Origin of the sequence: [Chlorobium] sp. 445 (assembly GCA_002763895.1) — a bacterium.
Lineage (GTDB): Bacteria > Bacteroidota > Chlorobiia > Chlorobiales > Thermochlorobacteraceae > Thermochlorobacter.
The window spans coordinates 1-50,387 of record NSLH01000018.1 but is presented as its reverse complement, the minus strand read 5'-3'; the positions used below and the strand labels follow the sequence as shown (position 1 = coordinate 50,387).

Below are 50,387 nucleotides of genomic sequence, written 5' to 3'. Positions count from 1 at the left end.
GATAGCCAACACTGAGCCATCGTAGTCGTTGCACGCATGAAGAAAAAACGGACGCGGGTTTCGCGTCTTGCAATTCACATACAGACGCTTTTCAGAACTTTGATAATGCACGCGTCCCCACGTCCACCAATTCGAGTCATCAAACGCTTTGATGCGGCGCGAAAGCAATCGTGATTTAAAGGGTTCGAGATATGGGTGTTTGATATTGAAAATCATGCGGCGAGTTTTGCCATCTTTGGCGGTGGTAGAGCAAACAAAATCGCGATTTCCGAATTCATCGTGAGTGAAAACTTCGTCATCGCCGCTGACGGCACCGACTTTCACGAAGAAAACATCGCTGAATGGAACAGTGTAGTTGGCTTTGAGGAAGAGCAGTTGTCCATTAACGCAGGTAAAGGTTCGCAAGGTTTCTTCTCCTTGTTCATCTGTGAAGTGTGTCTTTCGTGAAAAGTTCTGTGATTCAAATCGCCAGATGGCGCAGTTGGGCGTGTAGCCCTGAAAAATGCGCTGGTCGCCGAGTTCAATCCAATGTGTAATCGTACCTTGCGCAAAGAGCCAAGCGTTGAGTTTGCGGCTGGAGGTGGCTTTGAGAAAATCGCGTGGGGTGATAAAAATCAATTCGCCATGTGGCGCAAGATGCTGAACGCATTTTTCAATGAAGAAAAGGTAGAGGTTGCTGCGACCGTCAAAGCGTGTGAGCGAAAGTTTCTGTTTGGTGTCGGGATTGATGTCTTGAAAGCGCACATAAGGTGGATTGCCGATAATCGTCTCAAACTTTTCGGAAGTGGGCAAGTCGAAGAAATCCATCACAAGTGCGTGTGGTGGGGATTTTGTGGCGTCGAGTTCAATGGCGAGGCAGTCAGGAATGACGCTTGAAAATGCACCGTCGCCGCACGAGGGTTCCAGAACACGCCCCGAATTTTTCCGAAGCGACAGCATCAGGCTTACAATGAAAGGCGGCGTAAAGACTTGCCCAAGCGTTGTGACGTTCATTCAAATTACACCTTGCAACAGTTTGCGTTTGGCGAAGCCATTTTGCAAAAATGCCCTCAAAAACTCAGTGTTGCAATTAATCTGCATCAATCAGCTGTTGTTTCAGCTGACGACTTGCCATAGCGTAGCCGCCATCTGCGGCATCGACAAAATGAACCTCTTGACCGATATCGAGCTGAATGAGGCAAGTTAGCATCGCGCGATTAGAGACATGCATACCCCAGAAAATCAAGCCTTGCTTGCGAAGCTCTTCCAGTTTTTGCTCTAAGCATTCGCGCTCTTGGCGAGTGAGCGCAAAAATCGCATAAAAGCTGTGCTCGATTTTGCTGGTATCGCTGGAGAAGTAATTATCCTTGGGAATCTCATCAAGCTTTTTTTGCCAGCTGTAACGCGAATGCCCAGTTTGATAATAGCGGCAAGCATAAGCATCTGTGCCTTGATGGTCCAAAGCCACAGCTGATAGCGAAACCCACGTTTTTGGTTCGACATCGTGATAGCTTCTGTGCGAAGGTTCTTAGAGTCAAAATTCATCTTTTGCCCGTGAAGTCGAAGCGGATGTGCATCAGCTTTAGAGGGAATGCAGGTATCGAGAACTTGGAAGACTTGGTTCAGAGCGGAATCGTGTCGTGGACGCACAATCAGGGCGACAGTTTCTTCGCGTGGCGAAGGGAAATCTTGCCAGCGACAAGAAAAGCCGCGCATATCGGGCTGAACAATCGGCTCAGTGCGAAGGTCGAGCAGATAAGGCGATTGAGGGTTTTAAGCTCAGTCTCCATCCAGTCGACGCCAGAGCCGACCAAAACTGCTTGACGGTATTTTTCAGAGATGCGGACGACACTGCATTTTAACTCAAAACCGGCTTTGTAGATGTCGCAAACTGGAAAGATGGCAAGCCGATAATCAAAGCCGAAGATATCTTTGATTTCTTTGATGACCCCAGCGAGTATGGGTCGTACTTGGCTGTGTTTGGAGTGATGAATGGCTAGTGTGACGCCATCACCGCCAAAGAAGAAGGGGAAATTCATATTGCCGAGGGCGTTGGCGGCGGCAATTACCAGAAGCCCAGCTGAGGAGTTGACTTCCTTGTAGCGCCCTTCGAGAATGTTGCGTGTGGAGCCGACCATATCGCTTTTAATGACCAGCCAGTCGTCAGGTAAAGGATGCAGCCATTTGGGCAGAAGCGCCTCGGTGAAGTTAGGAGCTTCGGGCAGGTTTTTGTAGAAGTCTTCACTCACGGCACTGATAACTTTAGGGTGGGCGTTAGCAGTAGCAGACGAATCACGCTCACATCAAAGCGCGTACCAGTTTGGATTCTTGAAATCGAGGCTCTGAATAAAAAAACAATCTACTCAATTCTTTAAGTTAGCACCGAGATGAGAAAAATCCAAAAGTTGCATGAGTCAAAGATGCAGGTGCGGCGCGATAATGCACGCTATAACGAAAACAATCTTAATGGTATATCACATGCTTCGCGCTATAGTCATATTTCTACACGAAAATCAGTGTCACTCTGCAGCATCTTTAAGAACTGTCCTGACATCCACAGTGATTTTGCGCAGGCGCTGTGCCACGTCTGAAGACATGCTGTCCTGATAGCGTCCGCCGAGGTGTGTGGCAAGGAATTTTTCAGCGGCAGCCAGATATGCCATGTTGTTGACAGGATGCAAAAAGCCATGCCCTTCGTCAGGTGCACAGAGATACTCAACAGAGATGCCCTTTTTGCGCATAGCAGCAACAATTTGATCGGCTTCAGACTTTTTGACGCGTGGATCATTGGCGCCATGCACAATCATGAGCGGGGTTTTAATTTTCTCAACATGATTGAGCGGCGACTGACGTTCTAACTGCGCTCTGCCTTCAGGTGTGGTAGGATCACCAATACGCAGGTGAAAACTTCTGCGGGCGGCTTCCCAGTAAGGTGGAACAGACGCCAGTAAAGTGTTAAGGTTAGAGGGAGCCACGATGGCAACTGCCGCTCTATACAAATCTGGCGTGAAAGTAACACCAGCCAGTGTAGCATAGCCACCGTATGAGCCGCCAAGTATACCGACACGGTTAGAGTCGACAATGCCTTGTGCGACAAGATACTTGACGCCCCAAGTAATGTCATCTTGCATCAAGTCGCCCCATTGACGATTGCCAGCATTGAGAAATTGCTGACCATAGCCCGTGGAACCTCGGAAATTCATCTGCAGCACAGCATAGCCACGGTTAGACCAGAATTGTGCATTAGCGTTGTATCCCCATCGATCTCGCGCCCAAGGACCACCGTGGGGAATAACAAGCAGAGGTAAATTCTTAGGCTCTTGTCCTTTCGGCAGTGTCAGGTAGGCGGGAATCTCTAGTCCATCAGACGACTTGTAGGCGATTGGCACCATCGGTGAGAGCAGTTCAGGATCGAGCTTTGGACGTGGGCGGTACTGAAAAGTCAGTTTGCGCTTCTTGCGATCGAAGAGATAAACTGCTCCGGGATCAGTATCGCTGTACACATTGACCAGAGCAAATCGTTGCTTTTTATCCATTGAAGTGTAGGAGAATTCCTTGCCGGGAAACTGCGAGCGCAGGAAATTGTACTCTTCCTCCCAAGCTTTGTTGCGGAAATAAATCCGCTCCCGCGCATCCTCGTATTTGGTGTAAATCAGCTTGCGACTTAGATCATCAAAATAAGCTGAACCAAAATCTACGCGACCTAAAGGGTCTTTGTCGACGAGTGTCTCTTTACCCGTTGAAGGATCAAACAGAACCAGTTCAGTGAAGTTACGCCCTTTGTTAGTTACCATGTAAGGCAATTTGTTGTCTTTTGTAAAAGACACGATATAAGCAGATTCAAGCGAGCTAACTTCATAGATTTTGGTCAGTCCCTTTGCATCGACACGCAGGAATTCAGTTGAGCCATCGCTGCTATTGCGCAAGACAAAGCGTAAGTTTTCATCCCAGTCAAAAATAAAGCCGGTGAGGCGATCTGTGTTTTGGTAAATGAGTTTGCGGGCGCCAGTGGTAACATTCAGTTCGTAAAGATCGTGCCACGATGGATCGCGGTCGTTAAGACCTACCCAAAGTTTGTTAGGATTTTTTCTGGAGAGTCGGATAATGTTGGCACGAGTGTTTTCATAGGGAGTGAGGTTACGCGCTGGCGGAACACCATCGGGACCATTTGCAGCAAAAGGATTGACGGCATAGACATGATAATTTTCGTTACCGCCTTTATCTTGCAAATACAGCACAGATTTGCTGTCCCAAGTCCAGAAGTAATTAACAATTGGTCTGAGCGTGTCAGCCGTGATGGGGCGCGCTTTTTCGAACGGATCATTAAGGGCTTTAATCCAGATGTTCATCACACCTTTGTAGACCTTTCGGAAAGTCATCCAGCGCGCATCAGGGGAGATTTGACCACCGACGATTTCCGGGTTATCAAAAAAGATTTCGCGCTCAATCAGCGGAACTTGCTGAGCACATAGAGCAAGCGGTGTGAAACCAAGAAACAGCGCAAAGATGACGGGTTTCATACGCTTATTGTGATTTACCTTAGAGTTGTGTAGGAATACGAATATACTTAGACCGATTGTGAGGTAAAATATGTTAAGGCTTAACAAAATTCAACGTGTGCAATCAAGCCAGTTCATCATGCCAAAGTGGCGAAGGCGCGCGTAGCGTAGTGAGGCGTAAATTGAATGCCATGCTTAAGTTTCAGATGTGCAAGTGAGGCAATCATGGCGGCGTTGTCGGTTGAATAAATCGGCTTTGGAATGTGAAGTGCAAGTCCTTTTTCGGCACAGGCGCGCTCGAATTTTCGGCGCAGTTCAGAATTGGCACTCACGCCGCCCGCCACGCTGATGGTCTCTATGCCGTATTTCTGCGCGGCTTGAATGGTTTTTGACACCAAGACGGATGTAATAGCTTCTTGAATCGAGGCACAAATGTCGGCAAGATGCGTTTGAATAAAGTTGTCGGTTTGATTTGCAAGATACGTTTGAACTGATGTTTTCAATCCTGAAAAACTGAAATCGAAATTGTCGTCGTAGCCTTTGGTGAGGGCTTGCGGGAATTTGTGAAAATTCGGGTCGCCGTGTTTGGCAAGTCTGTCCATTTCGGGTCCAGCAGGATAAGGCAATCCGAGCATTTTGCCGGTTTTGTCGAAGGCTTCGCCGGCGGCATCGTCGATGGTGCGTCCGATGATGGTGTAGCTTAAGTCTTCACGGACGATTGCCAGCAGGGTATGTCCGCCCGACACTGTGAGCGAGAGAAAGGGAAACGATGGATACGGCTCTTCAATGAAGGTTGAAAAGATATGTGCTTCAATGTGATTGATGGGCACAAACGGTTTTTGCAGCGCGAAGGCAAAGGCTTGCGCAAAATTCAAGCCGACAAGCAAGGCGCCGATAAGTCCTGGTCCCGCCGTTGCGGCTATGAAATCGAGCTGAGACTTCTGTATATTTGATTTTTCTAAGGCTTGCTGCACAACTGTGATGATCAGCCGCTCATGTTCTCGCGACGCAAGTTCGGGAACAACGCCACCGAAGGCATGGTGCGCAAGTTGCGAACTAATGATGTTGGAAGCAACTTTGCCATCGATGAGCACAGCGGCGGAAGTTTCATCGCAACTGGTTTCAAGTCCGAGAATGGTCATAAAACAAACATTTTAGCAGTATGGAAAAGCCTCGCAAAGATAAGAAGACCTACTCAATGGTGCGCTTTTCGCGAATGTTTCTGTTTCTGATTGGCGCAAGTTTAGTCTTTCTTTTTCTGCCACGCATTGGTCAAATTCACTTGATTTACCATGTGCATCCGATGCTGTCGTTCTTGCTCACCATCGCTGGCGTTGTCATTTGCCTCTACGCTTTCATTGGCGGTGAGGGGCTATACTACAACTACACGATAAAAGAGGATACAAAGAAAAAGCAAAGTGAGGAGCAAGAAAAATCTTGAGAAAAAACCACGACTTTGAACAACTCATCCAGAAAAAATGACAACAGCGCTTTCGATCGAAGAACTCAACGCTAAAATCAGGCAAGAATCTGAATTTGTAAATCGTCTGCGAGCTGAAATTTCTAAGGCTGTCGTTGGGCAAAACTATGTGATCAATCGCTTGCTAATTGGTCTGCTCACCAATGGACATATTTTGCTTGAGGGTGTGCCCGGACTTGCCAAAACACTCACAGTCAGTTCATTAGCAAAGGCACTGAGTTTGAAATTCCAACGCATTCAGTTTACGCCCGATCTTCTACCGGCAGACCTCATTGGCACGATGATCTACAATCAAAAGGATATGAAGTTCTATACGAAGAAAGGACCGATTTTTGCGAACCTGATTTTAGCCGATGAAATCAACCGTTCGCCTGCAAAAGTGCAATCGGCACTTCTAGAAGCCATGCAAGAAAAGCAGGTAACGATTGGCGAAGAAACCTACAAACTCGATTCACCATTTTTGGTGCTGGCAACACAAAACCCCGTTGAGCAAGAAGGCACATACCCTTTGCCCGAAGCGCAAGTTGACCGCTTTATGATGAAACTCAAAGTGGGCTATCCTTCACGCGAAGATGAATTAGAGATTATGCGTCGCATGGCACGCACCGAGCCGCCCGAGCCGATTCAGCCAGTCATAACGCCAGAAGAGATTTTGCGCGCAAGAAAAGTCGTCGGTGAAGTCTACATTGACCCGAAAGTAGAACAGTACATTGTAGATATTGTGTTTGCAACTCGAGAGCCAGAAAAAGTAGGGCTAGCAGACCTCAAAGCGCTGATTGCCTACGGCGCATCACCGCGTGCGACGATTTACCTCAACCTTGCAGCGCGCGCACATGCCTTTCTTAATCAGCGTGGTTATACAACTCCCGAAGATGTCAAGACCGTCGCCTATGACATTATGCGGCATCGAATCATTCTAACCTATGAAGCTGAAGCGGAAGAAGTGCAACCTGAAGATGTGATTCGTCGAGTGCTCAACGCCGTGCCTGTGCCGTAGCAACCTACAATTGCATCCTTTACTGTGACGAAAAAAGCAAAAAAACAGCAGCCTGAAAAATTCTTAAAACTTCAATCCGAGCCGGGAGTTACACGTGTTGATCATCGCAATACACACGGCTGGCTAATGCGACTACACCATCAAGGCACAACCTACACCAAACTCTTCAGCGATGGGGTGTATGGGGGTGCAAAAAAAGCCCTCAAAGCTGCGCGCAAATACCGCAAACAACTTGGCAAAACGCTGGGCATTGAGTCGCTAAGCCAGCGCCGTAGAACACGTAGCGTCAGTTCGCGCAACACGGCAACGGGCGTGGTAGGGGTCTATCGGCTCACAAGCAAAGGCAAAAATGGCGTAGCGCGTCATTATTACGCAGCAAGTTGGAATCCGGAGCCGAACAAGGTGAAAACAAAGTCGTTCTCCATTGCAAAGTATGGCGAAGCTGAAGCGTTTCGTTTAGCCGTGGAGTATCGCCAAAACATGGTGGCGAAAATCATGGGGCGACAACCTGAAGTAGAGCGTGTACAATCAGCGCCACGCTATGCCCCTGCTGATGTAATCATAGCCAAAAACGAGGACGACAAAAAAACACGCAAAGCAAAAAGCAAGAAGAAAAAAAGACGCAAAGAAGCGCAAAGACAAAAAGAAAAAGTGAGGTAAGAATGCCAGAGACACTCCCGAAAGAAGTTTTCAAAAAAGTCCGTGAGCTTGAAGTTCGTACACGCGGGCTTGTCAATAACATCTTCAGCGGTGAGTATCACTCAGCTTTCAAAGGCAAGGGGATGGAGTTTGCGGAAGTGCGCGAGTATCAATTTGGCGATGATGTCAGAGCAATCGATTGGAATGTCTCGGCGCGGCGCGATGATGTCTTTATCAAGGTCTATGAAGAAGAGCGCGAGCAAACGCTAATGATTCTCTTCGATGCGTCGGGCTCAGGCATGTTTAGCACAGCCCATCAATCCAAGCGCGACCTTGCTGCGGAAATTTGTGCCACATTTGCCTTCAGCGCAATCAAGAACAACGATAAAGTGGGCTTGATTATCTTCACCGATAGTATCGAAAAGTTTGTCGCCCCGCGCAAAGGCAGAACACACGTGCTGCGAATCCTGCGCGAAATTTTCTTCTTCAAGCCCAAAGGTAAAACCACGAACATTGCCGCAGCACTTGATTTTGCAACACGCGCACTTAAGCGCCGTGCAATTGTCTTTCTCGTCAGCGACCTGATGGATTCGCAGTATATCGAGAAAATGAAACTCATTAACAAAAAACACGATTTCGTGGTCATTCATATCACTGACCCAAGAGAATTTTCTCTGCCTCAGGTCGGACTGTTAGAACTCGAAGATGCAGAAACCGGCGAGTGTTATCTTGTCGATACCTTCGATGAAGCGTTTCTAAAAAGTTATGAGAGTCGCATGTTGCAGATACACGCTAATCGCAAAGCGCAATTACAACGCTTACAAATCGATATGGTGCAAGTCTCAACCGATAGGTCCTACATCAAACCGCTCACAAACTTCTTCCGACAGCGTGAACTGCGTCAATAAAACCAAAAGTGCAACGCTAACGGCACTGGTGCTTAGCCTAATGAGTGTCATTGCCATAGCCATACCACTCCATGCACAGCAGCCGATAACAACGCTCTCGATTGCGCCTGACACTTGCACCATTGGCGACAACATTTTCTACACACTCAATGTCTTAAAGAAAAGCTCAATACGTCTGAACTATCCGCAGCTCTCCGATAGCACAGTGTTTTCTCCATTTGAAATTCGCCAAGTAGAAATGCTGCCAGCAGAAGCACGAGAAAATTTGATTCTCGAAAAAATCCGCTACACGCTCACGGTCTTCGATACAGGCATGCAGACCGTGCCCGCAATTTCTGTGGCGTATCTTGATCAAGAAACACAGCAACAAGACTCCATCGTGTTAGAAAGGAAAAGCGTGTATGTCAAATCTGTATTAGATACGGCGCGCAAAGACATTGCAGACATCAAACCTGTGCGCAGTGTGCCCATACCGCTGTGGGTATATCTTACAGGCGGCGCTCTGCTGCTTGCGTTCGCAATAGGAATTTATTTCCTTGTGCGCTATTGGCGTACTCGAGCGCCTGCACCTGTGCAAGCACCAGCGCTGACACCGTACGAAGTGGCCTTGGCAAAATTGAAAGGGCTTGAAGAGATCACACTAAACTCTCAGAACGACTTCAAAATCTATTACAGTGCGATAAGCGACGCAGTACGAGAATTTTTGGAGCGCCATTATGGCTTTCCAGCAATGGAGCAATCGACATCAGAAATTGATGCGATACTGCAAGCAAAGAGACCGAAAGAAGAAGCTGAGCGTGTTAAGAGCCTGCTTGAGAAAGCCGATCTTGTAAAATTTGCAAAGTTTCAGCCGACCGTAAGTGAAGCCAAAGAAAGTTTAAGTGTAGCATTTCAAATTATTGAGATTGCTCGACCAAGCCAAACCCCAGATTTATCAAACCGTCCAACGCTGCGCAATCATGTTTGAGATGTTTTTTCAAAGAGAGTTTTCATTTCAAAACCCAGAGGCGTTTTGGCTTTTGTTGACTCTGCCGCTGCTTGCATTTTGGCAGTGGCATCGAGAGAGAACAGGAAAAGTAGCGACCCTGATTTTTTCAGATGTGCGTCAAGTGGCAGAGGCACACAAAAGCATGTTTTCAGTCAAATCTTTTCGCCATAGCCTAACGCTCCTGCGCTTAATGGCGCTGGCATTGTTGATTGTGGCACTTGCGCGACCGCGCCTAGAGAATCAAAAGCAAATCATCTACGCCGAAGGAATTGACATCATCTTAGTCATTGATCTCTCAGGCTCCATGCTTGCCGAAGACTTTGAGCCGAAAAATCGCATTGAAGCAGCTAAGGATGTTGCTATTGAATTCATTAACAATCGCATAAGCGATCGCATTGGCTTAGTGGTGTTTGCTGGACAAAGTTTTACGCAGTGTCCGCTGACGCTCGACTATAATCTGCTCAAGTCGTTCATTGCCAAACTCAAAGCCGGAATGTTAGACGAGGATGGCACAGCAATCGGTATGGCAATTGCGACAGCAACGAATCGGTTGCGTGACTCTAAGGCTAAAACCAAACTGATTATTTTGCTCACCGATGGACAAAACAACGCGGGAGAAATTGAGCCCATTACAGCAGCAGAACTTGCGGCAGCTTTAGGCATCAAGATTTACACGGTAGGTGCAGGCACACAAGGCTACGCAAACTATCCTTTTGAAGATCCACTTTTCGGCAAACGATACATGCGTGTCAAGGTCGATGTCGATGACGCAACACTCACACGCATTGCTGAACTGACGGGTGGAAAATACTTTCGCGCAACAGACTACGAGAGCTTAAAGAAAATTTACAACGAAATTGATGCACTCGAGAAAACAAAAGTCGAAGTAGAAACTTATGTAGAATACAAAGAAGAGTTTGCACAATTTCTTGCACCCGCCTTAATTTTTCTAGCAATTGAACTGCTGCTGGCTCACACGCGCTTTCGCAAAGTGCCATAATTGAAAGATAAAGCGCATGCTAACAGAATTCTTTTGTGTATGCAGCACGAAAGAGTGTTTCATAGTCAGGTGTAAGCGTAACATTGCGCCGTTTCATCACAGTGCGTGCAACTTCCAGCGCTTTATCTAAATCGTAACGAACAAAGCCGTCGGCGCCTCCCCATTGAAATGAACCAATGGTCTTGGGTGGAAACCCAGCACCAAAAATGTTCGAGCTCATGCCGACCACAGTGCCCGTATTGAACATGGTGTTGATGCCACACTTTGAGTGCTCACCCATAATCAAACCCAAAAATTGCATCTTCGTATCAATCTCTTTGCCGCCAACATTCATACGAATGGTGCTGTAATTGTTTTTGAGGTCCGAGGTGTTGGTATCAGCACCCAAGTTGCACCAACTGGAAATGTAGGAGTGCCCAAGAAACCCTTCATGTTGCTTATTTGTATAGCGCTCTATGATACTGCCTTCAACTTCTCCGCCAACTTTTGAAAACGCACCGACATAGACATAATCGTAGAGCTTGGCGCCAATTTTGACAGTGGCACTTTCACCAATCATGACATAATTCATGAGCACTGCATTCGGGAAGATTTTAGCGTTTGGAGCCACATAAATGTATCCTTCCGTTGCATCTAAAACTGCACCTGCACGAACTTGCGCGCCACGCCCCACATAAATGCGCGACTCATCGACGAGAATAGCGCGTGGATGCACTGTGCCTTCAACTTTTCCAAAATCCTTGCACTGCATCGCTTCACGGCGAAATTCCTCTGGATGCAGGCGTACTAAATCCCACATAAAAGCAATGTAGCGACAATCAACCTGCGTGCTTGAAAAGCGTTCGGCAATCATTTTAGCATCAATAAGTTCAGGTGGAGAATCACCAAAAAGCTCGTGAGGATTTGTGCGAAAAGCAATAAGCTGTCCGCCATTGAAGTACGCTTTACCAAACTCAAAAGCACCGCTTAGAACCTTTTGCGCAAAGGGTTTGTCGCAAATCACGCGCCCATTGAGAAACAGCACATCGTTCTGGGTAAAGGTGTTGATAGCATAGTCTGTCAAAACTGTACGCCAGTATGGTGCAAGTGCAGCACGCATGTGCAGCGAGAGTGGAAGAGAAGACAGTGCGACTTCGAACTTTTCACGCAAGGTGCGCATGCCCAGCGTGAGTTCGTAAATCGGTTTGAGATGAAGTAGCGGCGTGAATTTGAGGACAGCATCATCCTCGAAAAGCATAACTTGCATAGCGGTACGATGAAACTCAAGAAGTAACTAAGAGACTGCAACGACACGCAGCGACTGCGGTACGACGCTGACTTGAACAGACTGACTGACTTGTTCATAGACTTCGCCATCTAAGTGCATAGACTCAGGGCGCGAGAGATGAATTATGGCTCTGCTGATTTTAGTGTAAATCACTTGTGAGGTGTGAATATGACGACCACGCATAAATGCAAATACCCAACGAGGCAATTTCCATATTGGAAATTCTTTCAAGATACAAATATCTAACCAGCCGTCGTTCATTTCTGCTTCAGGCGTAATCCAAAACTTGCCCCCTTCGCGTTTGCCATTGCCAATCATAAGAGCAAAGACGCTTTCTGTAATTGTCTCTACGCCGCTGGGCGTATGCAGTTCTATGGTCATCGGTACGGCACGATATGTACGACCGACAACCCACAAGGCATAAAGATAAATCAGATCGCCACGCACATGCGGCACTTGCTTGGCAATACGCGCAATTTCGCCCGTGAAGCCAATGCCAAGCGAATTCAAAAAAGCGCGTTTAACACTTGAGCCGTTCTGCTCAAAGTGCACGGTGCCAGTGTCAATCATGCATGTTGCAGTATTCAAAACTTTTTCAACCGCAGTTTCAAGCGGCACTTTGCGCGGTGCAGTGTTGCCTGAAAGATTGCTGTAAAAGTCATTGCCCGAGCCTATCGGTATGCAGCCGAGTACAGTTTCGGAATGAATAAGCGGTTGCGCTGTTTCATTGAAGGTGCCGTCGCCCCCGCAAGCGACAACAATATCAACCGAAGACTTAACAGCGCGCGCAAAGTCTGTTGCCTCATTGGGCTGTGTCGTCAGTTGAATGGTAGTATCGACTTGCTTAGCTTTCAGCGTTTGCTGCAAAGGTTTCACCTTCTCTTTTGCCTTACCGCGATTGGCAGCAGGGTTCAGAATAAACCAGTAACGGCGTGTAGCCTGAGCAGTGGCAGCGCTATGTTTGGAGTGAGGCGAGGGCAAAGATTGAGGAGAGTCTAATTCTGACAAGAATTTTTCGCGCATAGATTGACAATGCAAGGTTGAAAGAAGAAGTAACACGGTTGAAAGTTTTGCACAAAACTAATGTGTGAATCTGTATTTTCGCATTTTAACTGATGAGAATATGCCAACACGCAAGTTTATTTTATCAAACGATTCGTTTGCAGAGCAGCCTGCCTCTTGCGTACGCTTAGAAAGATATGAAAAAGACTTGAACGCAGCGCAGTTAGAAGCAGTACGTACAACGCAAGGTGCAGTGCTGGCGATTGCTGGTGCAGGTACAGGCAAGACTAAGACGCTGACCTATCGTGTCGCCTATCTGATTGAGGCAGGTGTGCCAGCGCAGTCGATTTTGCTGCTGACTTTCACGCGCCGCGCCGCTGAAGAAATGATGAATCGTGCGGCAGCATTAGCAGGTGTGCAGAGTGCGCAAATTCTGGGTGGCACCTTTCACGCTTACGCACATAAGCTCCTGCGTCAATATGGCTCACATATCAAATTGGCAGATAATTTTACCGTGCTCGACCAAAGCGATGCTGAAGATGTGATTGATATTGTGCGCACAGCATTAGGCTATCACAAGAAAACTCTGACACAAAAACGCTTCCCCAAAAAAATACCCTTCAAAGCATCATTAGTGCAGCAGCGAATCGAAATCTCTCCATTGAGGCGATTCTGGAAGAGAGTTATCCGCACTTTCTGTCTCTGGCTGAAGATATTAAGAAAGTAGCTGCCGCATACCGTGAGTACAAACGCACTAATGCGCTTGTGGATTATGATGACCTTTTGACCTTGACAGCAGAACTGCTGATGGAGTATCCCGATGTGCGTGCCCGCATCAGCAGTGCATTGCGCTATATCATGGTCGATGAATATCAGGACACAAACAAGGTGCAAGCTGAAATGGTGCGCCTGCTCTGTGAAGTACATGGCAATGTGATGGCTGTCGGCGATGACGCACAATCAATTTATTCCTTTCGTGGTGCGGATTATCGCAACATTCTTAATTTTCCAAAGCAATTTGCAAACTGCCGCATTATCAAACTCGAAGAAAATTACCGCAGCACATCGCGCATCCTTGAGCTGACCAATGCTGTCATAGCACAAGCCAAAGAAAAATTTGCAAAGCGGCTCTACACCACAACCAAACTTGACGGCGACTATCCTGCTATTGTGCATGCCCCGAACGAAATGTTTCAGTCTAAGTTCATTGCGCAGCGCATTCTGGAATTGCGCGAAGAAGGTATTGCACTCAATCAGATGGCTGTACTAATGCGCAATAGCCGTGATTCGTTTGACCTTGAGCTTGAATTGCGCCGACGCAACATTCCTTTTGTCAAGTATGGCGGACAGAAAATCACCGAGGCGGCGCACATCAAAGATTTTGTAGCCTATCTCAAACTGTTGCACAATCCCAAAGATGTACTAAGCTGGAATCGCATTTTGAAACTCTTGCCCGGCATTGGACCAAAGACGGCACAGGACATTACGGAGTGGATAAAAACCGCCCCCGATCCTTACCGCGTCGATACAGCAAGTCTCTCACCAAAATATCTTGAAGCACTGCGCCAACTGGCTGAACTTTTTGCAACACTGACTACTCGGCAGAGCAATCTCATAGACAAAGCCGAGAAAATTTATCAGTACTACTTACCTCTCATGCGCCAATGTTATTTTGAAGATTACCCCAAACGCCAAAAAGACCTCGAGAACTTTCTTGCGATTTTGCTCAATTATATATCGCTCGATGAATTGCTTGCTGATTTAGCCCTAGACCCGATTGACCTTTCCGCGATGGAGACAAAAGCTGTGCAGAAAGATGAAGCCCCGCTTGTGCTCTCCACAATTCACTCTGCAAAAGGATTAGAGTGGACAGCTGTTTTCCTTATCAATGTGCTTGATGGCATTCTTCCATCGCGATATGCAGTAGGCAGTGCGGAACAGTTAGATGAGGAATTGCGCCTGCTCTATGTAGCACTTACACGTGCAAAAGACTACCTTTACATTTCCTACCCGATTGTATGCTCAGGATTTGCCCAAGAGGAGTACTTCGGTAATCCTTCACGCTTTCTTGCAGCTTTGCCCGAAGAAGTATATGAGAAACTGCTGTTAGTGAAAGCAAACACACCGCCCAGTGCGCTGAGTGCGCCAGCGCGCCAACTCGAAAAGAAAAAGTCGGCTTCAACACAAGAAAGTAATGCACAGGATGATGTGCCGTTCTAATCTTCAAAGTAAGGTGATGAGTGTAAGTTGGTGCAAGCCGCCGAGTACGCCCAGCGATGAAAAAGCATAATCGAACTTGAAGCGCTCAATAGCAATGCCTAAGCCAGCCGAGAGCCCGGCAAGTCCTAATGTGCCTGTAAGTGTGAGGTCTTGACGCTGCAAGTTGCTATAGCCAAAGCGGAGTTTGACTGCATCGGTAATCGTAAATTCCCCACCAATCGTAAAATTGCGAAAACGTGAAAGAAACGACTCACTGGCGTCAGCAAGGCGGATAAAGCCGAGTGTCAGTTCCAAAGGTAAGCCTTCAAGTTTTTGCTTACACTAAAGCGCACATCGAGCGGAAGTGCTTCCGATGCACCATCAAAGGTGGAAAGTTGAGTGCCAAGAGTGATAAGCGCAAGCCCAATGTGCAGGTCTTCCGAGGGAATCAAGAGCAGCAGTCCTGCGTCAAGTGCCAGCGCGGTGGAACGAAAATTTTGAATGCCTGAGAAAATAAACTTGACGCCGATGCCAGCGCGCAAAGACCCAAAGCCGAAGCGTTGTAATTTGCGCGAGTAAGCAAGATGCAATGCAAGATCAGTTGCTGAAAACGTGCCTGTGGTGTTGCCTATCTCATCAGTTTCATCAAAACTGCCATAACTGACAAACGTGATACCTGCACCAAAATCTCCAATGTTTTCAATTTGGCGTCCATAGGCAAGAAATCCTGAATTGATATCGAGCAAATGTTTTTGAAAGCTAAAGGCGGCTTGTTTGTGTGTCGTTGAATCCAGCACGGCAGGATTTTGAAAAAACTGTTGATGTCGTGCGCAAGAGAAGCACTATTGCCGCCAAGCGCAGCGATGCGTGCACTGCGATCGAGTCGAAGAAACTCAAACGTGGTGGTCTGAGCATGAGCAGAGGGTGCGAAAGCAATGAGCAAGATTGTCAGCAGCGTATGAAAGCGTGGCATGTGAAATTGTTTTGAAGCAAACTACGCAAAATTGCACGGCATATCAAGGCAAGTATTACAGCACTCTAAGCTTCAACGCTAAGATATAAGTTATGCGCACTAATATAGCGTGCAATCAGCGAAGGCATTTTGCGAAAAGTAAGTTGACGGCGTTCAGGCTGAGCAAGCTCGAGACGCAGCGCTGTTGATGAAATCGGCAAATCTAATTTGATAAAATGCAGTTTGGCATTTGGAAATTCAGGCAAAAGTGAAGGTGTATTAGGCTGCAGCTGACGTGAGAAGACAACAAGTTCAGCCATATCCAGAATCTTATCGGGCGATTTCCATTTTGAAAAAATGCGGTAATTGTCTTCGCCAATAGCTAAAAGCAGCTTAGCGTTTGGGTATTGCATGGCAAGATATTGCAAGGTCTCGAGTGTGTAAGAAGGATCATTCTGCTTGAGTTCCCAGTCGCTAGCCATGAAGCAATTGCCGGTTTCATTGAGCTCTTCTACTAAGAGTGAGACCATCTCGAAGCGTTGTTGATCGCTGGCGGTTGTCCCAGATTTGAGCGGATTGCGCGAGACGCTCAAAATCACTTTGTCAGGTTGGAGAAGTTCTCGCGTCAGTGTGCAAAGTGCAAGATGACCAAGGTGTGGCGGATCAAATGTGCCACCAAACAAGACGATAGATGACAAGGCTAGCTACCTAATAGTCGTTTGATTGCTTTGCAGGAGTTGTTCTTTAACAAATGCTTTTGCACCTTCGACTTTATACTTTTTATCAGGAAATTTTTCCTCATATCGTTCAATTTCATCTTCGGCTTCACTCCAACGCTCGCGCACAATCAACGTTTCAATCTTGCCCAGCAGGGCTTCTTCGTAGTAAGGGCTATCGGGATAGCTCGTGAGCACTTCATCGAAGTAGAGTGTGGCGGCGCGATAAGCACGCAGTTGAATATACTGCTTGGCTGCATCAAGCGCTTTGAGAGCAAGTTTATTGCGGCACTCCATAATTTTTTCTTCGGCAAGCCGCAGTGTGTCGAGCTCACCGAGTTGCGCTTGCAAGCGTCCAATAAGTGCTTCATAAGTTGCACGACGCGCAGAATCAGGAGCATCTGCAGCTAATAGGCGTAAATCTTGAATTTCACGGGCGATACGCGCCGAGTCAGGTACAGGGTAGGTGTCAATGTAACTTTGAAATTGTGCAATTGCGCGGCGGCTATACTCTTGGTCTAAGCTATGCACAGGAGAAAGTTTGTAATAGCACATTGCAATTTGGAAAGATGCAATTCGGCTATATGGCGAAGATGGAATATTGCGCAAAAGTGTCTGATAGGCTTCTGCAGCAAGAAGATACTGACCGTAAAAGAAGTAGCTTTGTGCTAAGTAAAACTGTACATCATCTTCATATTCCGTGGCACGGCTGGTATAGATAAGTTTATTTAACTCGAGCTGCGCGGCATAATAGTCTTTCTGCTCATAGAGCGATTTTGCATACTCGAAGCGACCTTTGAGAGATTCGTCAAATATGATGCGCTGTGTGCTACACCCTATAGCTGCAAGAGCTAAGCCCAAGCAAAACAAGGTGCAAGCTATGCGAAATGATGAAAGCATATCGTCAATTAAATCTATCGGCTTCTGACACTAAAAAATAAAAATACAATAATTCCAATTGCTCCCACGATAGCTGCGGGCATTGCCACACGCTCCCAAAATGAGGGCAGTTCAGGCTTGAATGTCTCCGTAAAGCGTTTGTCTTCGCTCTCGACAAGTTCATATGTGTGCACCGTGTCCTGAAAAGCAATTGTGCGAGCATGCACAAGCAACGTTTGCCGCTGCGCGCTAACAGCCTTACACTCCAAGTAGAGTTCAAATTTGCGCAGCACTTGCGCATCATTCAAAAATTGGTAGGAGAAATTCGCTTCTACAGCACGTGCATCAAGTACGGCATAATCTTGGGAGTCGAGTGTCTCGCGCTCGTAGAGAGTAAAGCCTGCAGCGAGCAGGTGGCTTTGAAGTGCAGCATCAAGCAAGCCTTGAAAAGTGTAAGCGGGCGCAGGTGTAAAGAGCAGAGTTTGGGGCACAGCACGTTGCAAAAGGGTTTGGACAAGATGCTCAGCATAGAGGTCGGCAAAAACCGCACTGGTGAGTTTGGGTTTAGGTTGCGCATAAATCTCGAAAACGGGGCAGACAAAGAGCAGTGCTAAGACGAGTTGCACCATAGGTCAGAATAGGCTCAAAACTGGTTGAATTTCAAATAGCACACGTAAAAAGATTTGAAAATCATTAAGACGCGCACCTTCGATGTTATTTGCGTTGTAACGCCAAACAGGTGTGAGGTTGAGCTCCGCATTGAAGGCATTAGAAGGTTGATAGAAAAATCCAATGGTCAGGGCGGTGCGCCGCTCAACAATGCCAAAGGGCGCAGGTTCACTGTAGCCCGTTTGAAGATTGTATCGTGTAGTATCGAGCCATGGTTCGGTGAATGGACCGTAGAGACTGCCCTCGCCTTTGCCAACGAAGAGCACGCTTGCCGAGACACGAAACTGCTTGAATGCCCAGTGTGAAAGCCCAAGTTCCAGCGACTCAAAATCTGTACCAAGTGGGTGTGCAAGCGGATTGGTATTGAAAATCCAGCGCTGGTAGCGATTGAATTGACGTTGATGGTAGGTGCGGTTGATTGCTCGAGAAATTTCAATGAAGGCATCAGTGCCATAGATGCCGAGCGGATAGAGCACATTTGCTGCACGAATACCAATTTGACCCGACCATAAGTTTGGCTCAAGCGCAGTTTGATCGACGATATTGAACTGCCAATCATCAACAACGAAACTGCCATAGATGTTAATCCCGTTGAATGGGAAGATGCTCAAGTCTGCACCAACAATCGGGTTGATTTCTTCTCTTTGGTTGAACTGCTCGCCGTAAATGACCGAAAAAGGATTGATGTAGCGCAGGTCCAGCGAGCGATTGCGTCCGCCATAAAGCACGCCTTGCCATAAGCCCAAGCGCAGTTTGCTAGAAAAGAGGTTGAGATCGAAGCGAATAGCGGTCAGATAGCGCTCAGCGTAACTTTGGATAGCACCAGAGGGTGTCCCTTCTTCTCGATACTCCACCTTATCGAGCATCGCAATGATGTAAGTGAAGCGTAGCGTTTTCGTATTAAGTTGAAGCATGAGCTGATCGAGCGGACCTGCTGTGTTAGAAAGACTGAGGCTATAGCGACCATATCCCCAATTGACGTAATCGCGCCCGAGCTTGACGCGAAAAAGCTCGCCGTGGTAGGCAAAAAATGCTTGTTCGGTGTATGCAGTTGCCCCAGCGTACGGGCGAGCAGGCACGAGGTCAAAGACGCCAGCTTGTTGCACAATCGAGGCATTGTAGATCACGAAATCACGATCGAAGTAAAGTGAAAGCCGTCCGCGTCCACGAAAGCGAGGGCGCAGGTCAATACCGCTCTGATTTTCGGGCGGCAGTTGCAAGTCAGGGCGGGGACCTTCGCGTCGCTCTACAATCAATTCAGGACGTGCAGCGATGCGAACCGCAGCTTTTGGAAAGACCTCGTCACGCAGCCAGCCTAATTCATCGTCCAGTTCTTGCTCTAATTTGTTGAAGAGCCAAAGCGTTACACGGTCTTCAATAGTGAATTTATCAGTCTCTAAAATTGCGCGTGCTACATCGACGCGTTCATACGGACGTGCCACGTCGTAAAGCCGTGTCAGATAGCCACGCACAATAAGCTGATCAATAATATCGTATGCCCAGTGCCCAGCAGGAAAGGTCTCGCCGCCTGCCTGAAGCGAGCGTGGGAAAAATGTTGCAAAAACAAGCAGAATAGCAACAAAAAATGTGGCTAGTCGGGACAAGCGTCGTTGCAGTTTAGTTACCAAGTTGGTTTTTAGAAAAATGCAATTTAGGCTAAAAATTTACGCAAAACCTTACGGTTGAGAAAACTGCAGTGTGATAAGAGGAATACCAGTAACAGCGATGAAACCGTGCATACATCGCCTTACACAACGACATGGAGTATACAGAAAACCGTTTGTAGCGTTCGCTGTCTAAAGTGCAGTGTCTGACAAGATTATCGGCGTATAAAGCGCACGGCATACGCACCATCTAGATGATGGATATGCGGAAGAATTTCCACTGCACCTTGTGGATTAACCAAGTGATGCAGTGCTGTTGGTAACACTTCTCTGGCGTCTTGAATCATCCAATCGGGACGGTCATAGAGAAAGGCATTGACAAGTTGCTGATTTTCCTCTGGCTCAATCGAGCAAGTCGAGTAGACAATAATGCCTTCATCTTTCACAAGACGCGTCGCATTATTGAGCAGCTCGCGCTGTGTTTTTGCCAGTGTAGTGATATCATTTGGAGAAAGTCGCCAACGAAGTTCTGCACGACGTGAGAGCACGCCTGTCCCTGAACATGGCGCATCGAGTAAGACGCGATCGAATTTTTCTTCGGTTTGGAATAGACGCGCATCCTGTTTGGCAGTTTCAATGATAGAAATGCCAAGTGTCGTAGCCAGCCGAGAGATGTCTTGCAGTTTATTGCCATAGAGATCGAGGGCGAGAATTTTGCCCGTGTTGCGCATCTGTTCAGCAAGGAAAGTTGACTTGCCACCCGGAGCTGCACACATATCCAAAATTTGATCACCCGGCTTAGCACCTAAGAGCATGCATGCAATAGCTTGCGCTTCGCTTTGCACCGAAGCATATCCCATTTTCAGAAGTTCTTCCATGTCGAAGAACTTTTCAGGGATAAGAAAATTCTCAAGCAAAGATTTCTTGTAGTGCACTTGCTTCTCGCTCAGCATCTGCTCAACCTCGGCAAGCGTGGTCTTCAGAGGATTGATGCGAAAACTGATTGTCGGTGGTGTATTGTTAGCGCTCATTAAATCTTGCGCTTCTTGCAGGCTAAAGCGTGTAAGCCAGCGCGCTAGGAGCCATTTGGGATGTGAGTACTGCAGCGCAATTTGGTCGGCAAATGTCCCACCTTTGACCTTAAAATTAATTGTTTCAATGTTGTTGGAAATGTTGCGCAACACACCGTTGACCAAGTTCCCCAAAAATTGATTTTTCAATTTCTTGGCAAGCTCGACGGATTCATTAACTGCAGCCCACTTTGGCACTTTCGTAAGGTAAAAAAGCTGATAGACGCCGATTCGCAGAATGTTGCGAATGTCGACATCCATTTTTTGGTAGTCGTGGTTGTAGAACTGCTGAATGATGTGATCGATCTTCGCGCGCTCACGCAAGGTACCATAAACCATTTCCATAGCAAACGCCTTGTCAAGGCGCTCTAGCGAAGACTGATTGAAATAATTATTGATAATGGTATCGGACTTAGCTTTGCCAGTTTCAACGTCCTTCAAGACCTTGACGGCGATTTCACGTGCTGTCATAAATGTGATAACGTTTTGCCTTGCTGAATGTATCCCTAATTACCTGAAACTGCAGAAGTAAAAAGGAGCCAGCGCGTTTCAGACATTGTATCAATAAACGGCTCAAATTATTCGTCTTGTCTGCTTACTTTGCTCTGTATTCCTGTCCTACTTCCCACATATTTCAGATTGTAACTAAAAATTTACGACAAAATCGGGAGTTTGCAATTTCAGAGTTGACGGGGCGCACAGCGTTTGACCGCCTCATCCAAAACGCGCTGAATGAGTTGGGCGTATGATAGTCCAGCTTGTCGCGCTGCCATTGGCAAGCAAGAGTGTTCATCAGGATTAGGTAAGATACCGGGTAGTGGATTGATTTCAATAATGTGCGGGGTACCGTGCGCATCGAGGCGAACATCAATGCGTGCCCAATCACGGCAGCGCAGCGCAGCATAAGCGCGTTTGCAAAGCGCAGAGATTTGCTCGGCAAGTTCATGCGTGAGGGGTGCTGGACAGCGAAACACATCGACAGGATGACTGGGGTCGTCCCATAGCCACTTTGCTTCATAAGAATAAATCTTGCGTGAGCTAGCGGGCAGATGCTCAAAGGTGATTTCAACGATGGGTAAAACCTCAACGCACTCGCCATTGCCAAGCAAGCCTACGGTGAACTCTCGTCCAGAAAGAAATGCCTCAACGAGTGCAGGTTGCTTATAGACCGTGAGCACTTCATGCAGTTGAGCAGAGAGTTCTTCGGGTGTCGTAACAACGGAGCGCTCGAAGACGCCTTTGCTTGAGCCTTCATGCAGAGGCTTGACGATGAGAGGATAGGTGTGAGCACGTGCTGCAAATGTAGCAATCTCACTGAAAGAAGAAACGAGCCAAAAGGCTGGCGTAGGAATGTTGTGATAGGTCAAGATTTCTTTTGTGCGGGCTTTATCGAGTGTAAGGCAAAGTGTCAGGGGGTCGGAGCCTGTGTAGGGAATCCCCATCAGGTCGAGCAGTGCCGGAATCTGTGCCTCACGACTCGGTAAGCCAATACCTTCGACAATGTTAAAGCAAATGTCGGGCTTAGAGTGTTGTAAGGTCTCGACAACAGCAAGAATGCGATTGGGATGGCAGTCAATCAAGACAATGTCTGAGACAAGCGGATGGGTGCGCAGGGCGTCAGCGACAGCCGCAATCGTTTCAGCATTATCCCACTCAGCAAATTCATCACATGCGTATCGACTCGCGGCGGAAAGAGAGTCGGGTTTCTGATTATAGAGTAGAGCGACGCGCATAATTATGACTTTGCCGCAGAATCAGAAAATATCGTGGTATCACGAATGAGTGCATCAATGAGTTGAACACCCTCAATGTGCTGCACAACATCGACCGCACGCTGAAGTTCTTCACGGCAATCGGGCAAAGCAATAAGCACGACTTTTTTGCTGGCGCAGGTAGACTTCGACGCCGCTAATGCCAGCCTGTGAGAGTGCAGCATCAATGCGGTTGATCAGTTGTAAATCGCTCAGCGGGCGAGAGACTTTGGAAGATTTGGAGGTCGCCGACCGTGAGACAACCAGGCTAATTGCTGCTACGGAAGCAAGCCCCAAAAGTCCCCAAAGCCACTTGGAGCGTCTCGGAGCAGAGGTGTCTTTTTCTGATGATGAGGTATCAGACATAAAAATTTTTTGTAACAAATATTTACAAATTTACAACTTTTTTTGCCTTTGTAGCATCAATTTGCCATAGCTGATGCGACTGTCTGAAGTAGAGTTTTGAGCGAGAACGGCTTCGTAATAAAGGCGGTAACACCACTGCGTTCCAACCGATGCTGATAGGCAGGTTCAATGCTGCCTGAAGCAATGATAATAGGCAGATTCGGTATTTCTTTATGCACAAAGTAAGAAAGCTCTTCGCCATTTATTTCAGGTAAAGTCAAATCAAAAATGCAAAGGTCAATTTCATCACGCATGGTTAGGATGGTCTTGAGGGCATCATGGCTGTTGGTGAAGGTAAGCGGCGTATAGCCCGCCGAATGGAGGGCGCGACTCATAATCTCGCACAAATACTGTTCATCATCGACAATCAAAATTGTGTTGCGGTGCTCGGGTGAAAGTCGCCTGAAAGGAGGTGAGAGAGAGACTGAAGTCTGCTTAACTTCAAGCGTTGTGCTGGTCAAGTCTACTAACGGAAAAAGCATGATGAAGCGAAGCCTGCGTCGAGGTTCATATTGCGCACCCATAAAGCCATGGTGCATCTTGACGATGTTGAGTGCAATCAGCAAGCTCAGTCCAAAACTTTGACCATGCTCTTTAGCAAACTGTGCTGGATCAATCATAACGACAGGAGCACCTGATGAACCGGCGGCATCACCGATAATAAGCGCAACATACTGTGAGGGGTTCTGCAGCCCAAAAAATGAGGATATTGGAAGAGAGAGCGGTTCGCAGACTTCAAGGGCAACCTTGTTGCAAGCCGGAAGAATACCTTGAACAGCGGTAGTAAGATTAAGAATCAGTTGTTGAAGCAGAGTTTCGCTGCCATAGATTTCATCGCACTTCGTGTCGTGTGTGAGTTTGAGCGAAAAGTAGCTTGAGAGTGTGGAGCTCAAAAGGCAATGTGCATTTTCAACAATAGACCAGAGCGAAAGTTTGGAAAATGGCACATCTGCTGCATTGACAAGGTTAGAAATCCACTTTACGGTTGCAAGTCCATTTTGAATTTTGGTTTCAATAGCTAAAAGTGCTTGTTGAAGCGCCTCGCTGTTACTGAGGTGCGTTTTGGCGTTGCGCATCAGCAGATCTAAATCATTGAAGATAAGATTGAACTCGTAGGCAATACCGCTGACAAGTGCACATGCGGCTTCTAATTTTTGATGAGGCTCCCAAAGCTCGTAGAGCATACTATTCTGCTCGGCAGAAGAGATGGCTGGCTTAACAATGTCAGCGGCAATGATAAGTATTGGCTGCTTGCTCATGACAACGCTGACAAGTAACTGCAAACGAGCACTGCCTGACGGCGTTTGGAAACAGAAAATTTTTTTAGGCAAAGTTGTCTCTTGCGTCTGTTTGAGCGCAGACTTGATAAACTCATCTAACAAAGGTTGATCTGATGGAATTGCAAACGAGGAAAGCGGTTTACCGACAACTTGCGAGAAACTGCTTTTGCCGAAGAAGCCTAATGCTGCGTCATTGCAAAAACAAATCTCTGTATCGGTATGCACAACAAGAAAGAAGGGTAAATGTGAGAGCAATTGTTCGTTGTGTACGGTTCGCTCCACTTGCTCCTGTAGCCACCACTGTATCTTTTCGTGTTCTCTTAGTGCGGTTTGAGCACGATGATAAAGCCAGATGCCTGTAAGTGTGAGTATGAGGCAAAATCCTAAGAGAAGTAAAAGCCAAATCTCGTTTTGCATCGTTGCAGTTTAGAAAGCCTTAAAAGAATGCAAACCTTATCAAAAACGATATGGGTTGTGCAGCAAAGCGTGCACAAAAAATTGCGCCTCGATTTTGGGAAACACACTACAAACCAAGCAGAATGTTAGGCTTTTAGATCATCTGGTGAAATCGGCAGTTTGCGAATGCGCTTGCCAGTGGCAGCAAAAATAGCGTTGCAGACTGCAGGAATAGCAGGTGGCAAGCCGGGCTCACCTGTGCCAGTTGGTGCTTCAGTGCTAGGTACAAAATAAACTTCTACTTTGGGCGCTTCATGGATACGCAGCGAATCATAATCCCCAAAATTCGATTGCTCAACACGTCCGTCTTTAATGGTAATGGCACGTTTGAAAACACATGAAAGTCCATCTATAACGCCACCTTCCATCTGCGCGGCAGCCGAGAGCGGATTGACAACAATGCCGCAGTCAATCGCTACTACAACACGATGTACTTTTACTTCACCTGTTTGTTTATCGACGGAGACTTCTGCAACTTCTGCCACGTCACTTCGGAACGACTCGTGGCATGCGATGCCACGATAAATGCCAGCGGGCAATGGTGTGCCCCAGCCTGCTTTTTCAGCGGCAAGTTCCAGCGCAGCTTTAAGACGCTTGTTTGTCAGCAAATCCCGCCGAAATTCAAACGCATCTTTGCCAGCTAAATGTGCTAATTCATCGATAAAACACTCGGTAACAAAGGCATTTTGTGAACTGCCAACAGAACGCCATGCGCCAGTCGGCACACCCGGATTATGCATCACCCATTCAACATGAAAATTTGGAATTCGGTAAGGCACATTTTGTGCACCTTCAACAGCGGCACCCTCAACGGTGTCTTTAGGGTGCGAAGCATTCAAGGCATCTCCCACAATTTTATGCGTCCAAGCAGCGATGTTGCCTTGCGCATCGAGTGCCGCGCTGAAGAGATTGTAAGTAGAAGGACGATACAGATCGTGCTGAATGTCATCTTCACGCGACCAGATGACTTTCACAGGTGCCTTAATGGCTTTTGAAATCTCGATTGCGTCGCTGACATAATCAGGATAAAGTTTGCGCCCAAACCCGCCGCCTAAAAAGGTAGTATGCACAATAACTTTGTCTTTTGGCAAGCCTGTAATATCGGCAGCAAGACTTTGCACTCGCTCTGGCACTTGCGTGGGTGCCCAGATTTCACACCTGTCAGGCTCGACACTTGCAACTGCGGCAGGTGGTTCCATTGGTGCATGAGCTAAGTACGGAACTTCATAGATCACATTGAGCAATTTCTTTTGAGCTTGCGCAATCACACTTTCAGCATTGCCAATTGATTTTGCTACCGCGCCTTTGCTTTGAGCAAGCAAGATACGCAACTTGCGGATTTGCTCGCTGCTTTGCTTTGCAAACTCGCCTTCATCCCACTTGATTTTAAGTTTCTCTCGTGCCTGCATGGCATTCCAATATCCATCAGCTACGACCGCCACACCCGACTTAATTTGAAGCACATGCTTGATGCCCGCTGATTTTCTTGCAGCTCTGTCGTCCACACTTTTTACTCTGCCACCAAACACAGGACACCGCTCCACAACAGCAACGAACATATTCGGCACCCTTACATCAATGCCAAATGTGGCACGACCGGTAACCTTATCAAGGGTATCGAGGCGCAGTGTAGGCTTGCCGATAAGTTTGAAATGCTGCGGATCTTTCAAAGGTGGATGTTGTGGCACAGGGAGCTTAGCCGCAAGCGGTGCAAGTTCACCGTAACTCATCTGCTTGCCACTGACATGCAAAACAAAACCATTTTCAGTGCGGCACTCTTTTTCAGGCACACCCCATGCTTTGGCGGCTGCTGAAAGCAGCATTTGGCGTGCAGCGGCACCTGCCTTGCGAAGTATCTCCCAATTGGTGCGCACACTGGCACTGCCGCCCGTCGCCATGCGTCCGTATTTTTCATGCGCATCACCTTGCTCGGCACGGACTTTTTTCCAGTCGGCATCGAGTTCTTCAGCTAAAATCATGGGCAAAGCGGTATGCACACCTTGTCCCATTTCAACTTTGCCAAGTGTAACAACAATACTCCCATCAGTTTCAATGCGCAGCCATGCATTGGGTTCAAATGTAGCAGCAGGTAAGTGTGATGCAAAGAGTTGATGCTTGTCGTCAGACTGTAAGTAAAACCCAAGTGCAAAGCCTGTGCCAGCAAGAGAGAGAATTTTCAGAAAGTCACGTCGAGAAACACTCGAGCACGTATCAAATGAGATCGTATCAGGCGTTTGATGAACTTTGCTCATTTAAGTCCTCCATGATCTTGCAATTTTGCAGCGCGATGAATTGCGGCACGAATGCGTTGATAAGCCCCACAGCGACATAATATGCCACTCATGGCTTCATCAATATCGGCATCAGTAGGATTTTTCTTTTCGTTCAAGAGACCTGCAGCAGCCATAATTTGTCCAGGTTGGCAATAGCCGCATTGTGGCACATCTTCCAAAATCCAGGCTTGCTGCAAAGCGTGAGTGCCATCAGGCGAGAGTCCCTCAATCGTGGTAATAGATTTTCCTGCAACCATTGAAACAGGGCGTGAGCACGATTTTGCTGCCTCACCATCAATAAGCACCGTGCAAGCCCCACAGTAGCCTTTGCCACAGCCAAACTTTGTGCCAGTCATGCCTAAAACATCGCGCAGAACCCAAAGCAGTGGCATATCTGGATTCAGCGTAAGTGTGTAGGAGGTACGGTTGATACTTAGCGTAAAAGACTTCATCATTCAGGTTTGATTAGTTCAAGGCGCAACGTGCAATGATGTTAGACGCAATGATGTTAGACAAAGCTAGATACAAATTAACGCAATATAGGTAGAAAGATAAACTGTTGCGCTATGCACATTCTGATGTGAAGTGCCGCATGTGTGCGCAGTGCAAAAAGTGCTGGACTAACTCTGGTGTTTAAACCTGCCTTTGTGCACGCTTGTCTTACAAGTGAGCCGTAGTAGTAACAATTAACATCGTCATCTTCAACTTAAACTTGTATGACAATGAAAGCGACAATTCTCTCTTTGGTTTTGGTAGCCTTGATGTTTGGTGCAGCGGTGCAAGGTGCACGCGCACAAGACGCTGAGAAGATTCTTAAAGAAATGCAAGACTTGCGAGAGCAAATACAAGAGCGCCGTGAAAAACTGCGTGAGCTGTATGGTACGAAAGCTAATCTGCACGATGCACAGCGTGAGATGCAACAAGCTCGTCAAAACCTGCACAGTGCTATCAAGGCTGATAACAAAGACGCAATTGAAGCAGCGCTAAAAGCATGGCGTGAGGCTAAAATGAAATACAACATCGCCAGCTGCGCCGCAGGTGTTGACCGACAAAAGGTGCGTCAGGAAAATCGCTACATGTACAAAGAACTCAGAGAACTAGGATATGCTATGCGAAGGGGCTGTAGATAACTCGAATGTAGCTGGGTTGGAGAGAAGTTGATTGCTGGCTGATGCAGGAAGCATCAGCTACTTTTTTGTAGTCCAAGCCACTCTCTAAATCTATCCCAACGGCGATTGATGGACATTGCCCCTTCGACCAAAATTCTCGAGTTGCTAAAATTGCGTGCCAAAATGCGTGCTTTGAGTTCATCAAGATGAGCTTCGGTTTCAGATTGCATCGCAGCGGTCAGTGATTTTGTGCCAGCAAAGGTTTCTCTGACAATGCGTGTCGGCGGTTTGAAGGAAAGAAAAAGTTCAGGTTTTTGTTCTTCAAGGTAATCAATGCGTGAGACCATAGAGCAAACATAAATCGCTGGTAGTTTATCCAAGACGCGCTCTACAATTTTTGATGCCCCATTGAAAAAGACAATCGGTCGCTTGTCAACGTGCTCGATGATGCCCTGCGGGAAAATCCACAAAGCGTTTTGCTTATCTGAAGGCTCTGTGAGTTTTTCGACGGCATAGGTGATGGTCTGCATGGCTTCGCGCGGGTTTTCTCGCACGATGGAGAATGCACCAAGCCGCGTAAAGAATTGGTAGCGCACAAGTTGCTTGTATTCAATGATGATGTAAAGATTTTGCTTGAAGTAGGCTTCAGTGCAAAGTTGTGTCCAAAACCCATCCCACCAGTAAGCATGATTGCAAAAAAAGATGATGGGGGTCTCAAGCTCGATGTGTTGCAGCAATTCTGTGCCGAAGGTACGGACTTTATCGAAGTATTTGCGAAACTGCGCGCGTGAATAATGGCGAAACCAAAACGTGTAAAGCGCGCTGCGACGAACTGTCAGCATTGAATTTTTGTGCAAACTTCATGGTTTAGAGAGCGGCAAATTTACATATTCACTCACTACATTATTTCATCTGAACCATGGTCATTCATCTCTCGCCCGAAGAGGTTGCAGCAAAACTGCGTAACAATCCTCAACTTACGCTCTTAGATGTGCGCACGCCAAGGGAATTTTTTGCGCGGCGCATTCCCACCGCTATCAATATCCCGTTAGACGAACTTTACCAACGCTACGAAGAGCTTGATGCAAAACAAGATATTGTGGTGCTATGTGAACATGGGATTCGAAGCGTCAGTGCAAGCGGAATACTGGCACAACTTGGCTTTGAGAAAGTCTTTAATATGCTGGGCGGTATGTCACGCTGGCAGGCAGAGACGATTTCGGGCTAAGAAGTGCAGAAGAGTGCAGCCATGTGCCTCTAAGCGTGACGAGGCAATACAGGCTACAGATGCAGAGAGAGCATAACCCTCCGCTAGGCGCTGCAGAGATAAACACAATGTATTGGGACGATTGCTCAAAAGATTTCTTATATTCGAAAAGTTTTCATGGCGCTTTGGCGCAATGTAGTTTTTCAAAATTGAAGAAAGGAGAGGTAACTATGCCAGAAATTCTCACCAACGGCAGCTCTGCCAAAAATTCAGATGTCAAGGTGGAAGAGGGCGCACAAAAATTGTCCCGCAGAAGGCAGGACTTGAAGATATTGTAGCGGCGACTTCTGAGATTTGCTTCATTGACGGCAAAAAAGGACGTCTGGTGTATCGTGGCTATGATGTTCACGATTTAGTCAATGGGGATGCGACATTTGAGGAAGTGATTTATTTGTTGTGGTATGGCAAATTGCCGAATCGACGCGAGCTCAATGAGTTCAATAAACGCCTAGTACAGCATCGTCGCTTGCCACGTGAAGTGGTGGCGCATCTTTATACCATTCCTACTTCTGCACCGCCTATGGAAGCCTTGCGCACAGCGGTCTCCGAACTTGCGCTCTATGACAACGATGAGCGTATGACAACGGAAGCGCACTTTGAACGCGCTTTCAAACTCATGTCGCAGGTGGCAACGATTGTCGCATTTGATGAGCGCATTCGCAACGAAAAAGATTTAATTCAACCCGACCCCAGTTTGCCGTTTGCAGCCAATTTCCTCTATATGCTCACAGGTAAACTGCCGGATTCTGAAATGACGCGGCTCTTTGACATCTGCCTGATTTTGCATGCAGATCATGAACTCAATGCTTCAACCTTCACGGCGCGTGTGATTGCAGCAACGCTGTCAGATATGTATTCGGCAATTGCAGGTGCAATTGGTGCCCTTAAAGGACCGTTGCATGGTGGAGCAAACGAGCAGGTAATGCGCATGCTAATTGACATTGGCGATCCAAGCCGTGCTGAAGGATATGTCAGAAAACTCCTTTCCGAGAAGAAAAAAATTATGGGCTTCGGGCATCGCGTCTATAAAACCGAAGATCCGCGTGCAACACACTTGCGCAAGATGTCGGAGCTATTAGGCTATCGCACAGGTAACTTGAAATGGTATGAAATGTGCCGCCGTATCGAGGCAATTGTCTTGCAAGAGAAAGGACTTTATCCCAACGTGGATTTCTACTCGGCGTCGGTCTATCACTTGATGGGGATTTCGATCGATCTCTTTACGCCGGTTTTTGCTGTGGCGCGCACAGCGGGTTGGGTTGCGCATATCTTAGAGCAATACGCTAATAATCGCTTGATTCGTCCAACTGCTGAATATGTCGGACCGATGGACAAGAAGTATGTCCCGATTGAAGAACGTGAGTGACAAGAGGTACTTGAAGGGCAACAATGCAAAAGCCTCGGGGAAACTCCACGAGGCTTTTTTGTTTTCAGAATGTCGTTGCGGCTTGCTGCTATAGGTTTCAGACTCAGCCTTTCAGTGCGGCGCGGGCAGCCGCTAATCGTGCAATTGGAATGCGGAAAGGGCTGCAGGAGACATAATCAAAGCCCAATCGATGGCAAAACTCAATCGAGCTTGGCTCACCACCATGTTCGCCGCAAATGCCAACTTTGAGCTTAGGTTTCACAGCGCGCCCCTCTTGCGTACCCAGTTGCATCAAACGCCCCACACCAACTTGGTCAATCGCCTCAAAGGGATCACGAAGATAGATTTCTTTTTCAACGTAAGTAGGCAAGAAACGTCCAGCGTCATCACGGCTAAGACCAAGGGTCATTTGTGTAAGGTCGTTTGTACCGTAACTGAAAAAGTCAGCGACTTTAGCGATTTCACCAGCCGTTAGAGCCGCACGCGGGACTTCAATCATTGTACCGACAAGGTATTCGATGCGAATGTTCTTTTCGGCGAACACCTTTTCAGCTGTCTCATGAATGAGCTTAGCTTGCATTTCTAATTCTCTGACGTGACCGATAAGCGGAATCATAATTTCAGGTAAGACTTTGATGCCATCTTTATGTGCATTGCATGCAGCTTCAAGAATGGCGCGCGCTTGCATTTCCGTAATCTCAGGATAGATAATGCCCAAACGGCAGCCCCTGAAGCCGAGCATAGGATTCATTTCCAGCAGCGACTCTACACGCTGATGCACTTCTTCGTAGGTCTTATGCAGTTTTTCGGCAAGTTCGCGCTGTTCTTTTTCAGTATGCGGCAAAAATTCATGCAGCGGCGGGTCTAAGAGACGGATAGTAACCGGATGACCGTTCATCACTTTGAAAATGCCATAGAAATCGACGCGCTGATAGGGTATAATTTCTTTAAGGGCTTCACGGCGCTCTTCTGCCGAGTTAGCCAGAATCATCTGACGAACTTTATCAATGCGGTCTTTACCAAAGAACATATGCTCTGTGCGGCAAAGTCCGATGCCTTCTGCCCCAAAGATGATGGCATTTTGCGCTTGGTCGGGCTGATCGGCATTTGCACGAATGCGCAATTTGCGATACTTATCTGCCCACTGCATCAAGCGTTCATACATCTGATAGACTTCAGACTCTTCGGGCTTGAGCGTTTTACTAAACAAGACTTGCAAGACTTCTGACGGTTTGGTTTGCACTTCACCTTCAATGACTTCGCCAGTCGAGCCATCAATGGAGATGTAATCACCTTCTTTAATGAGAAATTCTTTGCCTTTAACTTTCATGCGTGCCTGCTCGTAGCTAATTTCCAGAGCATCACACCCAGCGACACAGACCTTGCCCATTTGACGGGCGACCAGTGCGGCGTGAGAGGTCATACCGCCACGCGCTGTGAGAATGCCTTCAGCAGCAGCCATGCCACGAATGTCTTCTGGCGAGGTTTCAATGCGCACTAAAATCACGCGTTCGCCGCGCTTGGCAGCAGCTTCTGCATCGGCCGCATTGAAATACACTCGTCCCGTTGCAGCGCCAGGTCCAGCGTTCAAGCCGCGTGCCATCAAGCGACCTTTGTCAATAGCCTCGCGTTTTTGTTTGGGGTCAAAGATTGGACGCAAGAGTTGGTTGAGTTGTTCAGGTTCAATGCGCAGGAGCGCTTCTTTTTCAGAAATCAGCCGCTCATCTTTCATGTCTAAAGCAATTTTAATAGCAGCAAATCCTGTGCGCTTGCCAACACGACATTGCAGCATGTAAAGCTTGCCTTGCTCAATCGTAAACTCAATATCCATCATGTCCTTGTAGTGCTTTTCAAGGATTCGGCGGATTTTCTCGAGTTGTGCGTAAAGTTCAGGACTTTGCTTTTGCAGTTCCGCGATTTTGAGCGGCGTGCGAATACCAGCGACGACGTCTTCGCCTTGCGCATTCATCAAGTACTCGCCATAGAACACATTTTTCGCCGGTTGCTGCATCACGCGTGAAGGCAACACCTGTACCAGAGTTTTCACCCAAATTACCAAATACCATTGCTTGCACATTGCATGCTGTACCCCACGAGGCAGGAATGTTGTTAAGTTTGCGATAGACAATCGCTCGCTCGTTATTCCAGCTCTCGAAGACGGCACCAATAGCACCACGCAGTTGCTCAAAAGGATCATCAGGAAAATCCTTCCCGGTGCGCTCTTTAATGATGCGCTTGAACTGTGCAACAAGGTCTTTTAAATCATCAGCATTAAGTTCAACATCTTGCGTGACACCACGCTCTAACTTTTTTTGCTCAATGATCGCCTCAAAGGGGTCGATATCTTTTTTGTCTTGCGGTTTCAAGCCCATTACCACATCGCCGTACATTTGTACAAAGCGCCGATAGCAATCGTAAGCAAAGCGTGGATTGCCGCTGAGTTTGGCAAGGCCTTCGACGGTGCGGTCGTTCAAGCCTAAGTTGAGAATCGTATCCATCATCCCGGGCATAGAAGCTCTTGCACCAGAGCGGACGGAGACGAGCAGGGGATTTTTGGGATCTCCGAATTTTTTGCCCAAGAGTTTTTCCATTTTGGCAAGCGCTTCAGGAATGTCCTTTTCAAAAAGCCCTTTCGGATAGGTGCGCTGATTGTCGTAGAAGTAAGTGCAAACTTCGGTTGTAATGGTAAAACCGGGTGGAACAGGTAAGCCGATGTTCGTCATTTCGGCTAAGTTAGCGCCTTTGCCACCAAGCAAATTTTTCATGTTGGCATCCCCTTCGGCTTTACCACCACCGAAGAAGTAGATGAATTTTTTGCGACTGGCTTTTGGACTTGCCTTGGTTGTCGTAGACTTAGCGATTTTACCATTCTTGCCATGTCCATTTGTGACTGCACTCAGGGTGGCTTTGGCAACTGAAGTTTTCTTTGCGGCGGATTTTGCTTTCGTTGGCATACTCAAAAAAGTTAAGCGTTCAAAGTAAGCTAAATGTTCTTTTGGCTGTTCTTGCCTTGCAAGAAAAAGAAGTTAAGTAAATCGCTTGGGCGCATCAAGCCGCATGCGCACATAGGTTAGCGCTTGGCTTTATGTGCTCAGGCTTTTGTCATCTCCGAATTATGATGGTGAATACCCAAACGGTTTGCCAGTTGCGCCAAATCGGAGTCGACCGAATTTTCTGTACGAATTTCATCAAAGCTAATAGCATATTCTCTATCGGCAAGCACAGCAGGCATCATGCGTGTCTCACCAGAGCGGATAAGTTCTGCAAGTTTGCGTGCCATGCGTTGCGCCAGCGTCAGATCCATGTTGTTCGGTTTAGCCCCGCGAATGTCACGTGAGAAGGCTTCACAGACAATTTTCTGTTTAGTTTGCAAGCCTGCAGCCAGAAGTTCATCACGGAAGTATTCTGCGGCATTTTGTTTGATGCCTTTGGCTTTGCGTTCTTCGGCTTTGTAGCCTTCTGCGACAACAATGACAGTTGAAGTTCGCGGTCCAATCGCTTCAGCGAGTTTTTTCATGTCAAACTTAGACTGAGGCAAGACCGCCAAGTGTGCACCCGCACCCAGACACGAATGCAAAGCATGATAGCCGCCAGCTGCGCCCATCATCTCAATGATGTAACAGCGATGGTGCGTGCGGGCGTCTGCCATGTAGCAACGAATTTTCTCTGAACCAACCTCCACGCCAGTATGCTGACCAATACACTCTGTGCCGTAGACATCGCTATCAATTGTAACAGGAACGAAGAACGTCTGCACACTCTTCGGCAGCGCTTGAGACAAGGCATTCATACCAGCAAAGGTCCCATTGCCACCAATGCCGACCAGCACTTTGACCTTGCGCCGCAAAATCTCTTCTACTGCTTTTGCCTGAACTTCGGGCTTCTTAAAGTCGCTGAAGCGTTCGGTGCGGAAATCTGCGCCACGCGCTTCACGTAAGGGCGGCGAGAAAATCACTCCGGGAATGCGTTCCAATTGATGATACAATCCAATGCTATACACCAGTCGACGATAGTCTTCTGTATGCGCTTTCACCAACGAGATGAAACCTTCTTTCGTGATAAAAACACGCCGCTTGTCTTGCTCGAGATACTCTGTGATAAAAGCCGTAACAGGATTATAGCCCGGTGCACAACCGCCATCTTGCAAAAGCAAAACATCGATTTCGCGATACATCGCTTCTTCCTCAGAGGTCGGATTTGTGAGCATGCGCGCAAACTCCATGCAGATTTTGCCATATATGCGCGGATTGAGACACTCAGGATTCTCAAGTTTTCGGCGATCTATTACAAGGGCCGTGGTGGGTTCAACAGCAAAAGCAGAACCACTTCTTGGCATATCATTCACCATGGCAGAGCGACCACATACTTCGCCTGCTTCAAAAAACGAATGATGTGACCCATCTTCTCAAAGGAGAGCTTACCCGACTCGATGATATACGCTTCTGAACTGTGGTCACCTTGCGAGAACACTTTTTCGCCCTCTGCAAAATGCTGACGCCAAAGTAGATTAGCGACAGCTTGAAGTTCATCGGTTGTCAGACGCTCAAATGGAGAAACCCTGCTGAGAAAGTCAATGACCTGACTATCGTTACTGTAGGCAAGCGTTTTGGACATACTGCACACGCGTTTGATGTTGGAAAGATCTGGTGGCGCCATAAAGATAACGCTATTGCAGGCTTTGTAAAAAAACTTTCAAGCAGCACGCTAATTTTTTTGTGAGCACGTACTGCAACTTCAAAACCCGTGAGAGATGGATAACCGTAGTCGACTTTTCTTGCTGTGCAAGGCTTCACTGCAAGAACTCTATGCATGTTGTACTTGAGCTCTACTTTTGAAGGCAATTTGTAAAAAACATTGTATTTTTACTTGCAAATCATTTGCAAGGCAAAGGAAAAAATCAAAATGCAGTTGAACATTAAGCTCGTGCTTGTTCTTGCGCTTCTGTTGCAAATGACTTGCATAGCTGCAGGACAGGAGCGGCGAGCGACACTCATCGGCAGCGTGCGTGCTGCTGAAGATGACCAGCCCCTGCAAGATGTCGTGGTGCGTGCCCTTGGCACAAGCGCTTTTACCTTTACTGATGCGCGAGGCTTCTTTCGCTTAGACAATCTTCCCAAAACTAAACTCGATATCGTCTTCGAACGCGTTGGCATCGTGCGTGAACTGGTTACTGTTGAGCTCAAAGATGATGAGACAAAGCTAAACGTAGCATTGCGCTATGTCTCATTTAAATCTGCTGAAGTTGTGGTAACTGCGCGCGAAAATGCACAAGGTGGTGAACTTGGAACCACGTCGCGCATCGAGCGCAGTGCGATTGAACATGTGCAAGCCTCAAGCCTCGCTGATGTCTTGCAGCTTTTGCCGGGACAACTGGCACAAAATCCCACGCTCTCAGGTGTGCGTCAAAGTCTATTGCGCCAAGCGCCGCTGTCTGTCAGTGCGGCTAATCCCTCTGCTGCCGATAGAGCCAATGCCTTAGGCACTGCAATTGTGCTCGATGGTGTGCCGCTCTCCAACAATGCGAACCTGCAAACAAATCTGACGATCTTGAACTCTGCACCGGGAACCTTACCACCGTTTGCTTCAGCAGAAGGACGTGGCTTAGACTTGCGACAATTTTCCGCTGATAACATTGAGTCGATTGAAGTCATACGCGGCATTCCATCGGCGCGGCACGGCGATTTGACCGTCGGTGCAATTCTGGTCCAAACCCGCGCCTCTGCCTACAAACCTCAAGCGCGCCTTAGGCTCAATCCACAAACTTTTGAGAGCACACTCGGTGCAGGCTGGGCGCTGTTTGAGAAGCGAACGAATCTGACCGCAGAACTCAATTTTACGCGCTCACAAGATGATCTGCGCCGCACTGAAGAGACATTCTCTCGCCTTATTGCCAATCTTGCCTGGTCGCAGCAATGGGATAATGCTGCGCGACTGACAAGCACACTGCGCACTAATTTTTACACCACAATTGACGAACGCCAGCAGTTTGAGCGCGATCAGCAGCAAATCACGCGCGTTGCACAAGATCGTGGCTTACGCACAAGTCTTTTTTCTGTATTGCGCTTCGATGATGATGCACGCACCAAATTGGAATGGACCGCAAGTCTGAACTACACAGAACAAGTTGGACGCTTTCAGGAACTCATCACACGTGCTGACGGTCGCTTCCCGCTCTCTGATGCTACAAGCGATACCACAAAGCCCGGTATCTTCGGCGATATTGAATATCTCAATCGCACCAGTGTGCAAGGTTTGCCCCTGAATCTCTACTCACGTTTAGAGTTTGTGCACAAAGCGAGCTTGTTTGGCTTCTTGCACCAATTTTTTTCAGGCTTTGAGCTGCGCTACGACCAAAATCGAGGTGAAGGACGTAGCTTTGATATTTTTACGCCACCACGTCAAAATTACTCTGTAGGCGAGCGACCACGTCCATTTAGCGATATTCCTGCACTGACGCAGTTGGGCTTCTACATCGAAGACCGCATCGCCGCAGACATCTTAGGCAAGAGTGTACTTGTGCAACTGGGCGCACGCTTCGATAACATTCAGCCGCAAGGTCTTTTTTCGTGGCACCTTCGGTGAAGCAATTTCACCGCGCCTCAATGCCACAGTCGAAATCATTGATGGCATCTGGCTGCGCGGTGGCTTCGGTGTAACAGTAAAGTCGCCGACACTCTCGCAACTGTATCCCGATCGCAAATACTTCGATCTCGTTGGCTTCAATTACTTTGCGCCGAATCCTGCAGAGCGGCTCGTCATGATTACAACACGTGTCATTGAGCCGAAGAACCCCAATGCGCGATATTTCAGTGCTACAAAAACTGAACTTGGTGTAGATGTGTCAATAAGTGGCGTAACGGCAAATGTGGTCGCATTTCGAGAAAACACAACAGGTGCCTTTGGCATCAATCGATTGCCAGCCGTGCTCACCTATCCACGCTTCCGAGTCGTCTCTACGCCCGCTGGTCGACCGCCAGAGATTGAAGTCGCAGTGATTGACACCTTCATTGGCGCTTACGATGTACCTGTCAATAGCCGTGATATTTTCTCGGAAGGTATTGAGCTGACGCTAGATTTGCCAGAGTGGTCGCTGCTGCGCACGTCGCTCAACCTAACAGGTGCATATCTGCGCAGTCGCGTGATTGATAACGCTTTTTTCTTCAACACCGATGTGATTTTTGGGACAACACCGCCTAGCCGCATTGAAGTCTTTCAATCCGGTGGCGGACGTGAGTCGCAACTGCTGACAAGCGCACTGCGCTTCATCACACGCATTCCCGAACTCTCCATGGTGGTTTCTCTGCTGGCGCAAACGGTTTGGATAGAAAGCGATCGACCATTTAACCGTGGCAATCAACCGATTGGATTTGTAGATCGACGGGGTAACTTGAACTTGATTGCAGACTTGCCGCCACAATCGCCACAGCCCGGCTTAGAGAACACTAGACCGATACTTTGGCTCTTCAATGTACGGCTGACCAAAGAACTGCCGTCAGGAATTCGTTTTGCGTTTTTTGTCAATAATGCGCTGGCAGATAGGCCGCTCTTTTTTAGTGCGGCGACAGGACAAAGCACTCAGCGCAATCCAACGCTCTTTTTCGGCGCCGAAGTCTTTTACAGCTTTCAATGATTGTTCTTTTCAAACCGCACGACTTGCAATGGATTTGCATGTGCAAATCTATTGCAAACGTTCGCAGTCAATTTATTCAACATCAAAAATGGAGGTTAGAATGAAAGTTTTGAAGTCTCTAAAAGTTCTGTTGCTACTTGTCGGCGTTGGTGCAATTGCCATGCAATTCTCATCATGCCAAAGTACGCCTACAGAAGCACAGACATTTTTCGCTCACAGTGCGCGTGCTCTATCCAGCAAACTATGCCCAGACAGCAGCTCAAGGTGCAATCGTCCGCGTGCGCAACATTGAAAGCGGTACACGTGACTCTGCGACTGCTAACGCTGCTGGCGAAGCGCGCCTCTTGCGTCTCTTGCCCGGAACGTATGAAATCAGTGCAACTCGTGCGCTCTCAGCAACCGAAGCCCTGGCGCTGACAGGATTTTCCGTTGAGCAAAACTTGAATGCGGTGGTAACAGGCTTTTCTCTGCGCAGTGCAGCAGATTCCGTTGTAACTTTGCGTCTGACCGGCTCACCAGTGGGTAACCTTGTCATTAAGGAATGCTACTGGACAGGAGCGCGCACACGCAGCGGAGGCAATTACTTCTCTGACCAGTTCCACGAGATTTACAATAACTCTACCGACACCATTTATGTCGATAGCCTGTGCATTGCCGACGTGTATGGTCCATCGGGACAAATCAATCCGGGCACGCGTCCGACAGAATTCCAAAGCGATCAGAACAATGTCTATGTCAATAGCATTTGGATGATTCCGGGCACAGGTCGCCAAAGACCACTGGCGCCGGGTCAGAGCATCATTATTGCACAAGATGGAATCAATCATCGTGCCGATACAGCATTTGCGGGCGTAGAGAATCGGACGGTAGATTTATCGAATGCAGACTGGGAAACCTACAACGAGCGTCCAGATAACCGCGATGCGGATTCTCCGACCGTCCCCAATCTTGTCCGTCTCTATTTTACAGGCGGGTTTGATTGGCTTGTGCCAGTCTTTGGTCCGGGCATTGTGATTTTCAAAGCGTATCCGAACATGCTTGCCGATAGCGTAAGAGTGCCTGGTGCTTCGCCAGCATTTGCGCCACGCATTCGCATTCCAAATTCACGCATCATTGATGCCTTTGAAGCCTTGCAGAATGCACAAAGTGGAAGTTTCAAGCGCATTCCACCAGCACTCGATGCAGGGTTTGTCGCTACCGGCGATACATATAGTTCAAAGAGTGGACGGCGCAAAGTGGCACGGCGCGTCGGAAACCGCATCATCTTGCAAGACACAAACAACAGCGGCAATGACTTTGAGATTATCACGCCACCCACACCACGTCGATTGCCACAATAATGTCTGAGAGAGTAGTGTATCAGCTTTTTGGAATTGTCCTTCTAATCGTGGCAGGGGCGATGGCGGCAAGTGCACAAGTGCAATCGGATATACCATCGCCCTTTTCGCTCAATAGTCCAACTTTTCTTGCGCCAAGTCTCTGGCGTGAGGGTGAAAATGCAGCTGGACTCTGCGCAACAGCATTGCCGAAACAGAGCCGAACGGGCATGATACTATGGCAAGATGGCGGGAGATTTCGTCGACCACAAGCGCCACTTTCGAGCACAACCTTGCACTTTTTCAGCGAAGGCGCACAACGCTTTGGCGAGTGGACAACAAGAGGAAGTTTCCACTATGAACGCCGCACTGAAAATGATGTGCGCTGGTCTAATGTGCACAATGCCTATGCAGGTACGCCGTTTATCTGGGCTGATTCAGTCGGCGGAAATTGGCAGAAAGACCTTGTCTTGCTTTCTGCAGCACTGGGTACGCCCGAGTTTCTCGGATTTCTCAGTGCTGGCATTTTAGCTGATTACGACGTGGCACAAGGGGCAAGACAAAACGATACGCGCCCGCTCTTTCGCTCACGCAACATTCGACTTGTGCCCAGTGTCGCATTTCACTTGAGCAAGGCGCTGCGTATAGGTCTTACGGCAACCTATCTGTCACGTTTTGAGGAGGGTGAATTTGGTGCCGCTGACATCAGCTTCCCACAGCTCATTTACTTGCGTGGACTGGGCACGGCAAACACAACGGTGCTGAACGCCGCAGAACGGCGCACGGTCGGTGAAGGCTTCGGCATCGGTGCACAGGCACAAGTAAGGCTTGCCGAGTGGCAAGTGTCTTTGGCTGGAAATTTTCTTTTACGCCAAGATAGCACGCAAGATTTAGCCTTTGTGCCCGAACTGCGTCGCACCGCATTTCGCTTTGCAGGGCGATACGATGAACGCAGGCTTTCTGCTACACTGGCGGCGCGCTATACACAACTTGATTTCGGAGTAGAAGGAGCACTGCACGCACAAAGCCTTGAAGGACGAGGCACCGACCCAATTTTCCTTGCCGTCAATACCATTGACCAGACGCAAGCGATAGCACTCTTGCTGGATTGGTGGCAAGGTGCATCACGGCTCTATGCGCCACTCACAGTGGGAATCCACACTTCACTCTCGGATCTCCTTCGGCGCGACATCTTAGCTGAAACCAAATGGCAACGCACACTGCTTGCTGCACATCTTGTGCTGGGCTCTGCACAGCGGCTTGGCGAACAACTCTGGTTGATGGCACGCGTCTCAGGCGGCATAGCAATTGTGCCTGCATCAAGTTATACAGCCAATCGCATGCTGGAACTTACACCGATTTTGGTGCGTCCAGACTTTCTGGTCAATGCCGCATCGCGCTTCTGGCTGGGTGCACAACTGGCGCTTGAGACACCAGTCGCTGCACTGAATAATTCCACAGTGCGTCTTGTCTTGCAGGGCAGCACATTGCAAAGCCCAGCACAGCTCGATGATGGCTCACGCCTTGGCGGACGAAATGAGGTCAATGCAGGTGTAGAACTTGTTTTTTAACACAACTCATAAGCACACAATGGCGACGCGATTTCAACTGGCACTGATTTGGCTAGCAATGCTTTTAGGGCTTTTGGCGCATAGCGTGTTGGGTATCATTCCGCTGGCGTATCAAGCTGCAGCAGCGAAGACAGAATTTGCAGAGAAGTTGTCAATACTGCTGTGGCAACTAACGCTGGTGTTCTCAACGCATCTGGCTTTGGCAGCAATGAATGCGTTTTTAGATACGCGCTGGCTGATGAGAGTAAATCTTGTCGTGGGCGCACTTTTTCTTGTAAGCAATGTCGCACACCCAATTGCACATCTGTTTGAATCCCCGATTGAGTGGCATCAAGTGGCGCTGCTCTCGCTGATTGCCGCACTCAATCTCCAATTAGTGCTTGCAGCGCTGCGTGCCTGCCGTACTTCAAGCTCTGAAACTTGACAGTCAAAAACGCTCATCCAAAATGAAACACCTCGTGATAATTTTTTGCATTGCAGCAGCGTTAGCCAGTTGCCGCACCATAGATGCACCAACATCACTGCGTGCAAAATGCTTTGATGCCTCCACGCTTACAGTCGAAGAGCGCGCACTAGCTGATTCACTCTTGGCTATTGGATTGGACAATGAAGCGCTCTACACCCTTTTTGCGCCACTCAAACCAATTAGCACAGTAGCTCAATTTAGTCTTGCGCTTGCTCGTCCAGATTCGCTGCCAGCAGGGCTACGCGAAGCAATGAACCCAAACGTACCCGAACTTGAACGCTTGCGACAATATCAGCGCATCGTCAATGCACTTTGCAGTGAGCGTGTCGAACTCTTGCTCATTCCCTTTCGACGCACAGACAAAGGCAAGCGATTTTTTGAAATCGTGGCTGTCGATAAACGCTTGCTAGCCGACATCATTCGGCGCGACCAAGCGTTCTGGGGACAGTGGGGCTTTGTGCCTGAGTCGAATCTTGCAGTTGTGCTTGCGATAACAGAGTTCGAAGAAAAATTAGATCGCTACCGTGCATACGGTTATCTGTTTGGTTATCCTGAATACGCCGTGACGTTTTTCGTGGAAGCAGCACGTGAGCAAGATTCAACAAAAAAACTTGTGCCGCGCGATTTTTTCAAATCCCTGCCTATTCAGCTAAACAAGGGCGATTTGTTTATGCAATTCCAAAAGGGCATACGCCAAGCGCAATTGACTCTGCACTGTATCGAGAAGCAGAGAAAATTTTGATGCGCTATCAATCCGTAAGAGCGCGCTACGTGGGTCCCGATGGACGCTTGCGTGCACTCGAGCTTTTGCAAGAGAATTGTTCGCCATAACAACTTGTAGCCTTGCATGCATCCGCAAGGTATGTTAGGTTTGAGAAAACAAACGCTGTACGCAATGTCGAGTGATAGATTTTCGCATCTCGATAGCAGTGGCAATCCGACAATGGTCAATGTTGGTGAAAAGCCTATAACGCATCGACTGGCAAGAGCGCAAGCAATTGTAGAACTTGGCGAAGAGATTCTCGCACGCTTGCAAAATGGAGAAATTCATGCCAAAAAAGGTGCTGTGTTTCAAACGGCAATCATTGCAGGCGTGATGGCTGCCAAAAAGACCGGTGAGCTCATTCCGCTTTGCCACCCGCTGGGCTTGGAAAATTGCCAAATTACGATTGCACCAATTTCCAAAAGTGAAGTCAAAGTCGAGTGCACCGCAGAACTCTACGGCAAGACTGGCGTCGAAATGGAAGCCTTGACTGGCGCAACACTTGCGGCACTAACGATTTACGATATGTGCAAAGCGCTATCGCACCGTATTATCATTAAAGAAGTTAAATTGTTGGAAAAACGGGGCGGTAAGTCCGATTTCAAATCAGAGTGAGAAAGTAGCTTTGATGAGCAACTCCTAAATGAATTTTAGCATCGTCATCATGCTCTACGGATTAGTTTTAGCAGGTGGTAAAAGCAAGAGGATGGGGCGCGATAAAGGCGCACTGACTTATCACGGGGTCTCGCAGCGTGTCTTTGCAGCGCGTTTGCTCTCGGAGTTTTGTCAAGAGGTGTTTGTGTCGTGTCGCGCTGAACAAGTGCAGACACTTGAGCCTGAACTTCAGCCGCTCGTTGATGCCTTTCACGACTTAGGACCTACGGGTGGCATTCTCACTGCATTGCATTTCAAACCTGACTGTGCATGGCTTGTGGTCGCTTGTGATTTGCCGTTTCTTTCCAGCGATGCTCTTCAAGCGCTAATTGCAGCGCGCGACCCAAGCAAAATGGCAACGGCGTACCAAAATCCTGACAATCATCTCCCCGAACCTTTGATTGCTATCTATGAGCCCAAAAGCCGAGAAGGCTTGCTTGCAGCGGTGAGACAAGGCAAAAACTGTCCGCGCAAATTTTTGCTTAGCACAGATTGCAAACTCCTTATGCCACAAAAGCGCGAAACTGTGGCAAACATCAACACGCCTCAAGAATATGAGCAAGCCCTTGCAGCGTTGGCTAATCGCTAAAGAGGCAGAGTGCAAAGTAAACTTCACGCCATGAAGAGCTTGCAAGCAAAAAAGCATGTAATGAAAGTGATTTTTACATGCGCATGGCTTGCGCTGTCAGTGCAAGCCTTTGCCCAATTGCAGTCGCCAAAGTATGAATTGCGTGCGGCGTGGATTGCCACCGTAGCAAACATTGATTTTCCCTCACGCAAAGGCTTGCCGGCAGATTTGCAACAAATAGAATTTCAAGCGATGTTAGATTCGCTGAAGGCACTTGGGATGAATGCTGTGATTGTGCAAGTGCGCCCCGCTGCAGATGCCTTTTATCCGAGTCCGAAAGAACCGTGGTCGGAGTGGCTCACAGGTGTGCAGGGTAAGGCGCCAGAGCCGTACTACGACCCGCTGGCTTTCATGATTGAAGCGGCACACAAACGCAACATGGAATTTCACGCTTGGCTTAATCCATACCGAGCAGTGTTTGACACAGATTCGTCAAGCATTGTTCCTGAGCATATCACGCAGCAAAAGCCAGAATGGTTTTTTCAATATGGCAAAAAGAAATACTTTAACCCGGGTGTGCCAGAAGTGCGCAATTACATCGTCGAAGTCATCGCAGACCTTGTCCAACGCTACGACCTTGATGCTGTGCACTTCGATGATTACTTTTATCCCTATCACATTGCAAATGTGCCCTTTGAGGCTGATACGGCAACATTTCGCACTTATGCAAATGGTTTTACATCAATCAATGACTGGCGGCGGCACAATGTCAATGTACTCATTGAAAGTGTGCATAAGACACTTCGCACGCTCAAACCCAAAGTCAAGTTTGGCATTAGTCCATTTGCAGTATGGCGCAATCGCAAAGATGACAAACGAGGCTCTGAGACTGAAGCAGGGCAGCCAACGTACGACTATCTTTACGCCGATGTGCGTAAGTGGCTCCAAAAAGGCTGGATTGACTATGTAGCGCCGCAACTCTACTTTGCAAAGGCTTTCAAGAAAGTGCCGTATGATGTTATGTTAGCGTGGTGGAGTCGCAATACATTTGGCAAACATCTTTACATTGGGCAGGGGGCATATCGTATTGGGCGCGATTCACTGTGGAAAAATCCGTCTGAGCTGCCTAACCAGTTGCGCTTAAATCGGCAAAATCAGATTGTGAAGGGAAGCATCTATTTCAGTGCAAACGCGCTGCTAAAAAATCCGCTGGGGATTGCAGATAGTCTGAAACAGGACTTTTATCGCTTGCCAGCTTTTGTGCCGCCGATGCGCTGGAAAGATGCCATGCCGCCAAATCCACCAAGAAATTTGCGTGCCATAAAGAGCGATAGTAGCACGGTGCTGGTGTGGCAGGTGCCGCAGCCTGCACGCGATGGTGAGAGCGCAACTTACTTTGCCATTTACCACTTTGGAGAAAAAGAAAAAGTAAATTTGAATAACCCGCACCGCATTGTGGCTGTGCTGCGTGATACGCTCTGGCATATCACTCAAACAGGAAAGTATGCCGTTACAGCGTTTGACCGTTTGCACAACGAAAGCAGACCAGCGATGCTGATGGTAAGGTAAAAAAATTGCTTTGTGGGTACGGCAAATTTTTAATATTTGTGTAACGCTCACTGCTGTATCTTTCGTAACTTGAAATCAAAACAAAATCTAACGAACTAGTGACTATGCAAACGCCTGCAAACTCGACTGCTGCTATTGTTAGTGCGCAAGATTGGCAAGAACTGCGTACTCAAATTAACGAGCTCTTTGACATTACGCTGCGCTATGCGCAGATGGTCGCTAAAGAAGGCGATAAGGTCTGGGATCGCGACCGCCCAAAATTCAAAAAGCCTTCCAACAAGAGCATTGATGAGGCTATTGCAGAGTATGAAGCATGCCTCGCCGAGTTCGAAGAAGAACGCCGACGTGCATACCTCGACAACTACACGAAACTCAAAGCCGATAGTGTTGACCGCGTTGCAGCTATTGAAGAAATTGTCTCCAAAATTGCGGCAATGCATGGCTTGGACTTCAAAGCCCCAATCATACAATAGTTGCCCGGTGCAAGACGGTTGAGCAAAACAGTGCAATGCAGAGGGCAGTAGGTAACAAAAATTTAACACGCCATTTGTATCGTTAGGTGCGATACGCCCAACGTAAGTGCGTATATTCGCCCAAGTCTGAGCACTATCATTCATGCGCAAAGTCTTGCACGCTGCTATATGAGCGAGCGCCAAACGATTCGTTGCATTACCATTAACACCCATCGCGGTAGGGGACCAAAACTGTCCTACCTACTAGCGCAAGCCTCGCTCGATGAAGCCGAGCGTATCGAGCTCTTGCACGATACACGTGCCTACACTTACTATATTGCTGAATGGCTAAATCAACATCGAGAAAAATACGATGTGGTTGGACTGCAAGAAGTCTTTAACGGTGTGCTTGGCTTGGGCGATAGGCTCTTTCGAAAATACCGTCAGCGCGATCACTATCGCTTAATTGCAGGCTATCGCTCCGTGATTGCGCATGGCGTGGGCTTTGCCGCATTTCGTTACGAAAATTTGCTGCTCTCTCAACTTCAGAAAATTGGGCAGACACAAATCAATTATCTCTTGCCGGGGCGAGTGGCATTCCTTGCAGCATGTGGATTTACGCTGGCGCCGTTTGTCTTCAATGGTCAAGTCATTTGGATTGGCAATACACACCTGCATCCATTTAATCCGAACGATAGGCAAGATCAAGCGCGCAGTATCGCCGCCGAGGTCAAAAAACATCGTCATATGCCCATCCTCTTTATGGGCGATTTCAATACGGTGCCGCCCGGCTGCAGACAAACAGGCTTTCCTGCAGGCGATAACGACGTCAATAGTTACAAAAATGATCGCACCTTTGAAATTTTAGCCGATGCAGGCTTGCATCTGATCAAACACGAAGATAGTGCAGACTTCTACACTTATCCGACAGGTTTGCCAAACCGTACACTCGACTACATTCTTTTTTCGCATCACTGGGAAGTCGAGCGCTATGAGGTCGTCAAAGAGTTTAAGTTCTCCGATCACTATCCTGTCTTCGGTGAATTTCGCTTGAAAGATTAAGTTCAACAGCGATAAAACATAAAAGCCCAAGTGTTTAGCAACACTTCAAAACGCGTGTCCATGCAACTCAAGTCCACATTTTTAGCAGTATCGACGATATTGTGGCTATTTTTCATCGTGCCAGGTCTCGCCCCACATTCAGTTGCACAGACACGCGTGAGGATTGCCGCTGTCGGCGACCTGATGTGCCATGAATCACAAATCAAAGAAGCCTGGCGCGATAGTCTCTATTCGTTTGATTCGTGCTATGCGTTCATTACCCCGCTGTTTTCAGGCGCAGATATTGTAACGGGCAATCTTGAGACCGTGCATGCTGGCAAAGCACAAGTTTTCACAGGTTACCCGCGCTTCAATACGCCCGATGAATACTCGCTTGCCGCCAAACGTGCTGGCTTCAATTTCCTGACCACAGCCAATAATCATTCTTACGACCGTGCCACGATTGGCATCACACGCACGCTCGACGTGCTCGATAGTTTGGGCATCATGCATACAGGTACAAGCCGCAGCGATAGCAGCCGTGCAAAGCCCAAAATCTTCAACATTAACGGCATCAAACTAGGATGGTTAGCTTATACACAATTCTCTAATGACAGTGTGCCGCAAGTGCATCGCACGCGGCTTAACCTCTACGATACAACGCATATCAAAGAGGACATCGCATGGCTGCGAGCGTTGCCCGATAGCATGCGACCCGACAAAATCTTGCTGTCTTTGCATTGGGGATACGAATACGAGTTAGAACCGCGCGACAATCAGCGCAAAATGGCACGCTGGCTATTTGAAGCAGGCGTAGATTACATCTTGGGCGCGCACCCGCATGTGGTGCAACCAACAGAACGCTTGCAGATTGTGCGAGATGGGGCATCTCATGAGTGTTTCATCATCTATTCAATGGGAAATTTTCTTTCAGGTCAGCGACCGCTGCCGCGCCCGATGGGGATTGTGGTCTATCTGACGCTTGAAAAAGATTCGCTCAATCAAGTCAATTTGCTCAGCACAGAATACGCCCTGACCTATGTACATCTGACCAAAGACACCGTACAGAAAAAGCCGAAGCCTATCACGCGCAGCAAGCGCTACATTCTGCCCTTAGCTGAATGGTGCGAAGGAGAAAAAGCTAAACTTTTGCCCGTCAGTGTAGTGAGCGATATGAAAAAATGAAGGAAGATGTAGAAGCACGGTTTCAAAAAACAGATTCACTCTTCAAGCCGTGGCCATACTGGCTAAGTGCAAAGTTTTAGAGAAAAGCGATTTTATTTTTCTGTTGCTCTTCGTAGCGTTCAAATGCGAGCTCAATCAGGCGCTCAATCAGATCAGGATAAGCCAGTCCAGATGCCGCAAACAGTTTCGGATACATACTAATTGAAGTAAAGCCGGGTATAGAGTTCAGTTCATTGACATAGAGTCGATTCGTGTGCCGCTCTAGGAAGAAATCGGCACGTGCCATGCCTTCGCAGCCCGTTGCGCGATAGGCAATCTGTGCAGCCCGTTGAATTTTTTTGGCAAGGGCTTTTGGTACATCAGCAGGAATAAAAAAGTTTTGAACCTGACTTGACATACTTGGCTTCGTAGTCGTAAAATTCATTGATAGGTACAATCTCACCCACAACGGAGACTGTAAGTTCTCTATTGCCTAAGACGGCAACTTCAAGTTCACGCGCCTCGATGCCCTGCTCAATGAGAATCTTCTGGTCGTATTGAGCGGCAAGTTCAAGTGCCTGCTGAAATGCCCGCCGATGTTTGACTTTTGAGATGCCAACCGATGAGCCAGAGCGAGCGGGCTTGATAAACATCGGATAGCCTAATTTCTTTTCAGCCTCGAGAAGAATGTCGCGCCGATGTGCAGGCAGCGCATCGCGAAAAACAGTTAAGTGTTTGGTAACATGTAATCCTGCAGCTTTAAAGCACATCTTAGCAAAGGCTTTATCCATCGTAAGGGCGCTGGCAAGAACACCGCAGCCGACGTAGGGAACACCGTGCATTTCAAGTAAGCCTTGAATCGTGCCATCTTCTCCAAAGGTGCCGTGCAAGACGGGAAACACGACATCGAACGTGCTAAAATCAAACTTGAACGAATGTCGTGCGGCAACCTCCTTCAAAGAGGCTTCAGCGGCACGCAGTTCAACTGGATTTTTTATGAGCTGTTCATAATCAAGCAAGAGCACGTTTTGAGACAGCGCACGTGAGAGCCACTTCCCCTCTTTGGTGATGTAGATTGGTATAACTTCATAGCGCGTGCGCAGGATGGCTTGAGCAATGGACCGTGCAGAGATAATGGAGATTTCATGCTCCCCAGAGCGGCCCCCAAAAATAAGGGCAAGGCGTTTTTCATGGCTTTTGAAAGTTTAAACGACCGCACGAATGTGCTTACTCTTCGTGTGCTTGACGCACCTTCATCACAGCAGTCGCTTTGAAAATGCGGTAGTTTTTGAAGTGCTGATCGCTCTCAAATCCGTATCCGCTAAGTGTTTCTGTTGGTCGACGAATTGTTACAAACTTGTCAGAGCGAATTTTTTGATCTTTGCTCGTCCATTTGGCGTATTCCGTGCGCACGGTTGTGCAGTCGTCCGAGACCATGACCACGCGGTCAAATACTTCAATATCATTGTTCGGATAAATGATGCCACGCCGAGCATTAAGGCGAGAACTGTGTTCGCCTTTTGAGTTGTAAAAATGTACTTCTATGGCGCCATCCAAGTGTTTTTCTGTCGTGTTACCGCCCCTTGCATATTGGGCGACATGAGGAGCATAAATCGTGGCTTTTATCTTACCCGAATCTGTGAAGATGACGCGTGCTTCCCAAGTCTCCTGAACAGGAAAATCTTGGTTGATGATAAGCAAACTTTGTCGTGCTGGCATAGTCTTGCTGCTACATGCAGAAAGCGCAAGAAAAGCAAGCATAGAAAGCAGTACAAAACTTAGGAGGCGCAGCATAACCTTAGCCTGAAGGCAAAACTTTCAAGGAGTATTCAACAGAAACAAAAAAGACGCGCAGCTGCGCGTCCCTTATTGTCTTGTCTTTACTTGATGGCATCAATGACTTTGTAAGTCAAATTGACGCTCTTATCGCCGTAGAGTACCATGTTAGCAATGCCACCTTTGCTGATGACAAGTGAATAGCCCTGCTGCTGCGCGATTTTTTCTATGGTCTTGGCAATTTTTTCCTCTAGCGGCTTAAGCAGTTCAGCTTGCTTTTGCTGGAGTGCATTGCTTTTAGCTTGCTCAAGTTGGCGATACTGTGCTAGCTGTGCTTGAAGCTCTTCTTCTTTCTTCTTTTGCTCATCGGGCTTCATCAAGGTTTTCTTGCGCTCATAGTCATCGAAGGCGTCCTTGAGATCTTTCTGCTTTTTCTCAAGTTCTTTCATGGCTTGCTGCTGCTCTTTTTCGAGCTTTTCGCGAATAGATTTTGCCTCAGGCATTTCAGCGAGAACTTTTTCAACTTCAACGAAACCGACTCTATCGCCGGGAGGTGGTACTGCTGCAGAGCCAAAAACAAAGCCCAGTGTAAGACCAAACCCTAACATTGCGCCTTTGATGGCGGGAAACTTGCTTGCAAGTGCTTTAATGCTTGCCATTTT

Annotated in this window: 49 protein-coding genes and 3 pseudogenes; 25 read left to right on the top strand and 27 right to left on the bottom strand. The window is 47.8% G+C overall.

All coding sequences use genetic code 11. The annotated features are described in order from the left end of the window. The 6 genes and pseudogenes from CMR00_08515 to tsaD all read right to left on the bottom strand — a co-directional run. Positions 1-993: SAM-dependent methyltransferase (locus CMR00_08515; GenBank protein PIO47812.1), on the bottom strand; the 993-nt coding region annotated here is incomplete at its 3' end. Between the two features lie 76 nt (positions 994-1,069). Then, a complete protein-coding gene (locus tag CMR00_08510) occupies positions 1,070-1,447 on the bottom strand; it encodes a hypothetical protein (GenBank protein ID PIO47811.1) in 378 nt (125 codons plus the stop codon). Beyond that, a pseudogene (locus CMR00_08505) lies at positions 1,372-1,695 on the bottom strand (hypothetical protein). Before CMR00_08505 ends, CMR00_08510 begins: the two are co-directional and overlap by 76 nt. Next, positions 1,632-2,237 (bottom strand): hypothetical protein, encoded by a 606-nt coding sequence (locus CMR00_08500; GenBank protein PIO47810.1) that lies wholly within the window; start codon positions 2,235-2,237, stop codon positions 1,632-1,634. The pseudogene CMR00_08505 and the gene CMR00_08500 overlap by 64 nt, the downstream one beginning before the upstream one ends. 261 nt (positions 2,238-2,498) lie before the next feature. Further along, positions 2,499-4,499 (bottom strand): S9 family peptidase, encoded by a 2,001-nt coding sequence (locus CMR00_08495; GenBank protein PIO47809.1) that lies wholly within the window; start codon positions 4,497-4,499, stop codon positions 2,499-2,501. Between the two features lie 116 nt (positions 4,500-4,615). Then, positions 4,616-5,620, bottom strand: coding sequence for a tRNA (adenosine(37)-N6)-threonylcarbamoyltransferase complex transferase subunit TsaD (gene tsaD, locus CMR00_08490; GenBank protein PIO47808.1), 1,005 nt, complete (start codon positions 5,618-5,620; stop codon positions 4,616-4,618). Positions 5,621-5,640: 20 nt separating this feature from the next. On the opposite strand from tsaD, the gene CMR00_08485 reads away from it, so the two are divergent. Genes CMR00_08485 through CMR00_08460 form a run of 6 tightly spaced genes read left to right on the top strand, consistent with a single transcriptional unit; the run spans position 5,641 to position 10,490 of the window. Continuing rightward, positions 5,641-5,919 (top strand): hypothetical protein, encoded by a 279-nt coding sequence (locus CMR00_08485; protein ID PIO47807.1) that lies wholly within the window; start codon positions 5,641-5,643, stop codon positions 5,917-5,919. Positions 5,920-5,956: 37 nt separating this feature from the next. Continuing rightward, entirely contained in the window at positions 5,957-6,955 is a 999-nt protein-coding gene (locus tag CMR00_08480) for an ATPase (GenBank protein ID PIO47806.1), read from the top strand. Positions 6,956-6,979: 24 nt separating this feature from the next. Next, positions 6,980-7,615 carry a hypothetical protein gene (locus CMR00_08475; protein PIO47805.1) on the top strand — a complete coding sequence of 212 codons (636 nt, stop codon included), beginning with the start codon at positions 6,980-6,982 and terminating at the stop codon, positions 7,613-7,615. A 2-nt stretch (positions 7,616-7,617) separates the two neighbouring features. Beyond that, positions 7,618-8,502, top strand: a complete 885-nt coding sequence (locus CMR00_08470) for a DUF58 domain-containing protein (GenBank protein PIO47804.1) — start codon at positions 7,618-7,620, stop codon at positions 8,500-8,502. Positions 8,503-8,542: 40 nt separating this feature from the next. Beyond that, positions 8,543-9,469: a hypothetical protein gene (locus CMR00_08465; GenBank protein ID PIO47803.1), complete on the top strand. Its 927-nt coding sequence runs from the start codon at positions 8,543-8,545 to the stop codon at positions 9,467-9,469. After that, entirely contained in the window at positions 9,462-10,490 is a 1,029-nt protein-coding gene (locus tag CMR00_08460) for an aerotolerance regulator BatA (protein PIO47802.1), read from the top strand. Before CMR00_08465 ends, CMR00_08460 begins: the two co-directional genes overlap by 8 nt. 19 nt (positions 10,491-10,509) lie before the next feature. Here CMR00_08460 and CMR00_08455 read toward each other — a convergent pair whose 3' ends face one another. After that, complete coding sequence (locus tag CMR00_08455) at positions 10,510-11,736, bottom strand: transferase (GenBank protein PIO47801.1); 1,227 nt, start codon at positions 11,734-11,736, stop codon at positions 10,510-10,512. A 27-nt stretch (positions 11,737-11,763) separates the two neighbouring features. Beyond that, the gene (locus CMR00_08450; GenBank protein PIO47800.1) at positions 11,764-12,780 is read right to left on the bottom strand and encodes a hypothetical protein; all 1,017 of its coding nucleotides are present in this window, start codon (positions 12,778-12,780) and stop codon (positions 11,764-11,766) included. Positions 12,781-12,844: 64 nt separating this feature from the next. On the opposite strand from CMR00_08450, the gene CMR00_08445 reads away from it, so the two are divergent. After that, positions 12,845-13,486, top strand: a complete 642-nt coding sequence (locus CMR00_08445; protein ID PIO47799.1) for a hypothetical protein — start codon at positions 12,845-12,847, stop codon at positions 13,484-13,486. A 38-nt stretch (positions 13,487-13,524) separates the two neighbouring features. Continuing rightward, on the top strand, positions 13,525-14,979 hold the full coding sequence (locus CMR00_08440) for a hypothetical protein (GenBank protein PIO47798.1): 1,455 nt from the start codon (positions 13,525-13,527) through the stop codon (positions 14,977-14,979). Positions 14,980-14,982: 3 nt separating this feature from the next. Here the strand turns inward: CMR00_08440 and CMR00_08435 are convergent, their stop codons facing one another. Further along, positions 14,983-15,273 (bottom strand): hypothetical protein, encoded by a 291-nt coding sequence (locus CMR00_08435; protein PIO47797.1) that lies wholly within the window; start codon positions 15,271-15,273, stop codon positions 14,983-14,985. Then, a complete protein-coding gene (locus CMR00_08430) occupies positions 15,264-15,704 on the bottom strand; it encodes a hypothetical protein (GenBank protein ID PIO47796.1) in 441 nt (146 codons plus the stop codon). The genes CMR00_08435 and CMR00_08430 overlap by 10 nt, the downstream gene beginning before the upstream one ends. A 32-nt stretch (positions 15,705-15,736) precedes the next feature. On the opposite strand from CMR00_08430, the gene CMR00_08425 reads away from it, so the two are divergent. Beyond that, the gene (locus tag CMR00_08425) at positions 15,737-15,946 is read left to right on the top strand and encodes a hypothetical protein (GenBank protein PIO47795.1); all 210 of its coding nucleotides are present in this window, start codon (positions 15,737-15,739) and stop codon (positions 15,944-15,946) included. Between the two features lie 50 nt (positions 15,947-15,996). On the opposite strand, the gene nadD is transcribed toward CMR00_08425, so the two are convergent. The 10 genes from nadD to CMR00_08375 all read right to left on the bottom strand — a co-directional run bounded on the left by nadD (position 15,997) and on the right by CMR00_08375 (position 27,465). Then, the gene (nadD, locus tag CMR00_08420; GenBank protein ID PIO47794.1) at positions 15,997-16,608 is read right to left on the bottom strand and encodes a nicotinate (nicotinamide) nucleotide adenylyltransferase; all 612 of its coding nucleotides are present in this window, start codon (positions 16,606-16,608) and stop codon (positions 15,997-15,999) included. A 6-nt stretch (positions 16,609-16,614) separates the two neighbouring features. After that, positions 16,615-17,526: a hypothetical protein gene (locus tag CMR00_08415; protein ID PIO47793.1), complete on the bottom strand. Its 912-nt coding sequence runs from the start codon at positions 17,524-17,526 to the stop codon at positions 16,615-16,617. Positions 17,527-17,540: 14 nt separating this feature from the next. After that, positions 17,541-18,134, bottom strand: a complete 594-nt coding sequence (locus tag CMR00_08410; protein PIO47792.1) for a hypothetical protein — start codon at positions 18,132-18,134, stop codon at positions 17,541-17,543. Positions 18,135-18,137: 3 nt separating this feature from the next. After that, positions 18,138-19,838: a hypothetical protein gene (locus tag CMR00_08405; GenBank protein ID PIO47791.1), complete on the bottom strand. Its 1,701-nt coding sequence runs from the start codon at positions 19,836-19,838 to the stop codon at positions 18,138-18,140. A gap of 155 nt (positions 19,839-19,993) precedes the next feature. Continuing rightward, positions 19,994-21,319, bottom strand: coding sequence for a 16S rRNA (cytosine(967)-C(5))-methyltransferase (locus CMR00_08400; GenBank protein PIO47790.1), 1,326 nt, complete (start codon positions 21,317-21,319; stop codon positions 19,994-19,996). A 209-nt stretch (positions 21,320-21,528) separates the two neighbouring features. After that, positions 21,529-22,581, bottom strand: coding sequence for a D-alanine--D-alanine ligase (locus tag CMR00_08395; GenBank protein ID PIO47789.1), 1,053 nt, complete (start codon positions 22,579-22,581; stop codon positions 21,529-21,531). 111 nt (positions 22,582-22,692) lie between these two features. Then, the gene (locus CMR00_08390; protein ID PIO47788.1) at positions 22,693-22,965 is read right to left on the bottom strand and encodes a hypothetical protein; all 273 of its coding nucleotides are present in this window, start codon (positions 22,963-22,965) and stop codon (positions 22,693-22,695) included. A 56-nt stretch (positions 22,966-23,021) separates the two neighbouring features. Beyond that, positions 23,022-24,701: a hypothetical protein gene (locus CMR00_08385; GenBank protein PIO47787.1), complete on the bottom strand. Its 1,680-nt coding sequence runs from the start codon at positions 24,699-24,701 to the stop codon at positions 23,022-23,024. Between the two features lie 125 nt (positions 24,702-24,826). Continuing rightward, entirely contained in the window at positions 24,827-26,992 is a 2,166-nt protein-coding gene (locus CMR00_08380; GenBank protein PIO47786.1) for a hypothetical protein, read from the bottom strand. Continuing rightward, the gene (locus CMR00_08375) at positions 26,989-27,465 is read right to left on the bottom strand and encodes a (2Fe-2S)-binding protein (GenBank protein PIO47815.1); all 477 of its coding nucleotides are present in this window, start codon (positions 27,463-27,465) and stop codon (positions 26,989-26,991) included. The genes CMR00_08380 and CMR00_08375 overlap by 4 nt, the downstream gene beginning before the upstream one ends. A 264-nt stretch (positions 27,466-27,729) precedes the next feature. Here CMR00_08375 and CMR00_08370 point away from each other — a divergent pair, with 264 nt between their 5' ends. Beyond that, complete coding sequence (locus CMR00_08370; GenBank protein PIO47785.1) at positions 27,730-28,143, top strand: hypothetical protein; 414 nt, start codon at positions 27,730-27,732, stop codon at positions 28,141-28,143. 53 nt (positions 28,144-28,196) lie between these two features. Here CMR00_08370 and CMR00_08365 read toward each other — a convergent pair whose 3' ends face one another. Further along, complete coding sequence (locus CMR00_08365) at positions 28,197-28,964, bottom strand: glycerol acyltransferase (GenBank protein ID PIO47784.1); 768 nt, start codon at positions 28,962-28,964, stop codon at positions 28,197-28,199. 77 nt (positions 28,965-29,041) lie between these two features. Between CMR00_08365 and CMR00_08360 the strand changes: the two genes are divergently transcribed. The 3 genes from CMR00_08360 to CMR00_08350 are packed head-to-tail and all read left to right on the top strand — an operon-like array spanning position 29,042 to position 30,755. Further along, positions 29,042-29,350 carry a hypothetical protein gene (locus tag CMR00_08360; protein ID PIO47783.1) on the top strand — a complete coding sequence of 103 codons (309 nt, stop codon included), beginning with the start codon at positions 29,042-29,044 and terminating at the stop codon, positions 29,348-29,350. A gap of 23 nt (positions 29,351-29,373) precedes the next feature. Next, positions 29,374-29,667 carry a hypothetical protein gene (locus CMR00_08355; protein PIO47782.1) on the top strand — a complete coding sequence of 98 codons (294 nt, stop codon included), beginning with the start codon at positions 29,374-29,376 and terminating at the stop codon, positions 29,665-29,667. Beyond that, positions 29,631-30,755, top strand: coding sequence for a citrate synthase (locus CMR00_08350; protein ID PIO47781.1), 1,125 nt, complete (start codon positions 29,631-29,633; stop codon positions 30,753-30,755). Before CMR00_08355 ends, CMR00_08350 begins: the two co-directional genes overlap by 37 nt. 103 nt (positions 30,756-30,858) lie before the next feature. Here CMR00_08350 and CMR00_08345 read toward each other — a convergent pair. The 3 genes and pseudogenes from CMR00_08345 to CMR00_08335 form a co-directional block, all read right to left on the bottom strand. Beyond that, positions 30,859-33,709 (bottom strand): annotated as a pseudogene (locus tag CMR00_08345) (pyruvate, phosphate dikinase). A 137-nt stretch (positions 33,710-33,846) separates the two neighbouring features. Beyond that, positions 33,847-35,103, bottom strand: a complete 1,257-nt coding sequence (locus CMR00_08340) for a hypothetical protein (protein ID PIO47780.1) — start codon at positions 35,101-35,103, stop codon at positions 33,847-33,849. After that, the gene (locus CMR00_08335) at positions 35,097-35,411 is read right to left on the bottom strand and encodes a hypothetical protein (GenBank protein PIO47779.1); all 315 of its coding nucleotides are present in this window, start codon (positions 35,409-35,411) and stop codon (positions 35,097-35,099) included. The genes CMR00_08340 and CMR00_08335 overlap by 7 nt, the downstream gene beginning before the upstream one ends. Before the next feature lie 198 nt (positions 35,412-35,609). On the opposite strand from CMR00_08335, the gene CMR00_08330 reads away from it, so the two are divergent. From CMR00_08330 to CMR00_08275, 12 genes are all read left to right on the top strand, one after another. Continuing rightward, the gene (locus tag CMR00_08330) at positions 35,610-37,337 is read left to right on the top strand and encodes a hypothetical protein (GenBank protein ID PIO47778.1); all 1,728 of its coding nucleotides are present in this window, start codon (positions 35,610-35,612) and stop codon (positions 37,335-37,337) included. After that, a complete protein-coding gene (locus CMR00_08325) occupies positions 37,270-38,385 on the top strand; it encodes a hypothetical protein (protein PIO47777.1) in 1,116 nt (371 codons plus the stop codon). Before CMR00_08330 ends, CMR00_08325 begins: the two co-directional genes overlap by 68 nt. Before the next feature lie 146 nt (positions 38,386-38,531). Next, complete coding sequence (locus tag CMR00_08320) at positions 38,532-39,725, top strand: hypothetical protein (GenBank protein ID PIO47776.1); 1,194 nt, start codon at positions 38,532-38,534, stop codon at positions 39,723-39,725. After that, positions 39,725-41,272: a hypothetical protein gene (locus tag CMR00_08315; protein PIO47775.1), complete on the top strand. Its 1,548-nt coding sequence runs from the start codon at positions 39,725-39,727 to the stop codon at positions 41,270-41,272. Before CMR00_08320 ends, CMR00_08315 begins: the two co-directional genes overlap by 1 nt. A gap of 19 nt (positions 41,273-41,291) precedes the next feature. Continuing rightward, positions 41,292-41,696: a hypothetical protein gene (locus tag CMR00_08310; protein ID PIO47774.1), complete on the top strand. Its 405-nt coding sequence runs from the start codon at positions 41,292-41,294 to the stop codon at positions 41,694-41,696. Between the two features lie 22 nt (positions 41,697-41,718). After that, complete coding sequence (locus CMR00_08305; GenBank protein ID PIO47773.1) at positions 41,719-42,480, top strand: hypothetical protein; 762 nt, start codon at positions 41,719-41,721, stop codon at positions 42,478-42,480. Between the two features lie 153 nt (positions 42,481-42,633). Continuing rightward, positions 42,634-43,116: a cyclic pyranopterin monophosphate synthase MoaC gene (gene moaC / locus CMR00_08300; GenBank protein ID PIO47814.1), complete on the top strand. Its 483-nt coding sequence runs from the start codon at positions 42,634-42,636 to the stop codon at positions 43,114-43,116. A gap of 28 nt (positions 43,117-43,144) precedes the next feature. After that, positions 43,145-43,744 carry a molybdenum cofactor guanylyltransferase gene (locus tag CMR00_08295; protein PIO47772.1) on the top strand — a complete coding sequence of 200 codons (600 nt, stop codon included), beginning with the start codon at positions 43,145-43,147 and terminating at the stop codon, positions 43,742-43,744. A 60-nt stretch (positions 43,745-43,804) separates the two neighbouring features. Further along, complete coding sequence (locus CMR00_08290; protein ID PIO47813.1) at positions 43,805-45,292, top strand: glycoside hydrolase; 1,488 nt, start codon at positions 43,805-43,807, stop codon at positions 45,290-45,292. 104 nt (positions 45,293-45,396) lie between these two features. Then, positions 45,397-45,765: a hypothetical protein gene (locus CMR00_08285; GenBank protein PIO47771.1), complete on the top strand. Its 369-nt coding sequence runs from the start codon at positions 45,397-45,399 to the stop codon at positions 45,763-45,765. Positions 45,766-45,933: 168 nt separating this feature from the next. Then, a complete protein-coding gene (locus CMR00_08280; GenBank protein PIO47770.1) occupies positions 45,934-46,806 on the top strand; it encodes a hypothetical protein in 873 nt (290 codons plus the stop codon). 60 nt (positions 46,807-46,866) lie between these two features. Beyond that, entirely contained in the window at positions 46,867-47,970 is a 1,104-nt protein-coding gene (locus CMR00_08275; protein PIO47769.1) for a capsule biosynthesis protein CapA, read from the top strand. 76 nt (positions 47,971-48,046) lie between these two features. On the opposite strand, the pseudogene CMR00_08270 reads toward CMR00_08275, so the two are convergent. The 3 genes and pseudogenes from CMR00_08270 to CMR00_08260 form a co-directional block, all read right to left on the bottom strand. Then, positions 48,047-49,121: pseudogene (locus CMR00_08270) on the bottom strand (D-alanine--D-alanine ligase A). Between the two features lie 55 nt (positions 49,122-49,176). Further along, on the bottom strand, positions 49,177-49,743 hold the full coding sequence (lptC, locus tag CMR00_08265; protein ID PIO47768.1) for an LPS export ABC transporter periplasmic protein LptC: 567 nt from the start codon (positions 49,741-49,743) through the stop codon (positions 49,177-49,179). Between the two features lie 86 nt (positions 49,744-49,829). Continuing rightward, positions 49,830-50,387, bottom strand: a 558-nt coding sequence (locus tag CMR00_08260; GenBank protein PIO47767.1) for a hypothetical protein, incomplete at its 5' end; no start/stop codon positions are given.

What these genes read in the sequence shown, in the direction of transcription:
- CMR00_08470 (PIO47804.1), top strand. Translation starts at nt 7,618, where the DNA reads ATGCCAGAGACACTCCCGAAAGAAGTTTTCAAAAAAGTCCGTGAGCTT.
- lptC (PIO47768.1), bottom strand. Translation starts at nt 49,743, where the DNA reads ATGCTGCGCCTCCTAAGTTTTGTACTGCTTTCTATGCTTGCTTTTCTT.
- moaC (PIO47814.1), top strand. Translation starts at nt 42,634, where the DNA reads ATGTCGAGTGATAGATTTTCGCATCTCGATAGCAGTGGCAATCCGACA.
- CMR00_08460 (PIO47802.1), top strand. Translation starts at nt 9,462, where the DNA reads ATGTTTGAGATGTTTTTTCAAAGAGAGTTTTCATTTCAAAACCCAGAG.
- CMR00_08480 (PIO47806.1), top strand. Translation starts at nt 5,957, where the DNA reads ATGACAACAGCGCTTTCGATCGAAGAACTCAACGCTAAAATCAGGCAA.
- CMR00_08385 (PIO47787.1), bottom strand. Translation starts at nt 24,701, where the DNA reads ATGCAAAACGAGATTTGGCTTTTACTTCTCTTAGGATTTTGCCTCATA.
- CMR00_08285 (PIO47771.1), top strand. Translation starts at nt 45,397, where the DNA reads ATGCAAACGCCTGCAAACTCGACTGCTGCTATTGTTAGTGCGCAAGAT.
- CMR00_08375 (PIO47815.1), bottom strand. Translation starts at nt 27,465, where the DNA reads ATGAAGTCTTTTACGCTAAGTATCAACCGTACCTCCTACACACTTACG.
- CMR00_08465 (PIO47803.1), top strand. Translation starts at nt 8,543, where the DNA reads ATGAGTGTCATTGCCATAGCCATACCACTCCATGCACAGCAGCCGATA.
- CMR00_08380 (PIO47786.1), bottom strand. Translation starts at nt 26,992, where the DNA reads ATGAGCAAAGTTCATCAAACGCCTGATACGATCTCATTTGATACGTGC.
- CMR00_08275 (PIO47769.1), top strand. Translation starts at nt 46,867, where the DNA reads ATGCAACTCAAGTCCACATTTTTAGCAGTATCGACGATATTGTGGCTA.
- tsaD (PIO47808.1), bottom strand. Translation starts at nt 5,620, where the DNA reads ATGACCATTCTCGGACTTGAAACCAGTTGCGATGAAACTTCCGCCGCT.
- CMR00_08315 (PIO47775.1), top strand. Translation starts at nt 39,725, where the DNA reads ATGTCTGAGAGAGTAGTGTATCAGCTTTTTGGAATTGTCCTTCTAATC.
- CMR00_08395 (PIO47789.1), bottom strand. Translation starts at nt 22,581, where the DNA reads ATGCGCGTCGCTCTACTCTATAATCAGAAACCCGACTCTCTTTCCGCC.
- CMR00_08335 (PIO47779.1), bottom strand. Translation starts at nt 35,411, where the DNA reads ATGGCGCCACCAGATCTTTCCAACATCAAACGCGTGTGCAGTATGTCC.
- CMR00_08485 (PIO47807.1), top strand. Translation starts at nt 5,641, where the DNA reads ATGGAAAAGCCTCGCAAAGATAAGAAGACCTACTCAATGGTGCGCTTT.
- CMR00_08410 (PIO47792.1), bottom strand. Translation starts at nt 18,134, where the DNA reads ATGGTGCAACTCGTCTTAGCACTGCTCTTTGTCTGCCCCGTTTTCGAG.
- CMR00_08450 (PIO47800.1), bottom strand. Translation starts at nt 12,780, where the DNA reads ATGCGCGAAAAATTCTTGTCAGAATTAGACTCTCCTCAATCTTTGCCC.
- CMR00_08305 (PIO47773.1), top strand. Translation starts at nt 41,719, where the DNA reads ATGAAACACCTCGTGATAATTTTTTGCATTGCAGCAGCGTTAGCCAGT.
- CMR00_08390 (PIO47788.1), bottom strand. Translation starts at nt 22,965, where the DNA reads ATGTCTGATACCTCATCATCAGAAAAAGACACCTCTGCTCCGAGACGC.
- CMR00_08290 (PIO47813.1), top strand. Translation starts at nt 43,805, where the DNA reads ATGAAAGTGATTTTTACATGCGCATGGCTTGCGCTGTCAGTGCAAGCC.
- CMR00_08370 (PIO47785.1), top strand. Translation starts at nt 27,730, where the DNA reads ATGACAATGAAAGCGACAATTCTCTCTTTGGTTTTGGTAGCCTTGATG.
- CMR00_08455 (PIO47801.1), bottom strand. Translation starts at nt 11,736, where the DNA reads ATGCAAGTTATGCTTTTCGAGGATGATGCTGTCCTCAAATTCACGCCG.
- CMR00_08340 (PIO47780.1), bottom strand. Translation starts at nt 35,103, where the DNA reads ATGGTGAATGATATGCCAAGAAGTGGTTCTGCTTTTGCTGTTGAACCC.
- CMR00_08400 (PIO47790.1), bottom strand. Translation starts at nt 21,319, where the DNA reads ATGACAGCACGTGAAATCGCCGTCAAGGTCTTGAAGGACGTTGAAACT.
- CMR00_08495 (PIO47809.1), bottom strand. Translation starts at nt 4,499, where the DNA reads ATGAAACCCGTCATCTTTGCGCTGTTTCTTGGTTTCACACCGCTTGCT.
- CMR00_08295 (PIO47772.1), top strand. Translation starts at nt 43,145, where the DNA reads ATGAATTTTAGCATCGTCATCATGCTCTACGGATTAGTTTTAGCAGGT.
- CMR00_08360 (PIO47783.1), top strand. Translation starts at nt 29,042, where the DNA reads ATGGTCATTCATCTCTCGCCCGAAGAGGTTGCAGCAAAACTGCGTAAC.
- CMR00_08415 (PIO47793.1), bottom strand. Translation starts at nt 17,526, where the DNA reads ATGCTTTCATCATTTCGCATAGCTTGCACCTTGTTTTGCTTGGGCTTA.
- CMR00_08365 (PIO47784.1), bottom strand. Translation starts at nt 28,964, where the DNA reads ATGCTGACAGTTCGTCGCAGCGCGCTTTACACGTTTTGGTTTCGCCAT.
- CMR00_08310 (PIO47774.1), top strand. Translation starts at nt 41,292, where the DNA reads ATGGCGACGCGATTTCAACTGGCACTGATTTGGCTAGCAATGCTTTTA.
- CMR00_08280 (PIO47770.1), top strand. Translation starts at nt 45,934, where the DNA reads ATGAGCGAGCGCCAAACGATTCGTTGCATTACCATTAACACCCATCGC.